The 54695-nt window shown below is 65.6% G+C and carries 52 protein-coding genes and 4 pseudogenes; 25 read left to right on the top strand and 31 right to left on the bottom strand.

Annotated features, from left to right (window positions below):
* Positions 1-90: 90 nt before the first annotated feature.
* The 6 genes and pseudogenes from ACZ4TW_RS22060 to ACZ4TW_RS22035 all read right to left on the bottom strand — a co-directional run bounded on the left by ACZ4TW_RS22060 (position 91) and on the right by ACZ4TW_RS22035 (position 6199).
* A complete protein-coding gene (locus tag ACZ4TW_RS22060; protein ID WP_010844931.1) occupies positions 91-441 on the bottom strand; it encodes a hypothetical protein in 351 nt (116 codons plus the stop codon).
* A gap of 296 nt (positions 442-737) precedes the next feature.
* Complete coding sequence (locus ACZ4TW_RS22055; protein ID WP_020169780.1) at positions 738-1790, bottom strand: hypothetical protein; 1053 nt, start codon at positions 1788-1790, stop codon at positions 738-740.
* Between the two features lie 159 nt (positions 1791-1949).
* Positions 1950-2432 (bottom strand): annotated as a pseudogene (locus ACZ4TW_RS22050) (TniQ family protein); the annotation flags it as partial.
* The gene (locus ACZ4TW_RS22045) at positions 2398-3405 is read right to left on the bottom strand and encodes an ATP-binding protein (RefSeq protein ID WP_010844933.1); all 1008 of its coding nucleotides are present in this window, start codon (positions 3403-3405) and stop codon (positions 2398-2400) included. The gene ACZ4TW_RS22045 and the pseudogene ACZ4TW_RS22050, both read right to left, overlap by 35 nt.
* A gap of 62 nt (positions 3406-3467) precedes the next feature.
* Positions 3468-5477, bottom strand: a complete 2010-nt coding sequence (locus ACZ4TW_RS22040; RefSeq protein WP_079931101.1) for a helix-turn-helix domain-containing protein — start codon at positions 5475-5477, stop codon at positions 3468-3470.
* Positions 5474-6199 (bottom strand): TnsA-like heteromeric transposase endonuclease subunit, encoded by a 726-nt coding sequence (locus tag ACZ4TW_RS22035; protein ID WP_006369927.1) that lies wholly within the window; start codon positions 6197-6199, stop codon positions 5474-5476. Before ACZ4TW_RS22035 ends, ACZ4TW_RS22040 begins: the two co-directional genes overlap by 4 nt.
* 178 nt (positions 6200-6377) lie before the next feature.
* Between ACZ4TW_RS22035 and lon the strand changes: the two genes are divergently transcribed.
* Both lon and ACZ4TW_RS22025 read left to right on the top strand, forming a co-directional pair.
* Positions 6378-8708 carry an endopeptidase La gene (gene lon, locus ACZ4TW_RS22030; protein ID WP_465546415.1) on the top strand — a complete coding sequence of 777 codons (2331 nt, stop codon included), beginning with the start codon at positions 6378-6380 and terminating at the stop codon, positions 8706-8708.
* 109 nt (positions 8709-8817) lie between these two features.
* Complete coding sequence (locus ACZ4TW_RS22025) at positions 8818-9171, top strand: hypothetical protein (RefSeq protein ID WP_465546413.1); 354 nt, start codon at positions 8818-8820, stop codon at positions 9169-9171.
* Positions 9172-9215: 44 nt separating this feature from the next.
* Here ACZ4TW_RS22025 and ACZ4TW_RS22020 read toward each other — a convergent pair whose 3' ends face one another.
* From ACZ4TW_RS22020 to ACZ4TW_RS22005, 4 genes are all read right to left on the bottom strand, one after another.
* Positions 9216-10715, bottom strand: a complete 1500-nt coding sequence (locus ACZ4TW_RS22020; protein WP_465546411.1) for a phospholipase D-like domain-containing protein — start codon at positions 10713-10715, stop codon at positions 9216-9218.
* A gap of 15 nt (positions 10716-10730) precedes the next feature.
* Positions 10731-11735 carry a DUF6596 domain-containing protein gene (locus tag ACZ4TW_RS22015; RefSeq protein ID WP_465546409.1) on the bottom strand — a complete coding sequence of 335 codons (1005 nt, stop codon included), beginning with the start codon at positions 11733-11735 and terminating at the stop codon, positions 10731-10733.
* Between the two features lie 223 nt (positions 11736-11958).
* On the bottom strand, positions 11959-12315 hold the full coding sequence (locus ACZ4TW_RS22010; RefSeq protein ID WP_465546407.1) for a YciI family protein: 357 nt from the start codon (positions 12313-12315) through the stop codon (positions 11959-11961).
* A 79-nt stretch (positions 12316-12394) separates the two neighbouring features.
* On the bottom strand, positions 12395-12565 hold the full coding sequence (locus ACZ4TW_RS22005) for a hypothetical protein (protein WP_465546405.1): 171 nt from the start codon (positions 12563-12565) through the stop codon (positions 12395-12397).
* A 47-nt stretch (positions 12566-12612) separates the two neighbouring features.
* Here ACZ4TW_RS22005 and ACZ4TW_RS22000 point away from each other — a divergent pair, with 47 nt between their 5' ends.
* The 6 genes from ACZ4TW_RS22000 (at position 12613) to ACZ4TW_RS21975 (ending at position 19640) form a co-directional block, all read left to right on the top strand.
* A complete protein-coding gene (locus ACZ4TW_RS22000; RefSeq protein WP_465546403.1) occupies positions 12613-13767 on the top strand; it encodes an intradiol ring-cleavage dioxygenase in 1155 nt (384 codons plus the stop codon).
* A gap of 269 nt (positions 13768-14036) precedes the next feature.
* Positions 14037-15878, top strand: coding sequence for a molecular chaperone DnaK (gene dnaK / locus ACZ4TW_RS21995; RefSeq protein ID WP_465546401.1), 1842 nt, complete (start codon positions 14037-14039; stop codon positions 15876-15878).
* Positions 15875-16522 carry a nucleotide exchange factor GrpE gene (gene grpE, locus ACZ4TW_RS21990; RefSeq protein ID WP_465546399.1) on the top strand — a complete coding sequence of 216 codons (648 nt, stop codon included), beginning with the start codon at positions 15875-15877 and terminating at the stop codon, positions 16520-16522. Before dnaK ends, grpE begins: the two co-directional genes overlap by 4 nt.
* Positions 16523-16631: 109 nt before the next feature.
* On the top strand, positions 16632-17840 hold the full coding sequence (gene dnaJ / locus ACZ4TW_RS21985; protein ID WP_465546398.1) for a molecular chaperone DnaJ: 1209 nt from the start codon (positions 16632-16634) through the stop codon (positions 17838-17840).
* 138 nt (positions 17841-17978) lie between these two features.
* Positions 17979-18335 carry a heat shock protein transcriptional repressor HspR gene (locus ACZ4TW_RS21980; RefSeq protein WP_465546396.1) on the top strand — a complete coding sequence of 119 codons (357 nt, stop codon included), beginning with the start codon at positions 17979-17981 and terminating at the stop codon, positions 18333-18335.
* A 111-nt stretch (positions 18336-18446) separates the two neighbouring features.
* Entirely contained in the window at positions 18447-19640 is a 1194-nt protein-coding gene (locus tag ACZ4TW_RS21975) for a hypothetical protein (protein ID WP_465546394.1), read from the top strand.
* A gap of 11 nt (positions 19641-19651) precedes the next feature.
* Here ACZ4TW_RS21975 and ACZ4TW_RS21970 read toward each other — a convergent pair whose 3' ends face one another.
* On the bottom strand, positions 19652-20800 hold the full coding sequence (locus ACZ4TW_RS21970; protein WP_465546392.1) for an FAD-binding oxidoreductase: 1149 nt from the start codon (positions 20798-20800) through the stop codon (positions 19652-19654).
* Positions 20801-20916: 116 nt separating this feature from the next.
* Here ACZ4TW_RS21970 and ACZ4TW_RS21965 point away from each other — a divergent pair, with 116 nt between their 5' ends.
* A complete protein-coding gene (locus ACZ4TW_RS21965; RefSeq protein WP_465546390.1) occupies positions 20917-21753 on the top strand; it encodes an amidohydrolase family protein in 837 nt (278 codons plus the stop codon).
* A gap of 51 nt (positions 21754-21804) precedes the next feature.
* On the opposite strand, the gene ACZ4TW_RS21960 is transcribed toward ACZ4TW_RS21965, so the two are convergent.
* The 3 genes from ACZ4TW_RS21960 to ACZ4TW_RS21950 all read right to left on the bottom strand — a co-directional run bounded on the left by ACZ4TW_RS21960 (position 21805) and on the right by ACZ4TW_RS21950 (position 24970).
* Positions 21805-23304 (bottom strand): amino acid permease, encoded by a 1500-nt coding sequence (locus ACZ4TW_RS21960; protein WP_465546388.1) that lies wholly within the window; start codon positions 23302-23304, stop codon positions 21805-21807.
* Between the two features lie 247 nt (positions 23305-23551).
* The gene (locus ACZ4TW_RS21955) at positions 23552-24499 is read right to left on the bottom strand and encodes a serine/threonine-protein kinase (RefSeq protein ID WP_465546386.1); all 948 of its coding nucleotides are present in this window, start codon (positions 24497-24499) and stop codon (positions 23552-23554) included.
* 45 nt (positions 24500-24544) lie between these two features.
* Positions 24545-24970: a nitroreductase family deazaflavin-dependent oxidoreductase gene (locus tag ACZ4TW_RS21950; protein ID WP_465546384.1), complete on the bottom strand. Its 426-nt coding sequence runs from the start codon at positions 24968-24970 to the stop codon at positions 24545-24547.
* A 40-nt stretch (positions 24971-25010) separates the two neighbouring features.
* Here ACZ4TW_RS21950 and ACZ4TW_RS21945 point away from each other — a divergent pair, with 40 nt between their 5' ends.
* Complete coding sequence (locus tag ACZ4TW_RS21945) at positions 25011-26381, top strand: FAD-binding oxidoreductase (protein WP_465546382.1); 1371 nt, start codon at positions 25011-25013, stop codon at positions 26379-26381.
* A 30-nt stretch (positions 26382-26411) separates the two neighbouring features.
* On the opposite strand, the gene ACZ4TW_RS21940 is transcribed toward ACZ4TW_RS21945, so the two are convergent.
* Positions 26412-28106 (bottom strand): acyl-CoA dehydrogenase family protein, encoded by a 1695-nt coding sequence (locus tag ACZ4TW_RS21940; RefSeq protein WP_465546380.1) that lies wholly within the window; start codon positions 28104-28106, stop codon positions 26412-26414.
* On the bottom strand, positions 28103-28735 hold the full coding sequence (locus ACZ4TW_RS21935; protein ID WP_465546378.1) for a TetR/AcrR family transcriptional regulator C-terminal domain-containing protein: 633 nt from the start codon (positions 28733-28735) through the stop codon (positions 28103-28105). Before ACZ4TW_RS21935 ends, ACZ4TW_RS21940 begins: the two co-directional genes overlap by 4 nt.
* Positions 28736-29047: 312 nt before the next feature.
* On the opposite strand from ACZ4TW_RS21935, the pseudogene ACZ4TW_RS21930 reads away from it, so the two are divergent.
* A pseudogene (locus ACZ4TW_RS21930) lies at positions 29048-29254 on the top strand (hypothetical protein); the annotation flags it as partial.
* A gap of 104 nt (positions 29255-29358) precedes the next feature.
* Positions 29359-29970 carry a PfkB family carbohydrate kinase gene (locus ACZ4TW_RS21925; RefSeq protein ID WP_465546376.1) on the top strand — a complete coding sequence of 204 codons (612 nt, stop codon included), beginning with the start codon at positions 29359-29361 and terminating at the stop codon, positions 29968-29970.
* A gap of 67 nt (positions 29971-30037) precedes the next feature.
* Here ACZ4TW_RS21925 and ACZ4TW_RS21920 read toward each other — a convergent pair whose 3' ends face one another.
* From ACZ4TW_RS21920 to ACZ4TW_RS21895, 6 genes are all read right to left on the bottom strand, one after another.
* On the bottom strand, positions 30038-30382 hold the full coding sequence (locus tag ACZ4TW_RS21920; protein WP_465546375.1) for a type 1 glutamine amidotransferase domain-containing protein: 345 nt from the start codon (positions 30380-30382) through the stop codon (positions 30038-30040).
* A gap of 321 nt (positions 30383-30703) precedes the next feature.
* The gene (locus ACZ4TW_RS21915) at positions 30704-30958 is read right to left on the bottom strand and encodes an alpha/beta hydrolase (protein WP_465546373.1); all 255 of its coding nucleotides are present in this window, start codon (positions 30956-30958) and stop codon (positions 30704-30706) included.
* Positions 30934-31587, bottom strand: a complete 654-nt coding sequence (locus tag ACZ4TW_RS21910) for an alpha/beta hydrolase (protein WP_465546371.1) — start codon at positions 31585-31587, stop codon at positions 30934-30936. The genes ACZ4TW_RS21915 and ACZ4TW_RS21910 overlap by 25 nt, the downstream gene beginning before the upstream one ends.
* 361 nt (positions 31588-31948) lie before the next feature.
* Entirely contained in the window at positions 31949-32524 is a 576-nt protein-coding gene (locus tag ACZ4TW_RS21905; RefSeq protein WP_465546369.1) for a TetR/AcrR family transcriptional regulator, read from the bottom strand.
* Between the two features lie 10 nt (positions 32525-32534).
* Positions 32535-33524, bottom strand: coding sequence for an NAD(P)H-quinone oxidoreductase (locus tag ACZ4TW_RS21900; RefSeq protein WP_465546367.1), 990 nt, complete (start codon positions 33522-33524; stop codon positions 32535-32537).
* Between the two features lie 104 nt (positions 33525-33628).
* Positions 33629-34324, bottom strand: coding sequence for a GNAT family N-acetyltransferase (locus ACZ4TW_RS21895; protein ID WP_465546364.1), 696 nt, complete (start codon positions 34322-34324; stop codon positions 33629-33631).
* A gap of 166 nt (positions 34325-34490) precedes the next feature.
* Between ACZ4TW_RS21895 and ACZ4TW_RS21890 the strand changes: the two genes are divergently transcribed.
* The 3 genes from ACZ4TW_RS21890 to ACZ4TW_RS21880 all read left to right on the top strand — a co-directional run bounded on the left by ACZ4TW_RS21890 (position 34491) and on the right by ACZ4TW_RS21880 (position 36859).
* Positions 34491-34742 (top strand): BatC protein, encoded by a 252-nt coding sequence (locus tag ACZ4TW_RS21890; RefSeq protein WP_465546362.1) that lies wholly within the window; start codon positions 34491-34493, stop codon positions 34740-34742.
* A 75-nt stretch (positions 34743-34817) separates the two neighbouring features.
* Positions 34818-35981 (top strand): cupin domain-containing protein, encoded by a 1164-nt coding sequence (locus ACZ4TW_RS21885; protein WP_465546360.1) that lies wholly within the window; start codon positions 34818-34820, stop codon positions 35979-35981.
* Positions 35978-36859 (top strand): sucrase ferredoxin, encoded by an 882-nt coding sequence (locus ACZ4TW_RS21880; protein ID WP_465546358.1) that lies wholly within the window; start codon positions 35978-35980, stop codon positions 36857-36859. The genes ACZ4TW_RS21885 and ACZ4TW_RS21880 overlap by 4 nt, the downstream gene beginning before the upstream one ends.
* Positions 36860-36922: 63 nt before the next feature.
* On the opposite strand, the gene ACZ4TW_RS21875 is transcribed toward ACZ4TW_RS21880, so the two are convergent.
* Complete coding sequence (locus ACZ4TW_RS21875; protein ID WP_465546356.1) at positions 36923-37402, bottom strand: nuclear transport factor 2 family protein; 480 nt, start codon at positions 37400-37402, stop codon at positions 36923-36925.
* A gap of 193 nt (positions 37403-37595) precedes the next feature.
* Here ACZ4TW_RS21875 and ACZ4TW_RS21870 point away from each other — a divergent pair.
* From ACZ4TW_RS21870 to ACZ4TW_RS21845, 6 genes and pseudogenes are all read left to right on the top strand, one after another.
* Positions 37596-38198: pseudogene (locus ACZ4TW_RS21870) on the top strand (hypothetical protein); the annotation flags it as partial.
* A gap of 83 nt (positions 38199-38281) precedes the next feature.
* Positions 38282-38347: pseudogene (locus ACZ4TW_RS21865) on the top strand (hypothetical protein); the annotation flags it as partial.
* A 67-nt stretch (positions 38348-38414) separates the two neighbouring features.
* On the top strand, positions 38415-38759 hold the full coding sequence (locus tag ACZ4TW_RS21860) for a TCP-1/cpn60 chaperonin family protein (protein ID WP_465546354.1): 345 nt from the start codon (positions 38415-38417) through the stop codon (positions 38757-38759).
* Between the two features lie 156 nt (positions 38760-38915).
* Entirely contained in the window at positions 38916-40181 is a 1266-nt protein-coding gene (locus ACZ4TW_RS21855; protein WP_465546352.1) for a GAF domain-containing protein, read from the top strand.
* Positions 40182-40222: 41 nt separating this feature from the next.
* On the top strand, positions 40223-40648 hold the full coding sequence (locus ACZ4TW_RS21850) for an AAA-type ATPase lid domain-containing protein (protein ID WP_465546350.1): 426 nt from the start codon (positions 40223-40225) through the stop codon (positions 40646-40648).
* A gap of 202 nt (positions 40649-40850) precedes the next feature.
* Positions 40851-41786 (top strand): thioesterase family protein, encoded by a 936-nt coding sequence (locus ACZ4TW_RS21845; protein WP_465546348.1) that lies wholly within the window; start codon positions 40851-40853, stop codon positions 41784-41786.
* Between the two features lie 28 nt (positions 41787-41814).
* On the opposite strand, the gene ACZ4TW_RS21840 is transcribed toward ACZ4TW_RS21845, so the two are convergent.
* Together ACZ4TW_RS21840 and ACZ4TW_RS21835 are read right to left on the bottom strand one after the other, a co-directional pair.
* On the bottom strand, positions 41815-42495 hold the full coding sequence (locus tag ACZ4TW_RS21840) for a CPBP family intramembrane glutamic endopeptidase (RefSeq protein ID WP_465546346.1): 681 nt from the start codon (positions 42493-42495) through the stop codon (positions 41815-41817).
* A complete protein-coding gene (locus tag ACZ4TW_RS21835; RefSeq protein ID WP_465546344.1) occupies positions 42492-43568 on the bottom strand; it encodes an NAD(P)H-binding protein in 1077 nt (358 codons plus the stop codon). The genes ACZ4TW_RS21840 and ACZ4TW_RS21835 overlap by 4 nt, the downstream gene beginning before the upstream one ends.
* Positions 43569-43712: 144 nt before the next feature.
* Between ACZ4TW_RS21835 and ACZ4TW_RS21830 the strand changes: the two genes are divergently transcribed.
* From ACZ4TW_RS21830 to ACZ4TW_RS21820, 3 genes are all read left to right on the top strand, one after another.
* The gene (locus ACZ4TW_RS21830) at positions 43713-44705 is read left to right on the top strand and encodes an isopenicillin N synthase family dioxygenase (RefSeq protein WP_465546342.1); all 993 of its coding nucleotides are present in this window, start codon (positions 43713-43715) and stop codon (positions 44703-44705) included.
* A 160-nt stretch (positions 44706-44865) separates the two neighbouring features.
* A complete protein-coding gene (locus tag ACZ4TW_RS21825) occupies positions 44866-46146 on the top strand; it encodes a benzoate/H(+) symporter BenE family transporter (RefSeq protein WP_465546340.1) in 1281 nt (426 codons plus the stop codon).
* A gap of 149 nt (positions 46147-46295) precedes the next feature.
* Positions 46296-46544: a GlsB/YeaQ/YmgE family stress response membrane protein gene (locus ACZ4TW_RS21820; RefSeq protein ID WP_465546338.1), complete on the top strand. Its 249-nt coding sequence runs from the start codon at positions 46296-46298 to the stop codon at positions 46542-46544.
* A 106-nt stretch (positions 46545-46650) separates the two neighbouring features.
* Here the strand turns inward: ACZ4TW_RS21820 and ACZ4TW_RS21815 are convergent, their stop codons facing one another.
* The 4 genes from ACZ4TW_RS21815 to ACZ4TW_RS21800 form a co-directional block, all read right to left on the bottom strand.
* Complete coding sequence (locus ACZ4TW_RS21815; protein WP_465546336.1) at positions 46651-48351, bottom strand: MDR family MFS transporter; 1701 nt, start codon at positions 48349-48351, stop codon at positions 46651-46653.
* A 126-nt stretch (positions 48352-48477) separates the two neighbouring features.
* Positions 48478-48942 carry a MarR family winged helix-turn-helix transcriptional regulator gene (locus tag ACZ4TW_RS21810; protein ID WP_465546334.1) on the bottom strand — a complete coding sequence of 155 codons (465 nt, stop codon included), beginning with the start codon at positions 48940-48942 and terminating at the stop codon, positions 48478-48480.
* Positions 48943-49226: 284 nt separating this feature from the next.
* Positions 49227-50489: an NAD(P)/FAD-dependent oxidoreductase gene (locus ACZ4TW_RS21805; protein WP_465546332.1), complete on the bottom strand. Its 1263-nt coding sequence runs from the start codon at positions 50487-50489 to the stop codon at positions 49227-49229.
* A gap of 37 nt (positions 50490-50526) precedes the next feature.
* A complete protein-coding gene (locus tag ACZ4TW_RS21800; protein ID WP_465546330.1) occupies positions 50527-50721 on the bottom strand; it encodes a ferredoxin in 195 nt (64 codons plus the stop codon).
* A gap of 160 nt (positions 50722-50881) precedes the next feature.
* On the opposite strand from ACZ4TW_RS21800, the gene ACZ4TW_RS21795 reads away from it, so the two are divergent.
* Positions 50882-52060 carry a PucR family transcriptional regulator gene (locus ACZ4TW_RS21795; RefSeq protein WP_465546328.1) on the top strand — a complete coding sequence of 393 codons (1179 nt, stop codon included), beginning with the start codon at positions 50882-50884 and terminating at the stop codon, positions 52058-52060.
* A gap of 35 nt (positions 52061-52095) precedes the next feature.
* On the opposite strand, the gene ACZ4TW_RS21790 is transcribed toward ACZ4TW_RS21795, so the two are convergent.
* Both ACZ4TW_RS21790 and ACZ4TW_RS21785 read right to left on the bottom strand, forming a co-directional pair.
* Entirely contained in the window at positions 52096-53517 is a 1422-nt protein-coding gene (locus ACZ4TW_RS21790) for a fatty acid desaturase (protein ID WP_465546326.1), read from the bottom strand.
* Positions 53518-53816: 299 nt separating this feature from the next.
* Entirely contained in the window at positions 53817-54227 is a 411-nt protein-coding gene (locus ACZ4TW_RS21785) for a nuclear transport factor 2 family protein (RefSeq protein ID WP_465546324.1), read from the bottom strand.
* Between the last annotated feature and the right edge of the window lie 468 nt (positions 54228-54695).

The following is a 54695-nucleotide window of genomic DNA, read 5'->3' as shown; positions in this document are numbered from 1 at the left end:
CCCCACACTCTGACTGCGACCACCGACAAGCGTGAGACGTCAACGATGTCCCGACGACACGACGTCAAGCATGTCCCGAGCCCTTACACGTCACACGTCGGCAACCCACCGGTGGCGGGTGGAGCCGTCGTGCTGGTACTCCGTCTCCAACTCTTGAAAGAACTCAGTGATGTACATGCTGGAGCGATACGGGAAGTACCGAACTTCGTCGACGTTCTGGGCATCGTCGCGTCCGAGGTTGCCCACGACGAGGTTTCCAAGAGCTTCGAGGTTGCGGCGACGGAACTTCACATGGGCATTGTTGCAAGCGACGCCGACGAATGCCCACACCTCGCGCGACCCTGCGGGCGATGCCCGATCAAGACCGAGGCGTTCGACTACCAGTTCGTCGGACCATCCGGGTAGCGTGTCGCAAGGGTCGGTTCCGAACTCGGCGGCCATGCCGTCGGCGGCAGGGAGATTGCACGCCCTGGTGGTTCTCGATCAATTTCCCACGGTGTATAGCGTGGACTTGCGGCGTTGAAGGTGTGCTGCAGGAGGATTTCCATCAGTGAGTTGAGTTGCCCGACTCCTTTGAGCCCGTGGCGTCGGTATGACTCATTCGCCTCGTAGACATCTGCGCGGCACATGTGCTGATCCGCCTCAAGCGTTCCGCGGTAGAGTGAGGGCATTCTCGAAGCCACTGACGAGCGCGAGTCAGATCTGTTGCCGGAGTGTCCTGTCTGCACGTAGCTCCTTCAAGGTGGGCGCCATTCAAGTGGCTCCTCGCCGAATCCCAGGTCAGGCAACAGGCTGTTTGATCGGATTGTGGACCACTGCTCGCGTACCAGGTTGCGCGCCGAGCTGAGATCGCCGTCGTTGGAATCCTCAGAGTAGAGCGATTCTGTCGCGAACTCGGCGGCCCCGCCGGTGTAGACCTCCCAAATCGCGACGGCTAGCGCGTGTGGAGTCACTGCTCTGAACGTGCGGCTCGTGCTAAGAATTCTCGCAATGGAGATCGTGAGATCTGGATTGGCAAGTTGAAGCCGCCGGCGGTGGTAATCGATAGGAGGCGGGCCGGTGAGCAGTTCCCGGGTCTGGTTCTCGATCTGATCCAGGGTGTCGGTCCAATCGCCGCTGCGCTTGATCTGGCGGATGAGTAGTGGTGGGTAGCGCGAGAATTCGTGAGGCAGTCCTAGCGCGAAAGCGATATGGCCCCAAGGTCTCGCGGTCCCAGACCGTGCAAGGAGCATGGAAAGGACGGCGCGATCCTTCGCAGTCGTGTAGTCGCGGAATCCCGTCCAGTGAACTTGAGGTATCGACGAGAGAGGAATGTGGTTGCCCGGGATCTCGTGGGCCGTCGGATAACGGGCACACCCACTAGCAACTCGAAACGTCAGTTGTGCCGTCGGCGATAGCTTTTCGGCGAGCGGGGTGATGGCGAGGTGGCCGATAACCGCATTCGTCCGACTACGGGGCAAATCTCGGCCGTCCCTGAGAAGCCAGGTTCCTGGAGTAAGGACGCTCTGCTCTACGGCGAGCGAATGAGCCGCATGAACGTCCTCCTCGCAGAGGATGGACTTTACCTTGAGGAGTTGCTCGAGGCACGCGGCGTCAGGGTCGCTTGCTGCTTGACAGCTCATAATGGGCTTGCCCAGCGTCAGAGCCGCGTCGAAGTATTCGCGTGTACTGAACCGCTGACCGCCAAAGCTGTTCGTCGAAGGCTCTGATGCACCGCGTGCGAGTTCGAGAATCCAAACCTGAGCTTCAACGATCTCGGGGGCAACCCTACGGAACTCGACGTCGCGCAAGTCGTGGCCGCAGTATGCGTGTCGAGTTCTTGGTGTTCGGGGGCGATTGTCGCGCTGCGGACAGGCCCAGTTGGGGTCGGTGCTATTGGGCCAACTCGTGCCCGCCCACGGCGTCTCGGCGCACCGAGGGCAGTTGGTAGGCATCAAGATCGCATGTTCGACACAGACGCGGTGTAGCGGCAGTGACCATGTCGAGTTCCAGTATCCTTGCTGAGCAAGGCATTCGGGACAGTAGGAAGGGTCGAGGGGCATCGATTCCGAAGACTTACCGTACCGTTCCCAGTGCGTGCGAAATGCGGAAACAGCCTCGGATATGAGTCCTGCCCGGAGGTATCGGGCTCGTTCGTCCGGTAGCCCCACCGTATCCACAATCAAATCACTGTGCTCAGCGATATGCGCAGAGACTCGTGTGGGGGACCAGGCACTCGTTGGAATCCCGAGTTCTCGGAGTAGCGCGCGTGCGGTGAGTCCGTAGCGGTGGCCGAAACGGCGCAGCCAACTCGGTGCGGTCTCATCGTCCCTGGGGGCGACGAGTATGGGAAGCCGCCGCGGGTTGTACCCGTCTGGTATCGCAATTGCGGAGGGTAGTTGCTCCGCGTCGGTTCTCTCACCTCTTGGGAGTGGTGAGCCGCTGAGCGGCATTGTCAACGACGACCTCCTCCAGGATGCTCGCAGTAATTTGCTCGGTGCCCGTCTTAATAGCCAGATAGGCGGCCCGATCGAGCAGGTTCGTCAGTGAACCGATGTGCCCTTGCGTTCGGCGGAAGAGTTCCTTGCCGAAATCGGATAGTGTCCCAGGCGTTTGCGCGGCGAGCATTAGGTGCAATTCGAGGGCGTTGAGAAGCGAGATCCAGGCGACGTTGCTGGCATCGGAGTCGGTGTTGAACGGCGCGACGCGTGCACGTGTGGCACGGCGGGCAGTCTGTGCGTACACGGCACCGTCATCGCCTCCCAGGCCCTCGTCGAAGAACTTCTTCTCTGTGAGGCGTACACCGACGTAAATGAACGTGACCGCCATTTCGTTGGCCAAGCCCTTCAGATGATTGCTTACTTCGCGACCGTGACGGTCTCGAAAGTCGATGAAGTGAAGGTCATCGATGACAATTATCTGAGTCTCGCAGCTCCGTACGCAGTCGACCGCGAGCGCACCCAAACCAGAAGTATTCGCACCAGCTACCCCCAGATGGCCATAGAAGGCGAGGATCTTTCTGTTCAGGCCCTTGAGGGTGATTCCAGCATCGAGCGGGATGAAGGCGACCGGAATACGCTGATCGCCTGCGGCGGTCTCGCTGCTGAGGCGGCGAATTGCAGTTCGATGGAACTGCCTTGCGTAGCGGATGGCGATGGTGGTCTTACCGAGACCTGGCGGGGCGTCGATCACGACCGATCCGCGGAGGCGGTCGCCATCGCGACGGTTGGACGCCATGACTTGATCGATGACAGCGAAGGCGTGCGTGAGTTGAGCTGTCTTGACAGTCGGGAGGTTGGCATTCCATACAAAGCGAGCTTCGTTGTAGTCTTCGCGCTCGTCGTCGCTGAGCGCTGCGATCTGTCCCTTCGTGAGGAGTTCCAGGCTCGCGCGCGGCGGCGAATGCACGAAGTCGTGCCAGCCCACTTTTGACGCCAGGTTGTAGCGATGCGGTTGATTGTTTCGAAGCCATAGTGCCCATGGGTTACTCATTCGTCGAATACCTCATAGCTCGAATCGTCTGCACCTTGGTACTTCTCAAACACATCGAGGTCATCGTCCAAATCCCAACCTGGAGGGCGACGTTCTGCTCTCCTCGCGAGAAGGTCGATAACTCCTGGCAGTGATGCAATCTCGTCGTCAGGTTGGCCATCGCCAGTATCGCTTGCCGTGGAACGGGTGCTGGCCAGGCGTCGTGCGAGGGCGCGGTCGCGCTTGGATTTGGTGTTGCCTTTGGACCACTCATCGAGGAGGTTGCGGACGGCGTCCTGTGGGTCGACATGCCGGTTTTCGCGGACGGCCAGAAGCTTGGTGTAGTCGGCGGCGTCCGAGGAGAAGGGCTGGTCGAGTCCACCTGCGTGCTCCCAGACCAGAGGCGACCATTTGCCAGATGAGGGGTCGCGGAAGTACACGCGTCGAACATCGCCGCTGTCTATGTGGATTGGCCATTTTCTAGCCTTCGGACCACCGAAGTTGGACTTGCTATTCCGGTAAGGGTTGAGCGCCGCGCCATCGTATCGGCGCCCATCCACTTCTATGCCATAGTGCTGGATCGTGCGCCACTCCACATTGAGAAACTCGTACGCAAGGTCCGGTGAGGACGGGATGGTGAGTCCACCGGCGCGAGCCAGGCCGATCTCGTACATTTCGAGCGGTGATAGCTCGAGGCCGGGCGTCTCAGGGAGACACAAGCCTTCGTGTTTCGACCGGTGGTACACCCGAGCTGTCCACTCGCGAATTATCGACTCAAGCTCGGCGACGTAGTAGAACGCTTGACTCTCAATGTCTTCACCGCGGTGATAGACGTCGGGTCCCTTGTAGCCCGGCAGTTGCTGAAGCAGGCCGAGCCGAATGGTCTTGAAGAAGCGTTCGACAGTTGGCTTGTCTGACGCCTTCTTTACGATCGCAGGCTGAATCGAGATTCCGAGTCGCGCACAGGCGGATCTGACATGGTGCGAGAGGTAGATCTTGCCATGGTCAACAACGATTGACTCGGGTAGGCAGCCTGGGATGCTCGGAGTGGCATCGTCTGCGGTCGGGTCGTCGCGTTCGATTGCGATCGAACTAGGCACGCCGTGAAACGGCCACGCTCCGTCGTCGACCGGTTCTTGGGGCGTGACCGACTGGTGTAACACATTGGCCACGTCGATTGCCTTGGTTGAAATCGGGGTCAGGCGCAGACCGACAATGCAGCGTGTATAGAGGTCTTGCGCCACAGTGAGTTCGACCGGCACCCAACGCAGCGTGATCGGCTCCATCGCGAACACGTCGAGGCGCGTTGTGTCGAGTACGAAGTACTCTCCGGGGCGCGTGGCGCGCAAACGGCCATACGGGGCCTCCGGCCGGTCGGCGGCGATTCGCCGTGCCTTTCCGCTGCCAAATGAATAGCGACCCTTGGAGAGCTCGTCCAGCCAGCGGTAGGCGGTCGCATTGGATGGGGTGGGCGCCAGATCGGCGCCACACCGCTCGGTCAGCAGATTGTTGGCCTGGTCGATTACTATGTTTCTGCTGGGTGTGGATTCGCGTGTGTACCGATTGAGTACGTCGAGGCACGCCTCCCGCCAGAGTGGGTCGATCGGCGAGCGCTGCTTCCTTGCTTCGACGAGGCCGGCTGGTCCTGACTCTTGATACGCCTTCACCCAGCGTTTGACGGTGCGGTCAGACATGTTGTGTGCGAGAGCGACCGTTTCGGAGCTGCGACCGATAGAGTCGCCGCTGTTGTGATGCATCTCCAGTACTGCTTCGACGACGGCGAGCCGTGCGTTGTAAGTCTCTTGCTGTTTCTTCGTAAGATTCGAAAGCAGTTGTCCGGACGTCTCGCAGGGCCTGCGAGGTGCGTCGAGCGGCTGAGAAGACCTCACGAGGTGTGGAGTGCTCACCGCTCGTGTGCCGCGATCCGATTCGACTATCGACCGACTGTCGCTGATCTCGACTATGCGGACCACGGATCCGTCGATCCACACCCGATCGCCAACAGCAAGTCGATAAGTGTTGCTCATACGGCCTCGGCTCGATGGATCAAGGTGTTGTCGCCGAATGGCCGGGTGAGATCGGCCGTGAAGGTGCCCGTCCACAGAAGCTCGAGGACGATGTGTCGAGGCCGTGCAATCCGCTCGGCTGCGAGTGTGGCTTCAGCGTGCGCGATTGAGAGCTCCTCTGGAAATCGTTCGAGCACCGTCTGGAACAGGGCCGCGCGCGACTCGCGGCGAGCCTGAGAAGCGAATCTGATGTTGTTGATCAACGCCGAGTCCTCGCCGGTCCAAACCTCATAATCGGCGGAGAGGCGCTTGGACACCACCTTGGTCCACGTGAACACGGCCTTGACCTCGTCTTTCTGCGCGATTCGTGGATTCTTGACGTCCACGACCAAATATGACCCATCAGCCCGCGTCAGTAGGAGATCGGGACAGTGGCGTCGGCCGGTACCTCTGTCGTCGCCGGTGATCCAGAAAGGTTGCGCCGTGATCCAAACGACTTCGGGATCGAAGTCGGCAAGCAAGATGCGGTCGCGTTCGAGAAGGCTTTCGTAAACCACGTGGTCGGCTGTTGTACGGGTCCAAAAAAGACCTGGATAGTGGCGTTGGCCGGCGTGGGACGGTGGCAGGCGCACTGGCTGGGCTCGGGCCATCGAGCTGATCGAGTGATCCCTGACCTGACTGATGGTCTCGTCACCGGCTTCGGTAACGAAGCGAATCTCGGTCGCACCGATCTGATCAGGCATTTTGCTATCGTGCCGCATGACAGCCCGATGAGAACGATGACACGCCTATGACAAGCCGATGAGAAAATGACACGTTCGGTGAGAAGCTACAGTTCGTTTCGCCCACGGCAGAAACCCTCCCGGGAACAAACATCCCGCCACCTGAGTTGAGTCAGCCAGACTGAACTTTGGAGGTTGCATGTCTGACAAGACTTATTCACTGCCCGTCCTCTTCGTTCCCGAGACCGTCGTCCTGCCCGGCATGGTTGTGCCGATCCCGCTCGACGACGCTGCTCAGGCAACCGTGGACGCGGCCCGGGCCACCGAGTCCGGGAAACTGCTGGTTGCGCCGCGCCTGGACGACCGTTACCCGACCTATGGCGTGATCGCATCGATCGTGCAGGTCGGGCGTATCCCCGGTGGCCAGACCGCCGCTGTCGTGAAGGGCGACAAGCGTGCCCAGATCGGCACCGGAACACCCGGCAACGGCAACGCCTTGTGGGTCGAGGTCACCGAGGTCGACGACGCGGAGATCACCGACGAGATCAAGACACTTGCCGCCGAGTACAAGAAGCTCGTGCTCGCGATGCTGCAGCGGCGTGAGGCCTGGCAGATCATCGACGCCGTCAACAAGATGACCGATCCGTCGGCGCTCGCCGACACCTCGGGTTACTCGTCGTGGCTCACCGACGAGCAGAAGCGTGAACTGCTCGAGACCCCGGACATCGCTGCGCGGCTGCGCTCGCTCATCGAGTGGACCGGTGAGCACATCGCGGAGACGGAGGTCAGCGACAAGATCGCCGACGATGTCCGCTCGGGTATGGAGAAGCAGCAGAAGGAATTCCTGCTCCGCCAGCAGCTCAACGCCATCCGCAAGGAACTCGGCGAGGACGAGCCCAAGGGCGCCGACGACTACCGCGGTCGCGTGGAAGCCGCCGACCTTCCCGAGAAAGTGCGCGAAGCCGCGCTGCGCGAGGTGGGCAAACTCGAGCGTGCCAGCGATCAGTCACCGGAGACCAGCTGGATCCGCACCTGGCTCGACACCGTCCTCGACCTGCCGTGGAACACCCGCACCGACGACTCCACCGACATCAAGGGCGCCCGCGAGATCCTCGACGCCGATCATCACGGTCTCGACGACGTGAAGGATCGGATTGTCGAATACCTCGCGGTGCGTGCGCGCCGCGCCGAGCGCGGCCTGCAGGTCGTGGGCGGCCGTGGCTCGGGTGCCGTCATGGTGCTCGCGGGCCCTCCCGGCGTCGGCAAGACGTCGTTGGGTGAGTCCGTCGCCCGCGCGCTCGGCCGGAAGTTCGTGCGGGTCGCCCTCGGTGGCGTGCGCGACGAGGCGGAGATCCGCGGTCACCGTCGCACCTACGTGGGTGCGCTGCCCGGCCGGATCGTCCGTGCCATCGGCGAGGCGGGATCGATGAATCCCGTTGTGCTGCTTGATGAGATCGACAAGGTGGGCTCGGACTACCGGGGTGACCCGGCGGCCGCGCTGCTCGAGGTCCTCGACCCCGCGCAGAACCACACCTTCCGCGATCACTACCTCGATCTGGATCTGGACCTCTCCGACGTCCTATTCCTGGCCACCGCCAACGTGGTCGAGAACATCCCGTCGGCGTTGCTGGACCGGATGGAACTGGTGACCATCGACGGCTACACCGAGGACGACAAGGTCGCCATCGCGCGCGATTACCTGCTCCCGCGGCAGGCCGAGCGCGCGGCCCTGAACGACGACGAACTCGTCGTCACCGATGACGCCCTGCGTGAGGTCGCCGCGAACTACACCCGCGAACCGGGTGTGCGCCAGTTCGAGCGGCTGCTCGCCAAGGCGTTGCGCAAGGTGGCGACCAAGGTCGAGAACGGAAGCGCCACAACGCCGGTCACCGTCGACGTCGGCGACCTGACCGAGTACCTGGGTCGCCCGCGGTTCACCCCCGAATCCGAGGAGCGCACCGCGGTCCCCGGCGTGGCCACCGGCCTGGCGGTCACCGGGATGGGTGGCGACGTGCTGTTCATCGAGGTCAACTCGACGCCGGGCGAAGCCGGCCTCAAGCTGACCGGACAACTCGGTGACGTGATGAAGGAGTCCGCGCAGATCGCGCTCTCCTACGTCCGCGCGCACGCTCAGGAACTCGGTGTCGATCCGACCCTGCTGGACAAGACCATTCACGTCCACGTGCCCGCCGGTGCGGTGCCCAAGGACGGGCCGAGCGCAGGTGTCACCATGGTCACCGCGATCGTGTCGATGGCCACCGGACGCAAGGTCCGCGCCGATGTCGGCATGACCGGTGAGGTCACGCTCAACGGCCGCGTCCTCCCGATCGGCGGCGTCAAGCAGAAACTGCTTGCCGCACAACGCAACGGACTGAAGACCATCTTCATCCCGCAGCGCAACGAGCCCGATCTCGACGACGTTCCCGCCGAGATCCTCGACGAGCTGGAGGTCAAGGCGATGACCGACGTCGCGGAGATCGTGGTGCGGGCCCTCGAGCCCGCAGCCGACACCGTGACCGCTGCCGCCTGATCTGACGATAGCGCCGCACACACGGGCCGTGCCGACGATAATTGTCGGCACGGCCCGTCGGCGTTGTCGGCCGCGGCATCGCGCGTGCCGCGCGATCCAAGGAGCCGTGATGACCGACCTGTCCACCGTCACCGACGAAGAGATGCGGACAATCCTGCAGTACGCCCAGAGCTACACCGTGGTGATCCTGCGTCCCGGACCGAAGTACGGCACCGCCGAGGCCAAACCCCTCATCTGGGAGCACAGCCGCCGCAACTTTGCGCTCCGCGCCGCCGGTGCGCTGGCGGTGATCCTGTCCGTGTCCGACGACACGGACGTCTGCGGCATCGGCGTCTTCGACCGCGACGCCGAGACCACCACCGCCCTCATGAACGACGACCCGGCCGTGCAGGCTGGCATCTTCCGAGTCGACGTCCATCCCGTGCGCGGATTCCCGGGAGACGCGTTGTCGCCCAGGGCATAACGGGCCGCCGCACGTCTCGGGTCGACGGCCGACGGCCGACGCGGTCAGCGTTGCGCGCGAGCGAACGGCTGACCGGCGAGGAATCGGATCACCCGCGTGAGCGTCGGGTTGCCTCGAGCCGTCTCGGGGTCCATCAGGTCGTTCTCACCGAGGACCGATTCCTCGTCGCTCACCGTCGCGGCGTCGAAGTCGACGAGGCGTCGTCGGTCGCCACGCAATGCGTCGATGGCCGCGATCAGTGATCTCCGTTCACCCAGCTCGGAGCGGACGGCATCGGGCGTGACACCGAGGTGTTCGGCGATGAGGCCATCACGGATCGCGGCGATCGCCGCTCGCTTCTGCGTGGCCGCCGGATTGTCGTCGGTGATGTGGACCGCGAGGTCACATTCGCTGTCCAATCCCATCGATCGGTTGTTCAGATTCGACGACCCGACGCGCAGCAGCACATCGTCCATGACCAGGATCTTGGCGTGCACGTAGATGGGTTCGCCGGCATCGGTCACCGGATAGAACGCGCGAAACCTGTTGGCGTGATCGGCTTCCCAGAGCACGTGCAGGAGTCGACGCCGCGCGGCGTCCATCGCCTTGCGTTCCAGCCATCCGTCGGCAGTGCGGGGGAGCACGACGACGATCTCGGGGCCGTCGGGTTCGGCCAACCGCGCGGCCAACGCCTCGACGAGTCCGCGGGCCGCGAGGTACTGGCTCTCGATGTAGAGGAAGTCGCGAGCACCGGCGATCACGCTGAGGTACAGCTGTTCGATCTCCCGGACCTCGCGGCGGTCCCGGAGTTCGGGCAGGGTCCGCGCCACCGCGACGTCGACCGATCTCAGCGTGGGTGACAGGTCGGCGGGCCACGGGTCGCGGTCGGTGGCGGGGATCGGTGCCAACTCGGTGCCGGTGGCCGCCCGCCACCGTTCCCGGGCCACGTCGCCGACGAGGCGTGCCGCCGCGCCGTCGACGGCGGTCGTCGCGTCATGCCACGGGCCGTAGGACTTCCCGCCGGGTTCGATGCGTCGCGCGTTGTCGTCGAGATGATCTCGTCGGTCCCACCGGTCGACCGTCATGTCGATACCGCCGCAGAACGCCACCTGATCGTCGATGACGATGATCTTCTGGTGATGAGCCCCGCGCAACGGATGTGCGGTGTCGATCTGTAGGTCGATGCGATGGTGGGAGATGAGGTTGGTGAGGAACACCGGCGCCATCCCCCGGCCGATCGCGGTGAGTGCGCCGACGCTCCACTTGAGCAACCGGATGTCCAGGTCCGGTTCGCGCTTCAGCAGCCACTCCAGGAACTCGCCCAACTCGTCGGGGCCCTCGAGGGTGGTGCCCTCGGGCTCGAAGTGGATGCGGGTGTCGAAGTCCCACCCGATCAGGATGATCCGGCGTTGCGCGTTGAGCATTGCCGCCTTCGCGTGACGGAAATAGTCGGCGGCGTCGATGATGCAGGCCAGGCGATCGGCGTGGCCGATGCCGTAGCAGTTCTCACCGGCACGCAGCAAGGCGGTGTCGTCGCTCGTGGGTGATGCCTGGGCGTCGTCCATGGACTGAGTCTGTCATCACGGTGTCGAGGGACTGGCAAGGACGTCGAGCTCGGCGCGACGCCGGACGATGTGGTCGCGTTCGGGGCCGGGTGGGCACTGTTCCAGCGCTGTGTCCAGGGCGTCTCGCGCACACCTCAGATCGCCTGCCGAGTACAGTAATTCGGCTCGGACGACGGCGACGCGGTGATGGTGCTGCAGGATGGGATCAAGGTCGTCGAGCAGGTTGATGCCGGCACCGTCGCCGGCCAGTGCGCGGGTCGCCGCACGATTGAGCCGCACCATCGGCGACCCGGTGAGCTGTTCGAGTCGCTCGTAGACCGCATCGATGCGCTGCCAATCCGTTGACGGGGCGTCGGGCGCGACGGCATGCAATGCGGCCACACACGCCATCAACCGGAGTTCCTCGGCGAATCCCTGCGTGGGTTCCACCGCAGCGAAACGGCGCAGGCCGTCGACGATTTCGGCGCGAACCCAGCGAGATCGATCCTGGGCGGCGAGGGTGACCAGTGTCCCGTCGGACTGGTGACGCGCATGACGGCGGGCGTGCTGCAGCCGGACGAGCGCCGCGAGCGCCGAGAGGGCGGCGCACCCCGGCACGGTATCGGCCGCCAGCACCGTGAGGCCTGCGGTGTCGTCGGCAAGGTCCGACGCCGCGTCACCGCCGAGGTAGGCGGCGGTGAAGGCGAGCATGAGGGACCGGGCGACGTCGTCGTCGCGATCCCGCCACGCGATGTCGTCCGGTTCGAGATCAAAACGCAGTCCCGCCTTGCTGATTCGACGCTTGGCCCGAGTCAGCCGGGCCGCCATGGTGGCGTCGGGTACCAGGAAGACACGGGCTATCTGCGTCGTCGGCACGCCCAAGACGAACCGCAGCGCCAGCGCCGGCCGGATCTCCGGTGCCAACGCGGGATGTGTCGCGAGCCAGAGCAATCGGAGTCGGTCATCGACCGCATCGGGTGAGGTCACCTCGGCGGGTTGCACGACCGGCGTGGCGATCAGATGTTGCCGTCCACGCGCCATCTGTTCATGCCGGATGGCGTCGACGATGCGACGGCGTGCGGCCGTGAACAGCCATCCGGGCGGGTTCGTCGGCGGGTTATCACCCCAGGTCCCGGCAGCGGCAGAGAAGGCGTCGGCGAGTGCGTCCTCTGCCAGGTCGATCCGGCCGGACCACGCGACGAGGCGCCCGAGCAGATGCGGCCACTCGGACCGATACACCCGCCCGAGCGCGTCGTCGTCGATGTCAGCCTTCCGGCATTCCGGCCGGACGCAACTCCATGTCATACGGCGGCAGCAACCGGATCAACTCCAGCAGTACATCGAGATCGGGTACTTCCATCAGGTAGTAGCCGCCCAATCCCTCGAAGGCCTCGGCGTAGGGCCCCTCGGTGACGATCACCTCGCCGCCGCGGGTCCGCACGCTGGTCGCGGTTGCACCCTCCTGAAGGGGTTCGCCGCTCAGGATCTCCACGCCGTCACGCGCCGAGCACGCCTCGTCGAACTCGCCGAAGCGTGTGAGGAGCTGGGCCTGCTCCGCCTCGGTCATCTCGGTCCACGGCGGCACCTCGCCGTCACCTGCGAGCAACACCAAATACTTCATCGCTGTTGGTCCTCTCGATGTCTTCCAGGCGGACGTTCCACCCAACAGGATGACGTACGAAGGGTGCGGATATCGACACCTACCGCGAATCCCGATCGTTGTCCCGGCCGAAGACCCCGACTGCGATCCACAGGGTCGCGACGGCCACCCCGCCGAATGTCGCATACCCGGAGCTGTGCGTGACGGTGAATCCCACGCCGTAGAGCATGGAGACGGCCAGTGCGATGAATGCGAGCGTGCGGCGGTCCACGAAAGGCCTTTCGGTAGCGTTGCTAACGATCCCTTTCTCTACACTTCGTGGCGCGCCCGGTCTGGCGTTACTCAGCTGTCGGCGTCACGTTGCGGAGTCAGCAGGAAATTCCCAACGAATCCGCAGGTTTCCTGCGTAAAGTCGGCGTCATGACAGCCCAAGAAAATGGTAAACGACTAACCAAAGGTGAACGGCAGCAGCATAATTCGGGTTCCGAGTCAGATCTTCGCGATACTGCCCCCAGTGCGCTGGACGGTGTCGTCGCAAGTCGTCGTTCGCTGCTGGCCGGTGCCGGTTCGCTCAGTCTCGCTGGATTCCTCGCCGCATGTGGCGTGAACTCCTCGACCGCGGACAGCAGTGGATCGTCGTCGGTCGCGGCGAGCTCGGCGGCGTCGACGTCGCTGCCTGCTGCGGCGAAGACGACCCTCACCACCTTGATCGACACGACCCCGGCCTGTCCGATGACCAAGGACGTCACCGAGGGGCCCTACTGGTTCGACGTGGACTACATCCGTTCGGATATCACCGAGGGAAAGCCGGGGTTGCCGCTCGAACTCGGCCTGCGGGTCATTGATCTAGACGGCTGTACCCCGGCGGGTGGCGGCAATCCGGTACGTGATGCCGTCGTCGAGATCTGGCATTGCGACGCGACCGGGGTCTACTCGGGCTTCGAAGAGGGATCGCGTAGCGCGAACGGCGGTGGTGGCGGTCAAGGTGGCCCCGCCGGCGGTCCGCCACCGAATGGCGGTCAGCAGGGAGGCGGACAACAGGGCGGCCCGCCCGCTGGAGGTGGCTTCGGCGAGGCGACCGGAAATCTCTCCGCCGGCTCGTACTCCGAGGGTGACCCGCAGAGCACCACCACCGACGACAATCTCTACCTGCGTGGCGCCCAGCCTACCGACGAGAACGGCTTCGTCCACTTCACCACGGTGTACCCGGGTTGGTACCACGGCCGGACGGTCCACATTCACTGCCGTGTTCACATCGACAAAAAGACTGCACTGACCGGTCAGATCTACTTCGACGACACGCTCAACGACTCGATCTACTCCACCGTGAGCCCGTATGACACCCACACCGGTCGGGACACGAGGAACAACACCGACACCATCTACGACGCCACTGGGCTCACCTCCGCGGAGCGGCAGGGCGGCACGGTCTACGCCGGTCTGAAACTGGGGGTGTCGGACTCCCCGGGCTGACCCGTGTCGGCGCGTGCGCGTGTGCATCACCGAGGGTGTTTGAGCGTACTTCGCTCAACTTTTTTCTCGGATCGGGAACAATCCGGGAAACCTGCCCGTTGAACCCATCGAGAAACCTGAGTGATCCCGACTCAACTAAGGTTGACGAGGGTAGGACTCATTCGGTAGACCTGAGTCGGACGCACTGAAGTTCGGCGCGACCGGGTCACAGGCCCGGCTCGGGTTTCGATGAACCTGGGTGCACACCCACGAACTAGGAGGAAACACACATGTCACGTGCTGTTGGAATCGACCTCGGTACCACCAACTCCGCGATCGCGGTGCTTGAAGGTGGCGAGCCGACTGTCATCGCCAACGCCGAGGGCTCCCGCACGACCCCGTCTGTTGTCGCATTCGCACGCAACGGCGAGGTCCTTGTCGGCCAGCCCGCGAAGAACCAGGCGGTCACCAACGTCGATCGCACCATTCGCTCGGTCAAGCGCCACATCGGCGAGGGCGACTGGACCGTCGAGATCGACGACAAGAAGTACACCCCGCAGGAGATCAGCGCACGCACGCTGCAGAAGCTGAAGCGCGACGCCGAGTCCTACCTCGGTGAGCCCGTCACCGACGCGGTCATCACCGTCCCCGCATACTTCAACGACGCTCAGCGTCAAGCAACCAAGGAAGCCGGCCAGATCGCCGGCCTCAACGTGCTCCGCATCGTCAACGAGCCCACCGCGGCCGCACTGGCCTACGGACTCGACAAGGGCGAGAAGGAACAGACCATCCTGGTCTTCGACCTCGGTGGCGGTACCTTCGACGTCTCGCTGCTCGAGATCGGTGACGGTGTCGTCGAGGTCCGCGCGACCTCCGGTGACAACAACCTCGGTGGCGACGACTGGGACCAGCGAATCGTCGACTGGCTCGTCGAGAAGTTCAAGGCGCAGAACGGCATTGACCTGACCAAGGACAAGATGGCCATGCAGCGTCTGCGTGAGGCCGCCGAAAAGGCCAAGATCGAGCTGTCTGCCTCGCAGTCCACGTCGATCAACCTGCCCTACATCACCGTCGACGCGGACAAGAACCCGCTGTTCCTCGACGAGCAGCTGTCCCGCAGCGAATTCCAGAAGATCACCTCGGATCTCCTCGAGCGCACCCGCGCTCCGTTCCAGGCGGTCATCAAGGATGCGGGCATCTCCGTCGGCGACATCGATCACGTCGTGCTCGTCGGTGGCTCCACCCGTATGCCGGCCGTCACCGACCTGGTGAAGGAACTGACCGGTGGTCAGGAGCCCAACAAGGGCGTCAACCCCGACGAGGTCGTCGCCGTGGGTGCCGCACTGCAGGCCGGTGTGCTCCGCGGTGAGGTCAAGGACGTGCTGCTGCTCGACGTCACCCCGCTGTCTCTCGGTATCGAGACCAAGGGCGGTGTCATGCACAAGCTCATCGAGCGCAACACCACCATCCCGACGAAGCGCTCGGAGACCTACACCACCGCTGAGGACAATCAGCCGTCGGTGCAGATCCAGGTGTACCAGGGTGAGCGTGAGATCGCGTCGCACAACAAGCTGCTCGGCTCCTTCGAGCTCGGTGGCATTGCGCCTGCGCCGCAAGGTGTTCCACAGATCGAGGTGACCTTCGACATCGACGCCAACGGCATCGTGCACGTCACCGCGAAGGACAAGGGCACCGGCAAGGAGAACTCGATCCGGATTCAGGACGGTTCCGGCCTGAGCAAGGACGAGATCGACCGCATGATCAAGGACGCCGAGGCACACGCCGACGAGGACAAGAAGCGTCGCGAGGAAGCCGAGACCCGCAACCAGGCGGAGTCGCTGGTCAACCAGACCGAGAAGTTCCTCAAGGACAACGAGGACAAGGTTCCCGCCGACGTCAAGGAGAAGGTCACCGCGGCCGTCGCCGACGCCAACGAGGCCCTCAAGGGCACCGACATCGGCGCCATCAAGACCGCCGTGGAGAAGCTCACCGAGCAGTCCCAGGCCATGGGTCAGGCGATTTACGCTGCAGCCCAGGCGGAGTCGGAGCAGGCAGCACCGTCCGGTGCCGCCGGTGGTGATGACGACGTCGTCGACGCCGAGGTTGTCGACGAGCCCGAGGACAAGAAGTGACCCAGCCCGGTCCCGAGGCCGCTTCGGCCGGGGGCGCCCAGCACGGCGCCCCCGGCGAGCCGGTCACCGTCACCGACCGGCGGCGTGTCGATCCCGAGACGGGAGAGGTACGCCCCGACGGTGCCGGACCGGCATCGGCTTCGGGAGAAGGGGATGTGGCCCCGGGCAATGCTGCCCCGGCCGAGGCCCCGGCTACCCCGGAGAACGATGAGGTCGCCGAACTGACCGCCGCGCTCCAGCGTGAGCGCGCCCAGTTCGCCAACTTCAAGCGTCGTGCGGCGGAGGAGCAGCAGGGATCGGTTGCCTACGGCAAGCGCGTCCTGATCGAGAAGCTCCTGCCGCTCATCGACGATCTCGACCGCGCCCGTGCCCACGGGGATCTCGAGGACGGACCGATGCGGACACTGGCCGACAAGCTGACCGGTGTCCTCACCACCGAAGGGCTCGCCGCATTCGGCGCACCCGGCGACGTCTTCGATCCCGAACTGCACGAGGCCGTCCAGCACGACGGCTCCGGCGCCGAACCCGTTCTGGGTGACGTCTACCGACGCGGCTACCGCGTGGGGGACAAGGTGATCCGCACCGCGATGGTCACCGTCACCGACCCGGTTCCCGGAACGGCAACACCCAACGGTGCGCAATAATCGCACCACCGACGGCTGTCCGGTGATGTCGTCGCGACATCACCGGACAGTTGTCGTCAGACAACTTCATCAACCAGACTTACAACACATTCGAAGGAGGTGACGTCTGGTGGCTCCACAGCGAGAATGGCTCGAACACGACTTCTACAAGGACCTGGGCGTTGCTTCTGACGCCTCGGCCGACGAGATCAAGAAGGCATACCGGAAGCTCGCGCGGGAACTCCATCCCGACGCCAACCCGAACGATGCTGCGGCCGAAGAGCGTTTCAAGCGGGTCTCCGAGGCGCATTCCGTCCTCGCCGATCCGGAGAAGCGCAAGGAATACGACGAGACCCGTGCCATGTTCGCCGGCGGACGTTTCCGCGGCGGGGGCAACGGTTATCCCGGCGGCTTCCCAGGCGGAGGTGGCACAACCTATACGACGACGACCGGCGCCGACTTCAACATCGGTGACCTGTTCGGCGGAGGCGACAGCGGTGGCGGCGGCTTCGGAGACATCTTCGACGGCCTGTTCAACCGCGGCGGTTCCGCCGGCGGCGGACACACCCAGTCCACCGCCTCCCGTCCGCGCCGCGGCAAGGACCTCGAAACCGAGACGAGCCTGTCATTCAAGGATGCGGCCCTGGGCACCACGGTTCCGCTGCGCGTGACCAGCCCCTCGCCGTGCACCTCGTGTCACGGCAGCGGCGCCAAGGCGGGTACCAGCCCGCGAGTGTGCCCGTCCTGCAACGGTTCCGGGTTCATCAGCCGCAATCAGGGTGCGTTCGGATTCAGCGAGCCCTGCCAGGATTGCCAGGGCACCGGCTCGCGCATCGACGACCCGTGCCCGGACTGCGCGGGCTCGGGTGTCACGGTGCGTCCCCGCACCATCAACGTCCGGATTCCTCCGGGCGTCGAGGACGGCCAACGCATCCGTCTCGCCGGCCAAGGCGAAGCCGGACGCCGCGGCGCACCGTCGGGTGACCTCTACGTCGTGGTCCACGTGACTGCCGACAAGCTGTTCACCCGCAACGGACATGACCTCAAAGTGCAACTGCCAGTGAGTATTTCGGAGCTGGTCCTCGGGTCGACGGTGTCCGTGCCGACGCTCGACGGCTCGGTCGGGGTGAAGATCCCGCCCAAGACCAGCGACGGCCGGACGCTGCGCGTCCGTGGTCGGGGCGTGCCGAAGCGTTCGGGCGGCGCTGGTGACCTGCTGGTCACCGTCAAGGTCGCCGTCCCGTCGGCGCTCGACGACGCTGCCGTCGAGGCCATGGAGCGATACGCTGAGGCCGAGAAGGCCAGCGGCTTCGATCCTCGCGCGGATTGGGGGAGGTGATCGGCGATGAACTCACGTCACGAGCAGGACCGCCGGGCCGCGAGCGCGGCCCACGGTCCCTCGACGGGGGCGACCGCCGACACCGAACACACAACGCCACGCGCGGCGGAGTCCACCACCGGGGCACGGGCGACATTCATGATCTCGGTCGCCGCCGAACTGGCCGGCATGCATGCACAGACGCTGCGCACCTATGACCGGCTCGGCCTCGTCACACCGCAACGCACCAGCGGTGGCGGGCGCCGCTATTCGACACGCGACGTCGAGATGCTGCGCGAGATCCAGCGACTCTCCCAGGAGGAGGGCGTCAACCTCGCCGGCATCAAACGCATCATCGATCTGAGCAATCAGGTCGACGCGCTCGCCGCCCGCGTCCGGGAGCTGTCCGAGGAGCTCGAGGGCTCCCGCACCCGGCGCGGCGGTGAGCTCGTCCCGGTCCCGCGGACCAGTGCGCTGGTCGTCTGGCAACCCCGGGGGAAACGTTCTGGCGCCTGAGGACGACAATCCCACAAGACCGCGATACCTCCCATTCTAAAGATCGCGGCCATGTCGGGCCGGGGGGTCCGCCTGATGAGCGAACGCAAGACGGAAGAAGGTGGCGCTGTCATGGCCAACGCCGGTGTGACCAGCACAGGAACCAACGCAGGGATCAGCACGGGGGAGAGTCCCACGATCGGGGTGCGCAACACGACAGGTGCCGCGACCGGCGCCGTCCTCGGCGTCTCCGTCGTCGACGACTCGGTGACCTCGGTCGTCAAGGGTGCCCAGGGGGAGATCCTGGCCAGCAACATCGTCGACCTGCCCGACGCGTCGGAGCAGAGTGCCGAGCAGGCCATCACCGAACTCGTCGAGTCCGTTCCGTTCGCGGTGGACACCATCGCGGTGGCGTGCGCGCGTCCGGAGACCGCCGAGTATCTCGCGGCCGCGATGAATTCCGGTCCGAACCGTCCCGCCTGGGCGGACACGGTCTCCGTCGCCGATCTCCCGGTCGCCCTCGCCGAGGTCGCGCGATCCGAGCCGAGCCGCGGGGGCATCGTCTCCGTCGTCGATCTCGACCGCGCCGGGGTGCCCTCGCCGGGGCGCTCCATCATCACCGTCGATACGGCGACCGGCACCATCGTCGGGGCGTCGGAATTCAACGACGGCACACCCGCGCCCGTCACCGAACCGGACGGCGCCAACGCCATCGCCGACGCCGTCACGACGATGCCCGGCGGCACCAACGTCACCCAGGTGATCTGCACCGGGATCGGTGCCGAACTCCCGGGTGTCGCGCCCGCACTCGAGTACGCCGTCGCCAAGCCGGTGTCGCTCGCGACCCAGCCGTCATTGGCGGCCGCTTCCGGTGCGGCGTCGTCGGCGCAGCGGTCCCTGCAGGCACCCGCCGCAGTTCCCACGAAGCCCGCCGGCGCAGCCGGACTCGGCAAGCAGCGGTACTGGCTCATCGGCGCCGCCATCGCCGGCGCCCTGCTGCTCGGCGGCATCGCGATCGCCGCGCTGACCGGCGGGGGCGGGGACGCCGCCGCCCCGGCAAGCACCGTCACGGTGACCGAGACCCCCGAGGCGTCGACGGTCACCGAGACCGGCACACCGCGCACCAACACCGTCGTCGAGGAGCGCGTCGAGACGGTCACCCAGCCCCGCGCGACCCAGACCCAGACTCAGACACAGACGGTGACTCCGCCGCCGGTGACCGTGACGGACACGACGACCGTGATCGTCGAGGTGCCTGCGGCGCCCGCCGAGCCGGAGCAGGGCAGCGGGGACACGGGAGACACCGGCGAAGAAGGTACCCCGTAGCCGTAGCCCTGCTACACCGGGTCGTGCTGGATGAGCGACGCCCGTACACCGGAGATGATCAGCCGGTTGCGGGTGTTCTCGATCATCGCCGCCGACCCGGCGATCAGCACCTGATGCTGCTCCCACCCACCTTGGGTGACGACGACGTCGTCGAGGCGACCGATCCGATGCTCCACTCCCAGGTCCTGCGGTGAGGCGGCCGAGTTGAGCCACCACGGGTCGGCGCTCTCCTCGGAGACGGCGGTGACCCGCAGCCATGGATTCGTGGCTGCGATGCGCCGCAGCACCGCGAGATCGTAGAGCTCCCCGGGATGACGCATCCCGTAGAAGATGTGCGTGCGACGCTGATCGACGCGCATCGACATCTCGATCAGCAGCGCGCGCAGCGGCGCGAGGCCGGTACCGCCGGCGATCATCAGGACATCCCGCTCGGGACCGACGTGCAGGGTGCCGTGGGCCTGGGCGATGGTCCACACGTCCCCGGCGCGAGTCTGGGTGACGACCGAGGGGCTGAACGATCCGCCCGGCACGGCACGGACATGGAATTCGAGTTCGCCTCGTTCGTTCGGCGGGATCGCCGGTGACAGGTGGCGCCAGGTGTGCGGCCACTGCGGGATCTGCACTTCCAGGTACTGCCCGGCGGCGTGCTCGAGCGGATGGTCGGTGATCAGCCGCACCACGGCCAGGTCGCGGGAGATGCGGTACTTCTCCACCACCTCGGCCGTCCAGCTCGCCGGACCCTCGGCCATCTGCGCCGCGCCGCGCATCACGCCGGTCGTCAGCATCATCGCCTGGGAGATCGCGACCTGCGCGTCGTCGTCCCAGTAGGAGCCCATCAGCTTCTCGAACTCGATCATCAACGCCCGGTACATCAGGTCGTAGTGCTCGGGCAGCACCCCGAACTTGCGGTGATCGCGGCCGAGTTGGGCGAGGAAGTCGACGAGCTCGTCCTGCCCGGTGGGGGCGGGGATCACCTCGAGGACGTGATCGATCACCCCGAAGAACGCTCGACGCTGATCGGTGAGCATGGCGCCGAACAGGCCGCGCAGATCCGGGTCGAGGGCGAACAGGCGCGTGTACAGGTCGGTGGTGAAGCGGTCGGGGTTGCGGTTGATGAGTTCACGGAGATGATGCAGAGCGTGACGTGAGTGGCTGGCCACGGAGCTATCTCCTCCTCGATTCCGTGCGATGTCGCATATCCAGACGATCCATCTGACATCTCGGACGATACGCCTGGTCATATGGCACGCTCGTAGACGTGGCATTGAGTGGCCTTGTGGTCGGGATCGTCGACGCACATCTGCATCAGTGGAACCCGCGCCACACGCCCTGGTCGGCGATCCGCGGGTCGCGGTTCTACCGCGTGGCACCGAGCCTGGGGGACCGGGTTTTTCCGCTCCTCGTGAGCCCCGCGGACCGCGAATATGTCCTCAACCCCACGACAGTCGCACGTTGCTACGAGCCGGCGCAGTACCTCAGCGATGCCGTGCCCGTGCATAACGTCGCCGGCGTGCCGATCGACACCGTCGTCTATGTCGAGTCGCACTGGCGCAGCACCACCTCCATCTCCGACGGCGCTCCCGAAGGACTCTCCGCCGAGGACGAGGTGCGCTATGTGACGGGGCTGCCGTTCGGTGTGGGCGGTGCACCCCGGCTCGGTGCGATAGTCGTCCACGGCGATCCCCGCGCGCTCGGCTTTGCCGCGCGCCTGGATCGGCAGATGTCGGAGAGTGACGTCGTGCGCGGAGTCCGCTGGGGGGTGGCCCGCCATCCCGATCCGCGGGTCCGAGATTTCGGTGACGCCGACGGCATCCTCGCCTCACCGTCGTTCCTCTCCGGCTTCGCCGCGGTGGCCGAGCGCGGACTGTCCTTCGATGTCTCGCTGTACTCGCATCAGCTCTACGACGCGGTGACGCTGGCGCGCGAGTACCCGGAGACGACGTTCGTCCTCGATCACATCGGCGCACCCGTCGGGGTCTTCGGTCCGGTCGGCGCCCCGAACGCGTCGATGGACATGACCGTCGGAAGCCTGCTCGATATTCTCGACGACCGCGGAGATTACTTGCTGCAGTGCCTCTTTCGCGAGAACGCGCTGCGGGTCTATCGAATCTGACCCGCAGCGCGTTGCTGCGTCAGCGGTAGGGCCGTCGGTGGGAGCGTGGTGTCAGCTCTCGTCCTCGTGCTGGTGATGCTCGCGCGGGCTCTCCGGCACCGGTGGCTGCGGTATCACCGGGTACTCGCCGGTGTAGCCCTGACGCTGCGCGGCGATCGCGAGGACCTTGTCCCTGCAGGCGAACCAACCGCCGACGAGCAGTGGGATGCCCACCAGGATGGCGATGAGGTTCCAGTAGTTCTCCCAGCACATCAGCACGACGACCGCACCGAGGAAGATCAGCGTCGCGTAGCTCGTGTACGGGGTGCCCCACAGGCGGAACGACGGACGCTCCAGGATGCCCTTCTGTTCCCAGCGGTACAGCTGGATCTGGCAGAGAACGATCATGGCCCAGGTGGAGATGATGCCCAGCGCGGACAGATCGAGCGCGATGTTGAAGGCCTCCTCGGGGACGAAGAGGTTCAGCACGATGCCCAGGAGGGTGAGCGCGCCGGTCAGCGCGATGCCACCGAACGGCACACCGTTGCGATTCATCTTGCCGGTGAACTCCGGTGCGGTGCCGTTGAGTGCCATCGAACGCAGGGTCCGGCCGGTGGAGTACAGGCCGGCATTGAGGCTCGACATGGCGGCGGTCAGCACCACGAGGTTCATGATGCCGCCCGCGGCCGGGACACCGATCTTGGAGAAGAACGTCACGAACGGCGACTCACCCGCCTTGTACGTCGTGTACGGCAGCAGCAGCGCCAGCAGGATCAGCGATCCGACGTAGAACACCGCGATACGCAAGACGACGGAGTTGATGGCGCGTGGCATCACCTTGGCCGGCTCGGCGGTCTCACCGGCGGCAGTTCCGACGAGTTCGACTGCGGCATAGGCGAAGATGACACCGGAGGTGACGATCACGAGGGAGAACATGCCGGTCGGGAAGAGGCCGCCGTTGTCGCTGATGACACTGAAACCGGTTGGCTCGCCCTGGATTTCGAAGCGACCGGCGAGGAAGATGGTGCCCACCACCAGGAAGGTGATCAGCGCGGTGACCTTGATGATCGAGGCCCAGAACTCCATCTCGCCGAACAGCTTGACCGAGATAACGTTCATGACCAGCACGATGCCCAGGGCGATGAGGGCGATGAGCCACTGCGGGATCGCCTCGAAGGCACCCCAGTAGTGAACGTAGAGCGCCACCGCGGTGACGTCGACGATCGCGGTGGCCGCCCAGTTGAAGAAGTAGAGCCAACCGGTGACGAAAGCTGTTTTCTCACCGAAGAATTCGCGGGCGTAGGAGACAAACGATCCCGACGACGGGCGGTGCAGCACCAGCTCGCCGAGGGCGCGCAGGATGAAGAAGACGAAGACGCCGCAGACGGCGTAGGTCATCCACAGGGACGGACCCGCATCATGCAGGCGGCTACCGGCGCCCATGAACAGGCCGGTGCCGATGGCGCCGCCGATGGCGATCATCTGGATCTGGCGCGGTTTGAGGGACTTCTGGTAGCCCTCTTCTTCGTGGGCGAGCGCCGAATTGTCGTATGTGCTCGTCGTTTCTGACATATGTGTTCCTCGTCGTGCGAAGTCCGGTGTATGGGTCGAAGCCGAGATGTACTGCCGAGTCGACAGCGGTTGCTGCCACCCGAATCGGATTGCATCGCAGGGTGTGCGATCAGTCCTGGCAGACGGGATCCGACGCTAACGGGAGATGGCCATCAGCGAAAATCGAGGCGTGTAAACATTGTGAAACATGGACGTTCGTGCTGGTCGCGAGATCAGCGTACCGCGCGGTGTGTCCGGTTCGCGTGGATCATCCCCGACGCCGAAATCGTGACCGCCGCCGCACTTCTCGCTCGGGCGGAGTCACATCACGCAAGGCGCGCGCCACGATGTCGGTGAACTCCGAACACGTCGCATACCGCTCGGCCGGGTCTTTGGCGAGGGCCTTCTCGAACACCGAATTCAGTGCGCTGGGAAGCCAATCCCGCCGTCGGGTCACCTTCGGGATCGGGTCGCGCAGATGGGAGTAGGTGATGGCGAACGCCGTCGAGCGCGGATAGGGCGGGAGCCCGGTCAACCACTCCATAACACTGCACGCCAACGCATATTGATCCGTCGCCGGCGATAGATGTTGTGCCTGAAGCAATTCCGGGGATGCGTAAGCGATGGACCCCTTGACGCGGCCGTTGCGCGCGAGGGGGCGTGCATCGTCGAGGAACTGGGCGATACCGAAATCGCCGAGAAGCGCGTCCGCCGCGTCGAGTTCCGGATCGGTGAGCAGGATGTTGGCCGGTTTCACGTCGCGGTGGATGACGTCGTTCGCGTGTGCGTAGTCGAGCGCGGCGGCGGTCTGGGTCGTGATCCGCACGATCGCCGGGATGTTCGGCTGGGCACGTTCGCCCGGGATCAGAGCCGTCGACGACGGTCCGGCGGCATACTGCATGGCGATCCACAGCACCGGCAGATCGTCGCCGGAGGCGGGGACTTCGCCGCGCGCGTACATCGCGACGATCCGCTCGTGGTGGAGGTGATGGGCGATGCCGAACTCACGCTCGAAGCGATCCCGGACGCGCGGATGGCCGACCTCGTCTTCATGCAGGACCTTGAGGGCGACCCGTGCGGGGAGATCGGTTCCGACCTCGCCCTGCGGACGCCGCGCGAGATAGACGTCGGCGCTGCTGCCGCCGCCGAGTCTGCGCTCGATGACATACCCGGCCACCTGGTGGCCGGGTACGAGCGCATCCGGAACGGTCAACACACGCACAGACTAGTGGCGCGGGCTGCTCGACCGCGCATCGTGTGGTTACACGCGGACGGGAGTGATGCGGAAGATCGGGAAGCGGCGTCCCTGTGAGGTCTCGGTGTACTTGGCGAAGGCGGGGGAGGCCGCGAGGAACGATCCCCACGCCGCATCCCATTCATCAGGGGTGAGCTCAGTTGCGCGAGCGGCAAATTCGGCCACCTGACCGTCGTGGGGTGCTTCCACGGTGAACTGGTCGGCGGCCCTCAGGTTGTGCACCCATGCCGGGGTCTTGGGGGAGCCGCCGGCAGAACCGATTACGAGCCAGGAGTCGCCGTCGGGCAGCCCGAGGAGAGGATTGACCCGTGGTTGTCCGGACTTGACGCCCACCGTGTGCACCAGGATGAGGTGATCGCCGAAACCCGCGGTGGTGACGGTGCCGCCGTTGGCACGGAACTCGTCGATGATCTGTTGATTGAAGTCACTCACTCCACCATTGTGCGCTGTACCGGGTGCTTATGGTGGAGGCATGACCGTCGCCGATGACATTGCGTTACTGGAAGCCGAACTCCCCGACGGCATGGTGGTCACCGACCCGGACATCCTCGCCGCCTACCGGCAGGACCGTGCCCAGGATCCGGACGCCGGCACGCCGCTGGCACTGGTGCGCCCGACGACCACCGGGCAGGTGCAGGCGGCGGTGCGCTGGTGTGCCGAGCGCGGAGTCAAGCTGATCACCCGCGGAGCCGGTACCAGCCTGTCCGGTGGGGCCACCGCCGTCGACGGCGCGCTGATGCTCTCCACCGAGAAGATGCGGTCACTCACCATCGACACCGCTACCCGCACCGCGGTGAGTCAGCCGGGACTGTTCAACGCCGAGGTCAAGGCTGCCGCGGCGGAGCACGGACTCTGGTATCCGCCGGACCCGTCGTCGTTCGAGATCTGCACCATCGGCGGCAACGTGGCCACCAACGCGGGTGGTCTGTGCTGCGTGAAGTACGGCGTCACCACCGACTATGTGCTCGGTCTCGAGGTGGTGCTCGCCGACGGCCGCGCGGTGCGCCTTGGTGGCAAACAGCTCAAGGACTCCGCCGGGTTGCCGTTGACGAAGCTGTTCGTCGGCAGTGAGGGGTTACTGGGGATCGTCACCGAGGTGACCCTGCGTCTGCTGCCGCCCCAGGCGTCGGCCTGCACGGTGGTGGGCACCTTCGCCTCGGTACATCAGGCGAGCGAGGCGGTGCTGTCGATCACCTCGAAGATCCGTCCCGCGATGCTCGAGTTCATGGATGCGGTGTCCATCAACGCCGTCGAGGACATGCTGAAGATGGGGCTCGATCGCGAGGCCGGCGCGTTGCTCGTCGCGCAGACCGACGCACCCGGCCCGGCCGGTGTCGCCGAGGTGGAGATCATCCGCGAAGCCTTCGAGGCACATGGAGCGGAGGACTGTTTCGCCACCGACGATCCCGCCGAGGGTGAGGCGTTCACCGCGGCGCGCCGCGCGGCGATCCCCGCCGTCGAACGTCTGGGTTCACTGCTCCTGGAAGACGTCGGGGTGCCGTTGCCGTCGTTGCCCGCGTTGATCGACGGCGTCAAGACGATCGCCGCCGAGCAGGAGGTGATGATCTCGGTCATCGCGCATGCGGGCGACGGAAACACTCACCCGCTCATCGTGTTCGACCCATCCGACACCGATGAGGCCGCCCGCGCCCAGGTGGCCTTCGGAAAGGTCATGGACCTCGCGATCGAACTCGGCGGCACCATCACCGGTGAACACGGCGTCGGCAGGCTGAAGAAGGGGTGGTTGCCGAATCAGGTGGGACCCGACGTCATGGAGATGACCGCGGCGATCAAGGCCGCCCTCGATCCGCAGGGGCTGCTGAATCCGGGCGTGATCCTCTGATCCTCTGATGGCGCGGCACCGTCGAGGACCTCAGTGGCGAGCGAGGATGGCGTCCAGGTCCGATCCGACGGGCAGCGTGCCGTACTCGAAGCCGCGTTCTCCGCCGAGGCGTGCGGCGATGAACGCCTCGGACACCGCGCTCGGCGAGTACCGAACCAACAGCGACGCCTGCAGCGCCAGCGCCATCGATTCGACGACGCTGCGTGCCCGCCGCTGTGCGCCGGCCGCGTCGAGGGTGGAGAGCTCGGCGAGCTGAGTCCGTGTGCGATCCAGATGCGCGTCCAGGGTGGTGTCGACGCCGCGCGCCTTGGACACCTCGGCGTCGAACGCGGCGAGGGACTCCGGCTCGCGGGTCATGGCGCGCAGCACATCGAGGGCGATGACATTGCCCGAGCCCTCCCAGACGGCCATCACCGGCTGCTCGCGGTAACGCATCGAGAGCGGGAAGTCCTCGGTATATCCGTTGCCGCCCAAGCACTCCAGTGCCTCGTAGGCGTGGTGGGGTCCGCGTTTGCAGATCCAGTACTTCGCGACCGCGGTGGCGAGGCGTCGGAAGGCGCGCTGCTGATCATCGGCGTCCTCGTCATGGGCGCGGGCCAGGCGGATCGCGGTGACGGTCGCGGCCTCCGATTCCATTGCCAGGTCCGCGAGGACCGATGTCATGGCAGGCTGATCTGCGAGTGTGGCGCCGAAGGCGGCGCGGTGCCGTGCGTGCCAGGTGGCCTCGGCGACGGCCTGACGCATGCCGGCGGCGCTGCCCAGGACGCAGTCGAGCCGAGTCTGGGCGACCATCTCGATGATGGTGCGTACGCCGCGCCCGGGCTCGCCGATCATCACGGCCACGGTGCCGTCGAGTTCGATTTCACTCGACGCATTCGACTTGTTGCCCAACTTGTCCTTGAGACGCTGGATACGGAAGACGTTGCGGGTACCGTCGGGCAGGACGCGCGGGAGCAAGAAGCACGACAGTCCCTGTCCGCCTGGACCCTGCGCCTGCGCCAGCACGAGGAACGCGTCGGACATCGGCGCCGAGCAGAACCACTTGTGGCCGGTGAGTAAGTACTCCGCGCCCGGGCCGCCCTTGCTCACCGGAACCGCGACGGTGGTGTTGGCCCGCACATCTGATCCGCCCTGCTTCTCCGTCATCGACATCCCGAAGATGGCCGACGACTTGTCCGCCGAGAGATCGGGGGAGTAGCTGCGCGACAATGCTTTCGGCACCCACTGCGCCGCCACATCCGGCTGCAGCTCGAGTGACGGGATGACGGCGTGGGTCATCGAGACAGGGCACGCGTGGCCGGGTTCGATCTGGCCGAACAGATAGAACGACGCCGCGCGCACGACGTGCGAGCCGGGCTGCGGATCGGCCCAGCACCGGGTGTGGGACCCGTGGGCGATGGATGCGGAGATGATGCGGTGATACGACGGGTGATACTCGACCTCATCGATGCGGTGGCCCCACCGGTCGAACGGCGTGAACTGCGGCGTGATGGTGTTGGCGAGTTTGGCGTCATGCTGGAACTCGGCGGTGCCGACATGCGCGCCGATGTCGATGAGCTCGGCGTCACCCCACCCGCCGTCGTGGCGTTGAACTGCTTCGCGCAGAACAATATTGGACTCGTACTCGTTGACATCCACCCGCGGAGCGGACTGATTGAGCACCTCGTGCGTGATGTGCGGCCGCGGGTGCGCGGTGGTGCGCGGGGAGGCGGGAGTTTGGGTCATCGTGATCCTTCCAGGGGACGATCGAGCACGGTCTCGGGTATCTGCAGGTTCGTGAAGATCACCGCCACGGCCTCTTCCAGCGAGTACCCGAATTCCTCACCGGTGGCTGCTTTTTGGACGATGAGCCCGAACACGGCCGACCAGAACGCCCGGGCCTCCACGCCGATGTCGGCGCGCAGCTCCCACCCTGTGCGGACCAGGGTGTGCATGAGCGCACTCTCTCCGCGCTCGTGCAGTGTGCGCAGGGTATCGGTGATCTGCTCCCGCAGGTCGGGACGTCGGGAGACGAGAAGCATTGCGGTGGTGAACAGTTCGACGTTGCGAGCCTCCGCGCCCAGGAGCGTGCTGATGAGCGAGTGGGTGTACTCGCGCACCGTCGTCGCCGTCGACGCCGCTTCCTCGGCGTGGCGACCCGCGCGTAGCACCGCGGCGCACGCCACCTCGACGAACAGCTGTTCCTTGGACCCGAAGTAGTACGTCACCTGATTGGGAAACGCGTCTGCGCGCTGGCAGATCTGCGCGACCGACGCCGTCTCGCCCTGGTCGGCGAACACCTCACCCGCTGCCCGCAGCAGAGCCAGGCGCGTGGCCTTGCCGGCAGTGCGGCTGGCGCGGTTGGTGGGTGGCATGTGTCGGCCTCGCTCGTCTGATGTTTGTATGGCAAACAATAAATGAGGTGAGGCGAGTCACGCAAGCAGGAGCAAGAAGGCTACTGCTGCGGGCGGGCCAGTAGAGGTCGTGGAGGTTCAGATCGGCAAAACATGGATCAGACTGCTGGCGAATGGCGTCTCGCGGTTGACGAATAGACCCGCCAGCCGGTCGATTCGTCAACCACAAGGCGGATCGGTTAGATCACTACAACCTTCGTCCCCGGAGTCCACCATGAGAACGTCGCCAACTCACGTCCCGCCGACAGCCGTCGAATACTAAAGTCGTGCACTGTGGCAGGCGATGCGATTCTGGAACGTCGTGCACTGATCTTGAGTCTGATCGCGACGGCGATACTCGGCTCCGGCGCCCTGATCTGGGGCATCGTGTCCGAGGCGCGCGTCATTCTCTTCGACGGCGTGTACACCCTCGCCGGCATCGTTCTTGTCGGCGCTTGGATGATTGCCTCCCGCATGGCCAGCGCGCCCCCGACTCCCGGATATCCGTTCGGCGACGCCGTTGGCGGTCGCGCTCCAGGGCGCCGCGCTCTTGGGCACGCTCACCTACGGCGCCGCCGATGCGGTGCTGGTGATAGTCGAGCGGAGTGGACACCAGGCGAGTACGTCGCGTCGCCGGCATCAGTGGGCAGGCGATCATCGAGGTCGACGACGACGGTGCGAACCGGATCGTCGTGCTCTCCGGGGCGAACGCAGAGCTCGCCGCCGGCGACGTGCTGCGGGGGCTCGAGGTACTCGATCCGAAGATCGTTCTCACACAACTCGAATCCCCGCTGGAGGTGACGGAGGCGGTCGCTTCCTGGTGCAGCCGCAACGGGCGCCGCTTCATGGTGAACCCCAGCCCGGTGGTGGCCCTGCCCGACGAGATCCTGTCGGCGGCCGATCCGCTCATCGTCAACGAGTACGAGGCGGGGTTCTATGCCGGTGCCGGTGATTCCGAGGCCCTGGGAAGGGAACTGCTCGAGGTGTCGAACTCGGCGGTCATCACGCTGGGCGGTGCAGGGGTCGTGGTGGCCGAGCAGGGTTCGGTACGCCGTATCCCGGTCGACGAGGTGCGGGTCGTCGACAAGACAAGCGCCGGCGATGTGTTCGCGGGGACGCTGGCCGCGCACGTGTCGCAGGACGCGACGCTCCTCGATGCGAGTGCCCGCGCTGCCGCGGCAGCCACCCAATTTGTCGGTCGGCCGCGAAGGTCGTGAGCTTCTGCCGTCGATAGAGACCACGGGCTGGATCACATCAACGGCGTAGGCCCTGACCCGCCGCCGGCTACAGGACCGACACGACCTTCTTCGCCGTGGCCTTTGCGGAACCGGGGTTCTGCCCGGTGACGAGGCGGCCGTCGACAACGGTGTAGGAAACGAACGGCAACAGTGCCTTCTCATACAGCGCGCCGCGCGAGCGCATCTCGTGTTCGGCGTTGTAGGGGACGAGCTTGTCGACGCGCGCGAGAACCTCCTCCTGCCAGGCGAATCCGGTGAGCTTGCGGCCGTCGACGAGATACGAGCCGTCGGACAGCGTCGTATTCAGCAGGCCGCAATATCCATGGCACACCGAGGACACGACGCCCCCGCGCTCCCAGATCTGACGCGTGGTACGTTGCAGCCCAGCCACGCCTTGGCCGTCTTGTCGTAGTTCGGAAACTTCAGTGATCGTGGCTCCAATGGCGAGGTACCGCCCGCGGGGCTGACTATCGTCTGCTCGTAGCCCGCCTCGGCGAAGACATGCCACGCGTGGGTGAGCTCGGAGAGCCACAATCCGGTGGGATGCGAAGGGTCGTCGTAGTGACCGACGTTGGTGACGACGTTCAGGATGTGCTTGGTCATGGCAGGTTTGTCCTTCATCGTTGCGAAGTTGACGTCGGTTCGACGGCCGTGTGGATCAGTGGGTGGGCGACAGAGATCGGTGTGGGCATTGGCCCTGGGCTGCCCGACGTCAGTTGTCGTGCAGTGCGGACCGCAGTGCGTCGATGGCGAGCGTGCGTGCAACATTCGCCGCCCGGGTATCGCGCAGGCTGTCGAGGAGTAGGAAGTCGTGAACCATGCCGGCGACACGCACCGATGTCACGTCCACTCCTGCCTCGCGCAACTTGTTGGCGTACCGTTCACCTTCATCGCGCAGCACGTCGGCCTCGTCGGTGATGACCAGGGTGCGCGGCAGATCCTTCAGTTCGTCAAGCGATGCTTGCAACGGTGACGCGTGGACTTCGGCCCGCTCGGCGGGGTCGGTGGTGTGTATGCGTCCCAGAACCACTGCATGCCTTCGCGTGTCAGGTAATACCCGTCGGCGAACTGTAGATACGACGGCGTATCGAAGTCGGCGTTCGTGACCGGGTAGAGCAGCACCTGTGCCTTGAGGTCGATGCCGCCGCGCTCCCTGTTCATCAGGGCGAACACCGCCGACATGCACCCGCCCACGGATTCACCCGTCACCGCTATGCGTGGGGTGTCCAGGCCGTGATCGGTACCGTGTTCCAGAACCCATTGTCCGACTGCGTAATTCTGTTCGACCTGGGTGGGGTAACGGGCTTCTGGCGCGCGGTCATACACCGGGAAGACGCCGGCGGCTCCCGCACCGACGGTGAGTTCGCGAAACAGTCGGTCGTGGGTGTTCTCGTCGCCGAAAACCCAGCCGGCGCCGTGGATGTAATACACGACGGGCAGGGGCCCGGTGACGCCTTTGGGCCGAATGATGCGCGCGCGAACCGTCCCCCACTCGTCGGCATCGACGCCGACCCACTCCTCGTCGACATCCGGGCGGGGTACCGACGTGTCGCTTTGCAGATCCGCGAGAATGCCGCGCCCCTGCTCAGGTGGCACCTCGTAGATCCGAGGATGAGGATCCGTGGCCTCGCACAACTGCTGCGCGGCAGGTTCGAGAACGGGTGTGATGGGTGGGGGTAGGTCGGTCACGAGTGGCCCTTCTGGTACGGAGCTGATGTGAAGCCCAGCCTGTGGACGGCGAAAAGCCGTGTCACGGAACCGGATAGGGATAAGTCGCAGTCGCCAGGCGTGGCCGCACAGCTCGGATGTTTACGCCTCTTACATGGCCGACCATAAGCATGGGCATGGGGTGCGAGTCGCGTCAACAGGTTACTGCGAACTCGCCGACAGGACTGTGGTGTTGTGAACTCGAATGACATTGAATGTCAGCGCTATTCGGGCTGATTCGGATCGTGTGCTATCGAATGGTGAGCACGGCGTTGACGGCACTCCGCACCCGCTCGGCGACATCGGAGTCGGAGTCGGCGTCGAACTTGCCATCGAGGTGGAGGAATGCGAGTCCGTGCACGAGCGCCCACACCGCGGTCGCCATAGCTTCGGGGTCTGATGTCGGCAGTGTCTCTTTCACGACCGACTCGACATAGTCGTGCATGGCAGTGGTGGCTGCGACGCGTTCCGGGCTGGTCGGATCACACGGCTCGGCGAACATCGCCCGGAACAGACCGGGCCGAGCCAGCGCGAATCGAACGTAGGCGATGGCGATCTCGCTGAGATCCTCGGGCGTCGTCGGCTCGGGTTGTGCTGCGGCCAATTGGGCGCCGAGTTCTTCATATCCGACCGCTGCGACCGCAGAGACCAGGGCATCCCGATCGGCGAAATGCCGATAGGGCGCCGCCGTCGACACGCCTGCACGCCTGGCGGCGGCGCGCAGTGAGAGTTCGCCGGCGCCGTCCTCCTCGAGGAGTTCCATCGCCGCGCGCACCAGGGCGGTGGGGAGATCGCCGTGGTGATACGACCCGGATGCAGTCGGCATACCGTGCAATCTATCGCGCTGCCTCCAGCAACGCGGCATCTGGCACCAGCAGTACCTTGCCCACCGAGTCCGCGGAATCGAGCATCGCCTGGCCTCGCTGGGCGTCGTCGAGAGGCAGGATCGCGGAGATGATCGGTCGGATCAGGCCCTGCTCGATGAGTGGCCACTCGTTCGTGCGGACCGCGTCGACGATTTCGGCCTTGGAGCCCGGACCTTCGAGTGGACGATTGCGCACGTTGAGGCCGATGACGCGGGCCCGTTTCATGACGAGTGCCGCGACGTTGAGCTCTCCGATGAATCCGCCCTGCATACCTATGATCACCAGCCGTCCGCCCACGGCGAGTGCGTCGATGTTCCGCGACAGGTAGCTGCCGCCCATGATGTCGAGGATGACGTCGGCGCGGCCGGCCAGTTCTGCGGCGAAATCCTGCTCGCGGTAGTTGATGACGATGTCGGCGCCGAGTTCGCGGCAGTGGTCGCCTTTCTCTACCGAACCGACTGTCACCGCAACTGTCGCGCCGAGAGCCTTGGTGACCTGGATCGCATGGGTGCCGATACCGCTGCCGCCACCGTGGATGAGCACCGTCTCGCCCGCCGCCAAGCCCGCATCCATCGCGATCGTCGACCACACGGTGCCGGCGACCTCGGGTAGTGCAGCGCCGTCGATGAGTGAGATACCGATCGGGATCGGCAATAGCTGGCTGGCCGGCACCACCGCATAGTCGGCGTAACCGCCGCCGGAGATCAGGGCGCACACCTCGTCGCCGACGGACGGCCCGTTGACGTCAATACCAAGGGCGACAACGGTTCCGGAGATCTCCATGCCCATGATGTCGGTGATGCCGGGTGGAGGTGGATACAAGCCCTGACGCTGCATCAGATCGCCCCGGTTGATACCCGCCGCCGCCACGCGCACCAAGACTTCGCCGGGTGCAGGGGAGGGTGTGGCTACCTGGGCGACGGTGAGATTCTTCTCATCGTCGACGACGATGGCGTTCATGGTTTCGGGGACAATCGTGCGGACATAGGGCCGCCTTCGCTGTGTATGCACTGCTTACATCTGAAGCCTAGGCGCGGGATGTGTGCAGTGTCAACACTCAACCTTCACGCCGTCGGCGCGCCGAAGATGCGGAAGGCGACGCGCTTGCGCAGGGTGAAGCCGAGGGATTCGTAGAGCCGGATGGCGGTGGCGTTGGTGGCCTCGGCGTGCAGGAACGGTGTTTCGCCGCGCCGACGGATTCCGTGCGCGACGGCGCGGGTGAGTCGCCCGGCCAGACCTTGACCACGCGCCTCGGGGGCGGTGCAGACGGCGCTGATCTCCGTCCATCCCGGTGCGTGCATGCGTTCGCCGGCCATGGCGATCAGTCGGCCCTCACGGCGCACGCCCAGGTAGTTGCCGAGGTCGATGGTGCGGCGCTCGAACGGTCCCGGGCGGGTGCGACGGACGAGATCGAGCATGTCCTCGACGTCGTCCGCGGTGAGCATGACGGCCTCGTCGTCGGGCTCGCCCAGCACAGTGGCGCCGATGAGCTGAACACCCGGAAGATCCATCCGCACTTCCCAATCCGGCGGTGCGAGCACATCGACGACGGGGAGTAGCAGTGACCCGCCCGGCCCGACGAGTGCTGCTGCGTCGGCCCAGTCCGACGACGACGGGTCGTCGGGCAACGCGGCCATCGGACAGACATCCGTCGGGTAGCGCAGGGCGGCACCGTGCCGTTCGGCGAACTGTGCGTGCGGACCGGTCAGCGCGGCCAACGCGGGGTTGTCCAGAACGGCGGCATCGGACGCGGAGATCACGGCTCACACGATAGCGTCGACACGCTGTACGGCGCCGAGGCGGAAGTGGATGGGCCTCGAATCACGTCGAACGAATTCTCGGGACTCCTCGTAATCTGCGTGAGATGCGCGCAGAGTGGAGTGTGGGCCCTCATTTCGACGGCTCGCGAACCAGAGAGGATTCTTCATGGCACTCGACGATGACGACATCACTACCTCAAGCGCCGGCGGCGAAGGCCCAGCCGACGGTGGCTCCAACCCAGGCGGACATGACGGCGGTGCCGACGGCTCGGCGGCTGCTGGTGAAGGTCCGGCCGATGGTGGTTCCAACCCAGATGGTCACGACGGTGGCGCCGATGGTTCCGCCTCCGGCGAGGGTCCGGCCGACGGTGGCTCCAACCCCGATGGACATGACGGCGGGGCCGACGGAACTGCCTGAGGGACAACAATGTTGACCCGCTGTATCGGCGTCGACCCCGCGACCTTCGCACGTGACCACTGGGGTCGGCGGCCGTTGCTCAGCACCGCGGACACGTTGCCCCGCGACTTCGGTGATCTACTGTCGGCCGGTGCGGTCGACGAGTTGATCTCCGAGCGCGGGGTGCGTGCTCCGTTCATCCGGATGGCCAAGGAGGGCGCACTCGTCGGCCGGGACTGCTACGTGGGTCCGGCCGGATTCGGTGCCGAGATGCCCGATCAGGTGGACTCGGCAAAAGTGTTGGCGCAGTTCGCCGATGGCGCAACCATCGTGCTGCAGGGACTTCACCGCCTGTGGCCGCCGCTCATCGACTTCGTCCGCAGGTTGATCGACGACGTCGGGCATCCGATTCAGGCGAACGCCTACGTGACGCCTCCGGCCAACAGAGGTTTCGATCCGCATTACGACGTTCACGATGTGTTCGTCCTCCAGATCGCCGGACGCAAACACTGGACGATCCATGAGCCGGTGCACGTGGATCCGCTGACGAACGAGCCCTGGACCGATCACCGTGCCGCAATCGAGAAGCGGGCGCAGGACGAGCCGGTCATCGATACGGTGCTCGAGCCGGGAGATTGCCTGTACCTCCCGCGCGGCTGGGTGCATTCGGCTGTGGCACTGGGGGAAACGTCGATCCACATCACCGTCGGGGTGGCGGCGGTGACCGGCGTCGACGTCGTGCGGGCGTTGCTCGACGTCCTCGGAACCGAGTCGGCGTTGCGTGCGTCGCTGCCGCTCGGGGTCGATCTCGCTGATCGTGCCGAGACCGTCGCGGTGGCGAACAAGACGATCGCCACCCTCGTGGATACACTGCGCGACAACGCTTCCGAACTCGGCGAGGCGGCCGCGGCACAGCTCACCGCGACCTTTGCCGAGCGCACCCGCGCGATCCCGGTGCGCCCGCTGGCGACTCTCGACACGGTCGCGGGACTCACCGACGACGTCCGGGTTCGGTGGCGTCGCGGACTGATCGGCTCGCTGCGCCGTGCCGATGATCGGATCGAGATCGTCGTCGGTGACCGCGTCATCAGTTTTCCGGAGTCATGCGCCGACGCGGTGGAGGCGTTGCATTCCGGTTCGACCCACGACGCCCGCACCCTGCCGGGCCTCGACGCCGCCGACTCGACGGTGGTGATTCGACGGCTGCTGCGCGAGGCGGTGATCGTGCCGGCGCACCTCTCCCGAACAGTACCCGGATGACGGATCGTCGTCGGCCCTGCAGTGATCAATCGATCGACCGCGGAGACCCTGTTTACGGCACCGCGTCCGCGGGAACATCCTGGGTGCTGCTGGAGTTGCCCGGCGCATGGGGGCATTCGGCATTTCTGCAGTCGCCCAACATCATCGACGCCCAACTGGGCCGCGCGATCGTCCGGCGGGTGGAGGCCGCCGGGATGCGAATCGTCGCGATTCGGCGACCAGGGCGGCGAGCCGCGACGCCCCGATGGCGATGGTTTGTCGTCGGATGCGAGCCGGGTGCCGAGACGATCCACGCAGGTGAGGTCGACGGTCCGCAGGGGTACCTCGATCTCGCGCTCGACGGGTCCGACGGCGAGATCTCGCACGATCCGGTGGTGACGGTGTGTGCGCATGGCAGACACGATCAGTGCTGCGCGGTACGTGGACGCAGCGCCACCGCTGCCATTGCGTCGATCTATCCCGAGTGGACCTGGGAGTGTTCACATCTCGGCGGCGACCGGTTTGCCGCGACGATGGTGCTCTTCCCGCACGGATTGTGTTATGGCCGAGTCGATTCCGCCTCCGATCCGGCTGAACTCGTCGGCTTGTACACGGAAGGTCGACTCCGCAATCGGTTGGTGCGTGGACGCACGTCGCTGCCGCACGCCGTGCAGGCCGCCCAGTACTTCGTGCGGCGCGAGACCGGTGACGATCGGATCGACGCGCTGGCGCCGGTGAGCGTCGAGCACATCGATCACAAGATCCATGTGCGGCTGGCAGGCGATTCCGGTCCGATCGATGTGGTGCTCGGCGAGGAGTTCTCCGAGCCGTTGCTGTCGATGTGTTCGGCCAGTGTGGCGGGCAAGGTGCGTCAGTTTGTCTTGGTGTCGATCACCTGACCGCGAGCCGGCCACGCGGCCAGGAGTTCCATACCGGCATTCTCCACTCGCGATGTGCCGTCGTCACGGATGCACTGCCGCGCGGCGCGCTGACTCCACCGCGAAGCGATTCTCATCCCAGCCCTGTGCGAGTGGTCCGAAGAAGTGGAAGCGCACCTGCTTGACGCGGTAGAGCCACCGGCCGTCGACCTTCACCAGCCGATCCAGATAACGGCCGGCCGCGACAGCGGTGTTGCCGTCGGAGACGCAGGGTTGCCAGAGAAACGACCGAACGACGGCGGCGTCACCGTCGACGTCGATCTCGAGATTGGTGATGAAATGCCAGAACGCGGTGAGCCCTGCGGCGCCGAGACCGGCGAAGAAGGCACGCATCTCGTCCTTGCCGACGGGGTGGGCCAATCCGTCGAAGGAGCCGTCCTCGGTGAACAGGTCCATCAGGGCATCCCAGTTTCCGTCGTCGAGATGCCGGCAATACTCCGCATCGAGGTGGCGTATCGCCTCGATGTCCTCAAGTCGTGTGATGCGTTCTTTGAGAGTGCCCATCGGCAACCACCTTCGGCTCGTTGGTTGAGGCTCAATCGTCACCCACGAGTGACTCGGGTACGCCCACTATCCGCTCAGACATGGTCATCATTCTTGATCGATGGCTCCGGAACGGGCGTCTCGGGCGCGGGTCCTCTCGTTTCGGCCCCAACTTTGAGCTCGAATATCCGTCCTGTCTCACACTGAGACGCATGTGACCCGCGTCACGCGGTTACATCGAAAGCGCTACAGCCCAGGGCCGGCACCGCGTCGGCCATTCCAGAGGAGGCGCACATTGAGCAGGCAGAGCTTGACCAAGGCCCACGCGAAGATCACCGAGCTGTCGTGGGAGCCCACCTTCGCCACCCCGGCCACCCGGTTCGGCACCGATTACACGTTTGAGAAGGCACCGAAGAAGGATCCGCTCAAGCAGATCATGCGCTCCTACTTCCCGATGCAAGAGGAGAAGGACAACCGCGTGTACGGCGCCATGGACGGCGCGATCCGCGGCAACATGTTCCGCCAGGTGCAGGAGCGCTGGCTGGAATGGCAGAAGTTGTTCCTGTCGATCATCCCGTTCCCCGAGATCTCGGCCGCGCGCGCCATGCCGATGGCGATCGACGCGGTCCCCAATCCGGAGATCCACAACGGGCTCGCGGTGCAGATGATCGACGAGGTCCGTCATTCGACGATCCAGATGAACCTCAAGAAGCTGTACATGAACAACTACATCGATCCGGCCGGCTTCGACATCACCGAGAAGGCGTTCGCCAACAACTACGCCGGCACCATCGGCCGGCAGTTCGGTGAAGGCTTCATCACCGGTGACGCGATACCGCGGCCAACATCTATCTCACCGTCGTCGCCGAGACGGCCTTCACCAACACCCTGTTCGTCGCGATGCCAGACGAGGCCGCCGCCAACGGTGACTATCTGCTCCCGACGGTGTTCCACTCGGTGCAGTCCGACGAGTCGCGGCACATCTCCAACGGCTACTCGATTCTGCTGATGGCGCTGGCCGACGAGCGCAAGAATGGGACGCGACGTCGTGCGTCGTTCGCTTGCCGAGCCGCTGTTCTGGATCGCCACCAACGCCGGATTCGACGGCGACGAGGTCGTGCGCGTCGTCACCGGCCTGCCGATCGGGCACGGGTTCAACGCATTGTCCGGAGAGTATGGAGACATGTTCGACGCGGGCGTCGTCGACCCGTGCAAGGTGACGAAGGCCGCGCTCGAGAGTGCGGCGTCGATCGCCGCACTGCTGATCACCACCGAAACGGCCGTCGTAGAAGAGGTCCTCACCCATCCGGGAGCCATCGAGGCACCCGGCTTCGGTGACCTCGCGGAGGGGATGGTGCGGCCCTCGAACATCTACTGACACCCCGTTGACTGGGCCGGTCGTGATCGGAACCTGAGTGTTCACGGCGTTGATCGCGACCGGCCCTCACTTATATACTGTGAGACGCACATCACAGAGGAGCTGGTTCGTTCTGTGAAAAAGCAGCCCACATCTCACACGATCTCGCACCGCGACATGGCAGATGCGCGGGAACGTTTCCTGACCGGTGACGGGATCGACAATGGTGTCCGAGAGAGCATCTCGACGTCATGGCGTCGGTCGCGCGCGTTCAACGTGCACACCGATCGCCTAGAGCTGCCGTTTGTCCGGGAGCCGAATCTGGAGAGCCCGCTGATGTCGGCGGCCCGGCCGATCATCGAGCGTCTCGTCGACGACCTGTCTGACGAACCGGTCAGCATCATCCTCACCTCACCCGACGGCGTCGTGCTGTCGCGGGAGACGGCGAGCCGCCAGTTGCAGGGTGTGCTCGACGACGTGTTGCTCGCACCCGGGTACTCGTACTCCGAGGAATACGCCGGCACCAACGGCATCGGCACCGCCCTCGAGAACCGCCAGGCGACCCTCGTGCGCGGCTCCGAGCATTACGCGGGCTGCTTCGCGGATCTGTCCTGCGCGGGCGTGCCCATCGCCAACCCCGTCTCCGGTGCGGTGGCCGGCGCGCTGGATCTGACGGGCTGGGTCGACGACGGCGGACCACTGTTGCTCTCCCTCGCGAAGTCCGCGACCTCGCAGATCGAGCAGCGCATGCTGACCCAGGCCAGCGAACGTGAATCGCGGCTGCTCAACGCCTATCTCGCCGCCTGCCGGCGCGCGCCGCAGCTGATGGTGGTGGCGCTCTGTGGCGATGTCGTTCTGATGAATCAGCGGCTCCGGCTCGCACTCGACCCGCAGGATCAAACCGCGGTGTTGGAGCACGCTGTCGATCAGACGCTCCACCAATCCCCGCCGCCGCGCGTCATCACGCTGCCGTCGATGAATGTCGTGCGACTCGCCCCGGTCGTCGACTACTGGGATACGACGACCGGCATGGCCGTCTTCCATGTTCACCTCGTGCGATCCAGCGAGACGGCGCAGCCCGCCCGGCGTCGCAGACCGGAACAATCGTTGCCCGGCGTCGGCGGCCGCAGTTCGTCGTGGCAGCAGGCGTGTGATCGGGTGGCGCGTTCGGTCTGGGACGGCGACTGGGTGGCGGCCTCGGGTGGCCGGGTTCGGGCCGCGCGTCGATCCTGCGCGCCGCCGCCGCCCAGCAGAACGGCACGGTGCGGGTGTTCACCGCACGCGATCTGGCGGCGCCGGAGTCGCTTGAGGCACTCGCGGGCGAACTCGAGCGCGACGACTTCGCCGTCGTCCTCTGCGACGTCGACGCCCTCGACGACGACACCCTCACCGAGATCGTCGCGTCCCTTCAGGGGCGCGAGGAGTCGGGCTGGGTCGGTATGACCGTCGGCGACTCCGGCGCCGGATCGTCGACCGTCGGGGCGATGCTCCTCCCGTTCTGCACCCACACGGTGCAGGTCCCGCCGCTGCGGTACCGGATCGAGGATCTCGACGAGCTCGTCCCGCTGCTCCTGCGGCAGTTCACACGCGGCCGCGACGTCTCGGTCAGTGCGGAAGCCATGCGGCAGTTGAGCAAATACCCGCGGCCCGGCAACGTGTCCGAACTGCGCCATGTGCTGCGCGAGATGGTCACCAACAAGCGATCCGGCGTGATCGACGTGGCGCAGTTACCACCCGCCGTGCGCGCCCTCGCCCGCCACCGACTCAGCCGAATCCAGGCGCTGGAACGCGACGCGATCATCCGCGCCCTCGAAGAAAACGACCACCACAAACCCGCCGCTGCCGTCGCCCTCGGCATCTCCCGCGCCACCATCTACCGGAAGATCAAAGAGTTCGGCATAGACGTGTAGTCGCCGCGCCGAGCGGGCACGTTCCAGCCTCGATCGGGCACGGTATCGCGTCGAGCGGGCACGTTCCAGCCTCGATCGGGCACGGTATCGCGTCGAGTGGGCACGCTTCAGCCTCAAGCGGGCACGGAATTGCGTCGAGCGGGCACGGTATCGCGTCGAGTGGGCACGCTCCAGCCTCGAGCGGGCACGTTGTGCCCGCTCGGTGTCTGTGCGCGCCCACTCGCACGAAATCTGTGCCCGCTCGGTCTCTGTGCGCGCCCGCTCGGTGCTGGTGTGTGCCCGCTCGATGCCGCCCTCTATGATGGTCTGCATAGTGCGCGGTCGTTGTGGATCGTGCGTAGAGAGGAGGGGTTTGTTGACTCCGTTGTCCGAGGTCATCGCGTCGTTCGACCCGGCGTCGACCTTCGAGGTCCCGGAAACCTGGAAGCAGGGGCGTACGGCGTACGGCGGGTTGACCGCGGCACTTGCCGTGGCCGCCGCGCAGCAATCCGCCGACGCCGATCTCTCGCCGCTGCGCGCCGGGCAGTTCACCTTCAGCGGTCCCGCCGCGGGGGGACTCGACACCACGGCGCGCAAACTGCGTCAGGGCCGATCGGCCACGAGTTACGCGGTCACCACGACGAGCGGTGACGACGTCGCGGTGCAGTCGACGCTGATCTTCGCGGGGAATCGGCCCAGCGGGGTCGCTCATTCGTTGATCGAGCGACCGGATGTTCCCGCGCCGCACGACAGTCTCGACATCAACGACGCCCCGGGGCGTCCGGCGTTCGGCACCAACTTCGATATGCGATTCGCCGGTGGCGCCATCCCGATGTCCGGCGCGCAGACGCCGGAATTCATCGCGTGGGTCCGCCATCGGGATGCCACGGGTGTTGACCCGTACGTGGCGCTAGTGGCACTCGGCGACGGTCTTCCGCCGGCGTCGATGACCGCGTTCACCGCGCCCGCGCCGATCAGCAGCATGAACTGGACCGTCAACATCTGTGCGGACGAGATGCCCGACGGCACCGGCTGGTTCCTGCTGCGATCCACGAGTGTCGTTGCCGCAGACGGCTATTCGTATCAAACGATGGACGCGTGGGATGAGGGCGGCCAACTGGTGATGACGGGTTCGCAGACGGTCGCGATCTTCACCTGATCATGGTGATCGCCGCCCCCGCGCCGGCTCACGCGAACAGGGGCGGCAGGGCGAACAGGACGATCGCACCCCACACGACGTGGGTGCAGATCGGGGCGAGCACCCCGTCTGTTCGACGACGCAGCACTGCGCACACCGCGCCGAGGAGCACCGCCGCAAACCCCAGCATGGGGTTACCGCTGGCCAGGGTGGCGAGCACGTAGAGCAGGGTGGAGATGACGATCGCGCGGTGGCGCTGCACGGCCGAGTACACCGCGCCGCGAAAGAAGACCTCTTCGGCGAGGCCATTGCCCAGGGTGATCGCGGTGACCGCGGCCAGGCTGCCCTGATCGCGAAACGCCAGCACCTGCGACACCAGATCACGCAGCACCGGGATCTCACGCGTGACCAGCGCGCCCACCACGAACACGGCGCCGACCACCACACCCGTGACGATCCCCAGGGCTGCCGATGCTCCGGGTGCGCGTCCGAGATGGATTGGGCCGGAGAGGAATCCGCCGATGATCCACGTTGCCGCCAACGCGATCGTCAGGGGATAGAACGCCGTATCACCCGGCTCCGCCGACAGTGATATCCCCAGGATCACCGCACCGATCACCAAGAACACAATCACCACGATGCGGCGTCGTCGAAGGGCGTCCGGGCCGTCGAATCTGGTGTCGGCGGGCTCGGCGGTGAGGGTGGCGAGGAGTCGGTGAAGTGTGGTCATCCTGTCAGCATCGATACCACGTTCCGGACCTGATGTGTGGCTGAGCCGACCAGTGAGCCCACGCGTCGTCGAATCCGCATGATGTCACCGCCGGCCCAATCGGGGTCGGTCTCGGCGAGGTGATGCATGTCGGCCAGCGAACACACATCCCGCGGACTCGGCGTGCGGACCGCCGCCTCGACGGCGCTGCGCATCGGGGTGAGTCCGCCGGGTGGATCGGGGACGAGGTCGCGGATGGCGTGCTCGGAGGCGTGCATCGGCGTGCTCAGGGAGGTGACGAGGTCGGCGGTGAGCCCGGTGGGGACGGGAACCAACCGCCCCGCGACCATCCCGGCGAGCCGCGTGTTCACATGCGGAACCGAAACCCGCAGCCGCGGTGTGCGAATGGTGCGGAGATACTCGGACAGGACGGTGCGATACCGGGCGCCCTCGTCGGGGCCGGCGATGTCGTAGGACCCGGGTGGGATCGCCGGATCGGCCACCGCGATCAGGTAGTGCAGCACGTCGCGCACAGAGATCGGATCCATTGCGTTGTTCACCCATTTGGGCTCGGGGATGACGGCGAGCCGATCGGCGACATACCGGATGATCTCGAACGACGTCGATCCGGCACCCAGGATGACCGCGGCGCGGAGCCACACGAGGTCCGGGCCGTCGTCGACGTCGAGCGCCTCGCCGACTTCCGCGCGACTGCGCAGGTGTGTGGAGAGTTTGCTCGTGTCGCAGTCCGGGACGAAGCCGCCGAGGTAGACGATGCGCGGGACTCCCGCGTCGCGTGCTGCCTCGGCGACGGCGCGCGCGGCCTGCGCATCGGAGTCGTCGAAGTCGGCCTGACCGATGCCGTGGACGAGGTAGTAGAGCACGTCGACGTCCCCGGCGTGTGCCAGGGCGTCGGCGATCGAGTCCGGATCGTCGACGTCGAGCGCCACCGAATCCACGTCTTTCGACCATGAAAAGCGTTGTGCGGAACGGGGATCACGGCTCGATGCGACGACCTCATGGCCGCTGTCGAGCAGCGTGCACACCAACCGTGATCCGACGTATCCGGTGGCGCCGGTGACGAAAGCTCTCATGGATCCGACTGTAGGTGCGCGGCCCCCCGTTGCCCACGGGCAGCGACGATGAGCAACGCAACCGCAACGACGATCACGAACAGGTAACTGCCCGCGATGGACGTAACCCTTGCCATCGGTGGACACGCGAGGGAAGGTGAGGTGATGCTGCCTGTCCTGGATCTTCGCGACGCGACGCAGAGCCCCGATGCGTTCCGCCTGCACCTGCGCGAGGCGACGCACACCTCCGGCTTCTTCTACCTGACCGGCCACGGGATTCCGGCGCACGCGATCAACGAGGTCCTGTCCCTGGCGCGTGACTTCTTCGCCCTGCCCGCCGCGTCGAAGGATCAGATCAGTCAACTGAAGAGCCCACAGTTCCGCGGGTATTCGCGACTCGGTGGCGAGCTGACGAACGGCGCGGTGGACTGGCGCGAACAGATCGACATCGGTCCGGAACTCCCCGTCGTCGACGGCGCCGAGGGGTACTGGAATCTGCAGGGGCCCAACCTGTGGCCGGCCGCTCTCCCCGAGTTCCGGCGTGCCTTCGAGGATTGGAGCGCCGCGCTCTCCGACGTCGGGCTCCGCCTCCTGCGACATTGGGCTGCGTCGCTGGGCGCCGACGACACCTTCTTCGACGACGCATTCACCGGCCACCCGGCGACCCTCCTGAAAGTGGTCCGCTACCCGGGCAGTGCGGAGAACCCGCAAGGTGTTGGTGCTCATAAGGATTCGGGTGTGCTGACCTTGCTGTTGCTCGAACCGTCGTCGACGGGACTGCAGGTCGAGGTCGCGCCCGGGGAGTGGGTCGACGCGCCGCCACTGGATGGCGCATTCGTCGTCAACATCGGCGAGTTGCTCGAGGTGGCGACCGGCGGCTACCTGCGCGCGACGCGGCACCGTGTGCTGGCGCCGGAACCGGGGACCGATCGCGTGTCGATCCCGTTCTTCCTCAATCCCGAGCTCGACGCGGTCATCCCCATCATCGATCTGCCGCCGCAGCTCAGGGCGCGGTCCCGGGGCGTCGAGGCCGATCCGCAGAACCCGATCTTCAGTACCTACGGTGAGAACGCCTGGAAGTCCCGGACCCGCGCTCACCCCGATGTTGCCGAGATCCATCACGGGATCGTGGCGAACGGCGCGGCGTCGGCCTACTGAGTCGGGCAACCCGGCACACCGTTTCGACGGTACTGAGGTGCACTGATAGCCGGCATCGATCAATGCGGGCAATCTGTGTCCTTGTTCTGCGGCCACTGGTCGTTAGCCTGAGGGAATCAGCCCCCGATGTCCGCCCCGACGGGGCGAGGAGTGATGTGCCGTGTCCGCGCCCGAGATCGACGTCGACGTCGACGTCGACGACGATGCTACCACCGTGGAACGTCCGCGACGGCGTCTCGCGCGTCCATCGCAGGTGGCCGCGGACTTCGGATTCACCTATGCGACCAACGGACTCATCGGCCTGATCTTCTTCGCGTCGGGTCCGGTGGCGGTGATCCTGGCTGCGGGATCCGCGGGGAATCTGAGTGCGGCGCAACTGTCGTCGTGGATCTTCGGTGTCTTCGTCCTCAACGGCATCCTGACGGTGATCGCGAGCTGGGTGTATCGCATGCCCCTGGCCTTTGCGTGGACGATCCCGGGGACGGTGCTGGTCGGTGCGTCGTTGCGGCATCTGTCCTGGGCGGAGGTGCGCGGCGCCTTCCTGGTGACCGGAATCGTCATCCTGGCAATAGGTTTGACACGACGCGTGCACGCCGTGATGTCGTTGCTGCCGACCCCGATCGTCATGGGCATGGTGGCCGGCGTATTCCTGCAGTTCGGGCTGGATGTGGTGAACGCGATCGGGAGTGATCCGTGGGTGGCGGTGCCGATCATAGTGGCTTTCTTTGCGCTGCAGATACATTCGGGGGTTTCGAGGTGGATGCCGCCGATCATCGGGGCATTTCTCGTCGGTGCCGCCGCGGTGGCGGCGACCGGCGAGTTCGCACCCCGCGACGGCGTCTCGGGGGTGATTGCCGCCCCGGTCTTGCAGATGCCGGAGTTCACCGTGCGCGCGCTGCTGGGACTCGTGGTGCCGCTGGCGATCACGGTCATCGTCGTCCAGAACGGGCAGGGTGTGGCCGTGTTGCGCGCCGCCGGTCATCGTCCGCCGGTGAACGTGGTGACGATTGCCTGCGGTGTGTGGGCGGCAGCGGCGTCGACGATCGGTGCGATCTCGTCATGCCTTGCCGGACCGACGAATGCGTTGCTGGTGTCCTCCGGGGATCGGAGCCGCCAGTACACCGCGGGGCTGACCTTCGGTGTGTTGGCGGTGATCGTCGGAGTGCTGGCGCCGGGCTTCGTCGGGTTGATGCTGGCGATGCCGGCCGCATTCATCGCGTGCATCGGCGGGCTGGCATTGCTGGGTGCGCTACAGAACGCGTTCCGAGCGGCATTCGAGTCACGTTTCACGATGGGGGCGTTGGTGACCTTCCTGGTGTCGATCTCGGATCTGTCGATCCTCAACATCGGTTCGGCGTTCTGGGGACTGCTCGCGGGTGTCGCGGTGTCCTGGGCGGTGGAGCGCAACGATTTCCGCGAGGTGCGGACCCAAGGGATGTAGGGTCAGAACTGACCGAGGTGTGCTGAAGCCATGGGCGCACGATCTTCACTCGGGCTCTTCAGAGTCGTCGTATCACGGCCGTACTCTCCAGAATGCCCGGGTAATCACACGATTGAGGTATCTCAATGATCGGAACAATTATCAGCGCGGTGATCGTCGGTGCGATCGTCGGCGCGTTGGCACGACTCGTCATGCCGGGACAGCAGAGCATCGGCGTCGTCATGACCATCGTTCTCGGAATCCTGGGATCCGTGATCGGCTCCTGGTTGACCTATCAGGTCGGCTATAGCAACAGCAATGGCGGATGGGAGATCATCCCGTTCATCGTGGGTGTCATCGTCGCGGTGGTACTGATTGCGGGGTACCTCGCGATCCGCGGACGAGCGGTACGAACGTAACCGTCGCGAACACGGCGCGTCACAACAACAGACGACGACGCTCGGCGGATGATGTCCGCCGAGCGTCGTCGTCTCTTGTTGAATTGTCTTAGGGAACCGCTGAGATTCAGCGCCGCGACAACGGGGCGAGGTCCTCGGGGAGCGGATGGTCGGTGACGGTGACGGTGGCGACGGGCACCGGGCCCACGACGGCTCCGTCGATCTCCGGCTCATCGGCCTCCGTCGACGCCAGGGCGGCGGCGCGCCGCTGGGCCAACCGCACGTCGTCGGCGCTCTCGGTCTTGAGGGCGACCTCCTTGATGAACAGGATGGCGATCAGGCCGACGACGGCCATGGCTCCGGCCACCAGGAAGATCCGGGCGGTTCCGTCGCCGTAGGCGCCGCGCACGATCTCCGCGATCGGGCCGGGCAGTTCGTTCAGGTTGGACAGGCCGGCGCTCGATCCGCCGGTCTGCGACGGGTTGATGCCGACGGCCGCCAGGCCACTCGCGATCAGGTCGGTGACGTGATTGGAGAGCACTGCGCCCAGGACCGAGACGCCGGCCGCGCCGCCGAGTGAACGGAAGAACGTGATGGTCGACGTCGCCGAACCGAGATTGTCCGGGGTGACATTGTTCTGCACCGCGAGCACCAGGTTCTGCATGCTCATACCCATGCCGAGTCCCAGGACGAACAGGTAGACACCGATCTGCACCATGTCGGTGTGGGCGTCGATCGTCGAGAGCAGGAAGAATCCTGCGGTCATGGCGATCGCGCCGGCCACGAGGTACCGCTTCCACTTGCCGTACTTGGTGATCAGCTGCCCGGAGACGGTGGCGGCCAGCATGGAACCGATGATCATCGGCAGGGTCAGCAGGCCGGCCGCGGTCGGGGAGTAGCCGCGGGCGATCTGGAAGTACTGACCCAGGAACACCGCGCCACCGAAGAGGGCAACACCGACGGCGATGCTCGCGACGGTTGCCAGCGACGTCGTGCGATCACGGAACAGGTGCAGCGGGATGATCGGGTCCTTGGCGCGGGACTCGGTGAAGATCGCGACCGCGAGCAGTGCGATACCGAGGGCGACGAGGCCGTAGGACATGCCCGAGGTCCAGCCGAAGTTCTTGCCCGCCAACGTCACCCAGACGAGCAGGGTGCTGACGCCGGAGGCGATGAGCAGGGCGCCGGTGTAATCGATGGTGACCTGCTTGCGGACCTGGGGGAGGTTCAGGGTGCGCTGGATGACCAGCAGTGCGATGACCGCCAGCGGCACGCAGACGTAGAACGTCCAGCGCCAGCCGAGCCAGCTGGTGTCCACGATGACGCCGCCGATCAGCGGTCCGGCGACCGTCGCGACGGACATCACCGCGGCGATCGGGCCCTGATAGCGGCCACGCTCACGAGGGCTGAACATCGACGCGATCACGATCACGACGAGCGCCTGCAGACCGCCGAGGCCCAGACCCTGAACGACGCGGAAGCCGATCAGCATACCGACGGACTGGGACAGTCCGGCGAGCACGGAGCCGAGCGTGAACAACGTGAGGGAGATCTGGACGAGCAGCTTCTTGTTGATCAGGTCGGAGAGTTTGCCCCAGATGGGCGTCGTCGCCGTGGAGGCGAGCAGGGTAGCCGTCACGACCCAGGTGTACTGATCCTGGGTGCCGTGCAGGTCGGTGATGATGGTCGGCAGCGCGTTCGAGACGATCGTCGACGACAGAAACGCCACGAACATGCCGAGGAGCAATCCGACCAGAGCTTCGAGCTTCTGGCGGTGCGTCATCGGCTCGTCCGCAGCGGGTGCATGTGTTGGCATGGCGGTACTCATGCGGAAACCTCCTCAAGTTTTCTCTGATGTGTGAGACGAATGCTCACGGATTAGTTGCAGAACGCAACTATATCCACAGAAGGTTGCAACCCGCAACTAACTGGGTTCATTCCCGATTCGGCGATGTCACCTCGACGCTGCGCCTCGGGTGGCGTTGTCGTCACTGTCGTTGAGGCGTCGCAGCAGGTGAGAGAGGGTGCGGATGTCGTCGGGATTCCACTGTGACAAACGTAACCGCCAGTCGTCGACGGCGGACTGGACGACGGCATCGAACCGTTGCCGGCCCTCGTCTGTCATCCGCACGGTGCGCGCACGCGCGTCGTCGGGGTCCAATCCACGCTCCGCGAGACCCAGCCGAACGACGGCATCCACCTGACGCGTGACGGTGGACTTCTCCAGATCGAGCGCAGCGGCCAGCTCGGACATCCGTACCGAATCGTCGCGCGCCAGGACCATGAGCAGGGGATAGCACGCCGGATCCAGCTTCGGGTGGATCTCCTGCGCGCGGCGTCGGGTGCGGCTGCGCCCGCGGCGCCAGAAATCGGCGAGCTCCGATTCGAGTTCCGGCAGGGGATCGGTGTTCGCGCCCATCGCCCGCCCCTCTGTCCGTGTTTCCCGGTGCCTGTCGTCGTTCGCGACACTTGCCGCTGCGCGCCCGGCTCTCTGTGCTCTGCCGACGTTCGATTCGGACAGTGCGTTCGCCTCAGAGGGTACCGGCGCCGTGGGTAGGGTGCGTCTGTGGACAGTGGGTTGCGCCGTGGGTCGTCCGGCGGCGGCGGTAGGCACGTCGGCAGGCGGACAAGGCAGCACGCCAGATGATCGACGCGACGCTGCGTGGCACGGTGCGGGTCGTCGTGGGAAGGACGCGCATGCGTTCAGCGGAGCGCGCCGGCTGAGTCACCGGCTCGCCGAGCGGATGTCGTACCTACAGGTCGGGACGTTTCTGTACCGGCGGAAGTGAGCTCGCGGCGTAGTCGCGCGATTCGGCCGGGATTGTCGATCGCCATGGCTCCGACGACCCGTCCGGACTCGTGATATTCGACGACGCCCTCGTCGGTGAGGGTTTCGTGGATGGGGATTTCGTGGATGGACTCGATGTTCGGCGTCGTGCCGCTCTGGTTGACGCGGGTCGTGCCGATCAGCTGGACACGGTGGCCGTACCAGGTGGACCACGCGAACTGTAGTCCTGCGTGAGTCTGTTGTGCCCCAGTGGTATTCGCACCCGCGGTGAATCCCTGCTCCCCGGCCGACGTCCAGTGTCCGCTGACGTGACCGGCCACGGAGGCGACGTCGCCGGCGGCCCAGATATGCGGGGCGGAGGTGGCGAGCGTGGCGTCGCAGACGATGCCGCCGGTGGACGGATCGATGGCGAGTCCGCTACCGGCGAGCCAACCGGTAGAAGGCGCCGAGCCGATGCCGATGACCACGGCGTCGGTGTCGATGGACGTACCGTCGTCGAGATGGAGGGTACGGATCATGGTGTCGTGCTCGGTGATTGAGGTCAGCTGCACGCCGGTGCGCACGTCGACTCCGGCTGCGGTGTGGAGCGCGCTGAGTTGCTGTGCCGCGATCGGGCCGACGCATCGATCCAGGGGGCGCGTGGAACGATTGATGATCGTCACGTCGAATCCGCGGGCAACGGCCGCCGACGCGACCTCAGCGCCGATGAATCCACCTCCGAGGATCGTGAGTTTCTGTGCGGTGGTGAGCATCTGGCGGATGCGCAGCGCGTCGTCGTAGGTGCGGAGGGTGTGGGAATCGGGCGCGTTCGTGAGTGCCGGGACTGTGCGCGGCGTGCTGCCGGTGGCGATGATCAGACGGTCGTACGGGACGTCGCCGGAGGTGGTGTGTACTGATTGCGCAGTGATGTCGAGGCCGAGAGCTGTTGTGCTGCTGCGCAGATCGACGTCGAGTGCTTCCCAGCTCTCGGGTTGGCGCAGTGTTGGGAGTGCGGGTGCGGCGGCGGGATCGAGCACCGCCTTCGACAGTGGCGGACGGTCATAGGGGAGTTGGGGCTCGTCGCCGATCATGACGATCGGACCGGTCCATCCGTGGGCACGTGCACCTTCGGCGGCGCGGACACCGGCGAGGGAGGACCCGACGATGACGAGTCGGCCGCGGGGCTTCGTGGTGGACATCGGTGCTGTGGACATCGGTGCTGTCGACATTGTGATCTCAGTCGACGAGCCGCAGTGCGGACATCGGGCACGAGTCGACGGCGGCGCGGACGTAGGCGCGGTCGCCGTCGGGAACGTCGGCGGTGACGACGTCGACGAGGCCGTCGTCGCCGATCTGGAAGTACTCGTGGGCCTGGGTCTCGCACATTCCGATGCCTTCGCAGGCGGGACGGTCGACGTGGACGTGACTCATGGCGGGCTCCTCGTTTGTCTGCTTGTTGTTTGTCTGTTTGGACTGTCGGTGATGGCTGTACTTGTCATCTTGACCGGGAGTTGGGTCACATTCACTGGTCGAAAGGCTGAATCCGGGAGAGATTGCTGTGTGATTGCACAGTCTGTGCGAGTGTTGTCGGGTGACCACCGTGACCGACTGGCTCAAGGACTTCGTCGTCGAGCAACGTTCCCCGGACGCGGTCGGGTCCTGGGTGGCCGGCACGGCGGACGCCATCGTCGACGCCGTTACCCTCCCCGATGACCTCGGACCGACCCTGCTCGCCGCCATCGAGGAGCATTGGCTGGCGTTCCTGGCTTCGGTGACCGTCGACGTGGAGGGCACGCCGGCCCTGGTGCCGTCCGCGGGGGAACTCGCGGTGCAGGTGGCCCGGCATCACCTGGGGCTGCCGGTGCTGCTGAAGATCTATCAGGTGGCGCAGGAGGCCTCCTGGGACTTCGCCGTCGGCATCGTGCGGGATGCGCCGGAAGGGCTCGATCACGAGGCGCTGCTCGTGTGGTTCTGGACGAAGGCGAATCGGTGGTTCGGGTCGTCGGTGGAACTGTCGGTGGCCGAGTACTCCGCCGAGTTCGACAGGATTCGACGTCGCGGCGACGCCCGCCGCTACGAACTGACCGCGGCCGTCCTCGGCGGCGCCGGGGTGAGTCTGTCGGAGTTCTCGGCGGAGTTGGGCGGCTATCCGATCACCGGGGTGCGGCACTGCGCGGTGATCGCCCATGCGCTCGACGCCGACTCCATCGAGCGGTTGGAGCCGGCGGTGGCCGGGTTGGTCGACGGCGCACGGATGACCGTCGTGCGTCCCGGCGGACGGGAACTGTGGGGATGGGTTGCGGTACGCGGGGATTCGCTGATGATCGACGACTCGGCGATTGATGCGTCGTCGATCAGGGTGACGGTCGGCGGCCCCGCGGAGGGGATCGACGGATTCATCGCTGCGCATCGGGATGCTCGTGCGGCGCAACGCATCGCGCTCTCGGCGAGGCGTCGAATCGCGGTGACGCGGTACGACGATGTCGCGGCGCTGACCTTGATCTCTGCCGATGCCGACGCCGCGCAACGGTTCGCGCGGGCGACGCTGCAGGGCCTGGCCGGTCCGGATCTCGATGCGCTGCGCGAGACGGTCCGCGTCGTACTGACGTCCACGGAGACGGCTGACTCGATTGCGGATTTACTTGGTGTGCACAAGAATACGGTTCGATATCGAGTGCAACAAGCAGAGCGCCTGCTCAGATATCCGTTACGGACCCGGGCAGGCGACCTGCTGTTGGCGCTCGATTACTACGACGCGTTTCTCCGCTGAATGCGGCGCTTATGACGTGCTCCGTCGCGTTCTGTCTACTGTGTCCTCTTGAGGGTCGTCGAATCTCGGACGGGTAGGAAGTCGACCTTCTCTCGTACGCCGCAATCCGGGCAGCACCAGTCGTCGGGGATGTCGGCCCAGGCGGTGCCCGCGGCGAAGCCCTCCAGCTCGTTGCCCGCCGCGACCTCATAGGTGAAGCCGCATCCGGGGCAGCGGGCGGCGAGCACCTCGTCGTCGTAGCTTTGACGCGTGACGTCGTCGACGTCGACGGTGAGAGTGGCAGTGGGCGTGGGGAATCGGGCGATGAGTGCGTCGAGCTTGCCCGGCGTGACGTTGGCGAGCCGGACGTCGCCGTCGAAATGCTCCACGACGCGGTGGTCCATCACGCGACGCCACAGCGGCGGGAAGAGCGCGAGGACGATCATCCCCGAGTAGCCGGTCGGCAGCGCCGGGGATTCGCGGTAATCGCGGAGGGTCTGATAGCGGCGGGTGGGGTTGGCGTGATGATCGCTGTGGCGCTGCAGGTGATAGAGCAGCACATTGGTCGCGATGTTGTTGGAGTTCCACGAGTGCATCGGGAGGACGCGCTCGTAGCGGCCCGACGTCGTCGTCTGGCGCAGCATGCCGTAATGCTCCAGGTAGTTCACGATCTCCAGCAGCGAGAACCCGAGGACCGCCTGCAGTATCAGGTACGGAAGGATGCCGACCCCGAGCCAGACCATCAGCGCACCCCACAGCACGAGGGTCATCAGCCAGGCGTTCAGGACGTCATTGCCGAGGTGGAACGGATGCGTATCCTTGCGGCGGTAGCGCTTTGCCTCGATCTCCCACGCGCTCCGCAGTGATCCGGTGACGGTCCGGAACCAGAAGCGGTACAGATTCTCGCCGAGACGCGACGAAGCCGGATCCTCCGGCGTGGCGACACGGACGTGATGTCCACGGTTGTGCTCGATGTAGAAGTGGCCGTAGAAACTCTGCGCCAGAGCGATTTTCGACAGCCATCGCTCGTGGCTCTCCTTCTTGTGGCCGAGCTCGTGTGCGGTGTTGATGCCGATCCCACCGATGAATCCGAGCGTGATGGCCAAACCGACCTTGTCGACGACCGGCCACCCCTGCGTCGCGATCAGGTACATCGAGACGATGAAGCCGGCGTATTGGATCGGCAGGAAGGCGAACGTGATGTAGCGGTAGTACCGGTCGTTCTCGAGTTCCTCGATGACGTCGTCGGGCGGATTCGTCGGATCGAAACCCGCGAAGAAGTCGATCGCGGGCACGATCCCCAGCACCACGATCGGCCCCACCCATAGGAACACCCCCCACCCGGTGAGCGCATGCCCACCGATCGCGACGAAGGCGAACGACGGCACGATCAGACCGATCAACCACAGGTAGCGCTTCCGATCGCGCCACCTCTCGGTCGATTGCGCGGCGACTGTCCCGCTGGCTTCCAAGCTCATGATGATTACCTCCTACAACAGGGCTGAACTGCGAACCTGTTGTCAGAATGGACGCGTTCCGCGTCACAATCACCGTGTAATCGACCGAATTCGGTGGGGTTGGTTGTGAGATAGAACAGGACGATCCCGGTCGTGAATGGGCACGCACTGGCGTTGAGTGGGCACGGTCTGGCGTTGAGTGGGCACGGTCTGGCGTTGAGTGGGCACGGTCTGGCGTCGAGTGGGCGCGGTCTGGCGTCGAGTGGGCGCGGTCTGGCGTCGAGTGGGCGCGGTCTGGCGTCGAGTGGGCGCGGGGCCCGCTACGAACTGCTTGCCTCTGCTGCCAGCGATGCCTCCGCGGCCGCGACGATGGCCGGATACCGGGCGGCCATCTCGTCGGCCAACTGCTGAGCCGCCTTGAGGGGTCGCACCATCACCATGAAGTCCGTGATCTTGCCGGCGTCGTCGTAGACGACGAAGTCGGCGCCGGTGATGGCGAGATCGCCGACCTTTGCCTCGAAGACCAACACCTCGTTCTCGCCGTCGCGCAGTTCGCGGACATAACGGAAGTCGGAGAACACCTCCACCACCTGGTGCAGGATCGCACTCGTGATGTGCTTACCGGGGTAGGGCTTGAACGCCACCGGGCTGCGGAAGACGACGTCCTCGGCGAGCAGTTCGTCGACAGCCTCGAGGTTCTTGGTCTCGACGGCTTCACGGAGCGTGATCATGGGTCCTCCTCGACTGGGCGTACTCCTCGAGGCTAGTAGAGGGGCGGTGACATGGCGGCGACTCCGGCGTCGCGTGTCGATCCGGCCTGGACGCTCCGCTTCCCTCCCCATCGCGAGCGGGCGCCGTCTGGCGTCGAGCGGGCACCGTCTGGCGTCGAGCGGGCACAGAATCGCACTGAGTGGGCACAGGAACCTGTTGCTCCCAACCCGACCGAACCGACCCGCCGAACAACACCATTCCACCCGAAACCCGGTGTCAGAACGACACTCTCGTATCCGACACCACCCCTGTGGGAGCCACGGCCCTTACCCGCTCTTTGACAAGTTCACAGTGTGAGAAAGGGTTTGGTCGTGGGGGGGGGGGGGGGGGGGGGGGGGGGCAACACAAAACCACAAAAATCCTCGGGGTCCTTTTCCTAGGGAGTTTGGGGGGGGGGGGTGAAACCATCCCCCCTACACACAACGGAG

This window comes from Agromyces sp. NPDC029043 (assembly GCF_055564615.1).
Note: the sequence above shows the minus strand (reverse complement) of the source record. Positions and strands in the feature narration are given on the sequence as shown.

What these genes read in the sequence shown, in the direction of transcription:
- ACZ4TW_RS21790 (WP_465546326.1), bottom strand. Translation starts at nt 53,517, where the DNA reads ATGAGCTTGGAAGCCAGCGGGACAGTCGCCGCGCAATCGACCGAGAGG.
- ACZ4TW_RS22025 (WP_465546413.1), top strand. Translation starts at nt 8,818, where the DNA reads ATGACCGACCTGTCCACCGTCACCGACGAAGAGATGCGGACAATCCTG.
- ACZ4TW_RS21810 (WP_465546334.1), bottom strand. Translation starts at nt 48,942, where the DNA reads ATGGGCGCGAACACCGATCCCCTGCCGGAACTCGAATCGGAGCTCGCC.
- ACZ4TW_RS21875 (WP_465546356.1), bottom strand. Translation starts at nt 37,402, where the DNA reads ATGGGCACTCTCAAAGAACGCATCACACGACTTGAGGACATCGAGGCG.
- ACZ4TW_RS22020 (WP_465546411.1), bottom strand. Translation starts at nt 10,715, where the DNA reads ATGGACGACGCCCAGGCATCACCCACGAGCGACGACACCGCCTTGCTG.
- ACZ4TW_RS21830 (WP_465546342.1), top strand. Translation starts at nt 43,713, where the DNA reads ATGCTGCCTGTCCTGGATCTTCGCGACGCGACGCAGAGCCCCGATGCG.
- ACZ4TW_RS21815 (WP_465546336.1), bottom strand. Translation starts at nt 48,351, where the DNA reads ATGAGTACCGCCATGCCAACACATGCACCCGCTGCGGACGAGCCGATG.
- ACZ4TW_RS21900 (WP_465546367.1), bottom strand. Translation starts at nt 33,524, where the DNA reads ATGAACGCCATCGTCGTCGACGATGAGAAGAATCTCACCGTCGCCCAG.
- ACZ4TW_RS22035 (WP_006369927.1), bottom strand. Translation starts at nt 6,199, where the DNA reads ATGCCTGATCAGATCGGTGCGACCGAGATTCGCTTCGTTACCGAAGCC.
- ACZ4TW_RS22040 (WP_079931101.1), bottom strand. Translation starts at nt 5,477, where the DNA reads ATGAGCAACACTTATCGACTTGCTGTTGGCGATCGGGTGTGGATCGAC.
- ACZ4TW_RS21835 (WP_465546344.1), bottom strand. Translation starts at nt 43,568, where the DNA reads ATGAGAGCTTTCGTCACCGGCGCCACCGGATACGTCGGATCACGGTTG.
- ACZ4TW_RS22060 (WP_010844931.1), bottom strand. Translation starts at nt 441, where the DNA reads ATGGCCGCCGAGTTCGGAACCGACCCTTGCGACACGCTACCCGGATGG.
- ACZ4TW_RS21855 (WP_465546352.1), top strand. Translation starts at nt 38,916, where the DNA reads ATGGCAGATGCGCGGGAACGTTTCCTGACCGGTGACGGGATCGACAAT.
- ACZ4TW_RS21800 (WP_465546330.1), bottom strand. Translation starts at nt 50,721, where the DNA reads ATGAGTCACGTCCACGTCGACCGTCCCGCCTGCGAAGGCATCGGAATG.
- ACZ4TW_RS21850 (WP_465546350.1), top strand. Translation starts at nt 40,223, where the DNA reads ATGCTCCTCCCGTTCTGCACCCACACGGTGCAGGTCCCGCCGCTGCGG.
- ACZ4TW_RS21785 (WP_465546324.1), bottom strand. Translation starts at nt 54,227, where the DNA reads ATGATCACGCTCCGTGAAGCCGTCGAGACCAAGAACCTCGAGGCTGTC.
- ACZ4TW_RS21935 (WP_465546378.1), bottom strand. Translation starts at nt 28,735, where the DNA reads ATGCCACCCACCAACCGCGCCAGCCGCACTGCCGGCAAGGCCACGCGC.
- ACZ4TW_RS21805 (WP_465546332.1), bottom strand. Translation starts at nt 50,489, where the DNA reads ATGTCCACCACGAAGCCCCGCGGCCGACTCGTCATCGTCGGGTCCTCC.
- ACZ4TW_RS21890 (WP_465546362.1), top strand. Translation starts at nt 34,491, where the DNA reads ATGGCACTCGACGATGACGACATCACTACCTCAAGCGCCGGCGGCGAA.
- ACZ4TW_RS21860 (WP_465546354.1), top strand. Translation starts at nt 38,415, where the DNA reads ATGGGACGCGACGTCGTGCGTCGTTCGCTTGCCGAGCCGCTGTTCTGG.
- ACZ4TW_RS21945 (WP_465546382.1), top strand. Translation starts at nt 25,011, where the DNA reads ATGACCGTCGCCGATGACATTGCGTTACTGGAAGCCGAACTCCCCGAC.
- ACZ4TW_RS21975 (WP_465546394.1), top strand. Translation starts at nt 18,447, where the DNA reads ATGGCCAACGCCGGTGTGACCAGCACAGGAACCAACGCAGGGATCAGC.
- lon (WP_465546415.1), top strand. Translation starts at nt 6,378, where the DNA reads ATGTCTGACAAGACTTATTCACTGCCCGTCCTCTTCGTTCCCGAGACC.
- ACZ4TW_RS21940 (WP_465546380.1), bottom strand. Translation starts at nt 28,106, where the DNA reads ATGACCCAAACTCCCGCCTCCCCGCGCACCACCGCGCACCCGCGGCCG.
- ACZ4TW_RS21905 (WP_465546369.1), bottom strand. Translation starts at nt 32,524, where the DNA reads ATGCCGACTGCATCCGGGTCGTATCACCACGGCGATCTCCCCACCGCC.
- ACZ4TW_RS22010 (WP_465546407.1), bottom strand. Translation starts at nt 12,315, where the DNA reads ATGAAGTATTTGGTGTTGCTCGCAGGTGACGGCGAGGTGCCGCCGTGG.
- ACZ4TW_RS21880 (WP_465546358.1), top strand. Translation starts at nt 35,978, where the DNA reads ATGACGGATCGTCGTCGGCCCTGCAGTGATCAATCGATCGACCGCGGA.
- ACZ4TW_RS21960 (WP_465546388.1), bottom strand. Translation starts at nt 23,304, where the DNA reads ATGTCAGAAACGACGAGCACATACGACAATTCGGCGCTCGCCCACGAA.
- ACZ4TW_RS21840 (WP_465546346.1), bottom strand. Translation starts at nt 42,495, where the DNA reads ATGACCACACTTCACCGACTCCTCGCCACCCTCACCGCCGAGCCCGCC.
- dnaK (WP_465546401.1), top strand. Translation starts at nt 14,037, where the DNA reads ATGTCACGTGCTGTTGGAATCGACCTCGGTACCACCAACTCCGCGATC.
- ACZ4TW_RS21980 (WP_465546396.1), top strand. Translation starts at nt 17,979, where the DNA reads ATGATCTCGGTCGCCGCCGAACTGGCCGGCATGCATGCACAGACGCTG.
- ACZ4TW_RS22015 (WP_465546409.1), bottom strand. Translation starts at nt 11,735, where the DNA reads ATGGCGCGTGGACGGCAACATCTGATCGCCACGCCGGTCGTGCAACCC.